Origin of the sequence: Pseudoalteromonas rubra, from assembly GCF_005887115.1 — a bacterium.
Classification (GTDB): Bacteria; Pseudomonadota; Gammaproteobacteria; order Enterobacterales; family Alteromonadaceae; genus Pseudoalteromonas; species Pseudoalteromonas rubra_F.
Map to the genome: position 1 here is coordinate 1 of NZ_PNCJ01000036.1, position 57,671 is coordinate 57,671.

Annotated in this window: 47 protein-coding genes and 7 tRNA genes (1 of these 54 running past the window's edge); 21 read left to right on the plus strand and 33 right to left on the minus strand. The window is 48.5% G+C overall.

The window, feature by feature from the left end:
- Positions 1-656: 656 nt before the first annotated feature.
- Both CWB98_RS19290 and CWB98_RS19295 read right to left on the minus strand, forming a co-directional pair.
- Positions 657-992, minus strand: coding sequence for a hypothetical protein (locus tag CWB98_RS19290; protein WP_138546320.1), 336 nt, complete (start codon positions 990-992; stop codon positions 657-659).
- 94 nt (positions 993-1,086) lie between these two features.
- Positions 1,087-1,551: a nuclear transport factor 2 family protein gene (locus CWB98_RS19295; RefSeq protein ID WP_138546321.1), complete on the minus strand. Its 465-nt coding sequence runs from the start codon at positions 1,549-1,551 to the stop codon at positions 1,087-1,089.
- A gap of 237 nt (positions 1,552-1,788) precedes the next feature.
- Between CWB98_RS19295 and CWB98_RS19300 the strand changes: the two genes are divergently transcribed.
- Entirely contained in the window at positions 1,789-2,706 is a 918-nt protein-coding gene (locus tag CWB98_RS19300) for a DMT family transporter (RefSeq protein ID WP_138546322.1), read from the plus strand.
- A gap of 56 nt (positions 2,707-2,762) precedes the next feature.
- Here the strand turns inward: CWB98_RS19300 and CWB98_RS19305 are convergent, their stop codons facing one another.
- From CWB98_RS19305 to CWB98_RS19320, 4 genes are all read right to left on the minus strand, one after another.
- Complete coding sequence (locus CWB98_RS19305; protein ID WP_138546323.1) at positions 2,763-5,909, minus strand: efflux RND transporter permease subunit; 3,147 nt, start codon at positions 5,907-5,909, stop codon at positions 2,763-2,765.
- An 11-nt stretch (positions 5,910-5,920) separates the two neighbouring features.
- Complete coding sequence (locus tag CWB98_RS19310; protein ID WP_138546324.1) at positions 5,921-7,090, minus strand: efflux RND transporter periplasmic adaptor subunit; 1,170 nt, start codon at positions 7,088-7,090, stop codon at positions 5,921-5,923.
- A gap of 194 nt (positions 7,091-7,284) precedes the next feature.
- Complete coding sequence (locus CWB98_RS19315) at positions 7,285-7,605, minus strand: hypothetical protein (RefSeq protein WP_138546325.1); 321 nt, start codon at positions 7,603-7,605, stop codon at positions 7,285-7,287.
- Positions 7,606-7,746: 141 nt separating this feature from the next.
- Positions 7,747-8,229: a GNAT family N-acetyltransferase gene (locus CWB98_RS19320; RefSeq protein ID WP_138546326.1), complete on the minus strand. Its 483-nt coding sequence runs from the start codon at positions 8,227-8,229 to the stop codon at positions 7,747-7,749.
- A 201-nt stretch (positions 8,230-8,430) separates the two neighbouring features.
- Between CWB98_RS19320 and katG the strand changes: the two genes are divergently transcribed.
- Positions 8,431-10,584, plus strand: coding sequence for a catalase/peroxidase HPI (gene katG / locus CWB98_RS19325; protein WP_138546327.1), 2,154 nt, complete (start codon positions 8,431-8,433; stop codon positions 10,582-10,584).
- 41 nt (positions 10,585-10,625) lie between these two features.
- Here katG and CWB98_RS19330 read toward each other — a convergent pair whose 3' ends face one another.
- Positions 10,626-11,087 carry a YaiI/YqxD family protein gene (locus tag CWB98_RS19330; protein ID WP_138546328.1) on the minus strand — a complete coding sequence of 154 codons (462 nt, stop codon included), beginning with the start codon at positions 11,085-11,087 and terminating at the stop codon, positions 10,626-10,628.
- A gap of 57 nt (positions 11,088-11,144) precedes the next feature.
- Positions 11,145-13,028: a methyl-accepting chemotaxis protein gene (locus CWB98_RS19335; protein WP_138546329.1), complete on the minus strand. Its 1,884-nt coding sequence runs from the start codon at positions 13,026-13,028 to the stop codon at positions 11,145-11,147.
- A gap of 90 nt (positions 13,029-13,118) precedes the next feature.
- On the opposite strand from CWB98_RS19335, the gene CWB98_RS19340 reads away from it, so the two are divergent.
- Positions 13,119-14,312, plus strand: a complete 1,194-nt coding sequence (locus CWB98_RS19340; protein ID WP_138546330.1) for a porin — start codon at positions 13,119-13,121, stop codon at positions 14,310-14,312.
- Here the strand turns inward: CWB98_RS19340 and CWB98_RS19345 are convergent.
- On the minus strand, positions 14,309-15,031 hold the full coding sequence (locus tag CWB98_RS19345; RefSeq protein WP_138546331.1) for an NAD(P)-binding oxidoreductase: 723 nt from the start codon (positions 15,029-15,031) through the stop codon (positions 14,309-14,311). The genes CWB98_RS19340 and CWB98_RS19345 overlap by 4 nt on opposite strands.
- 127 nt (positions 15,032-15,158) lie before the next feature.
- On the minus strand, positions 15,159-15,722 hold the full coding sequence (locus tag CWB98_RS19350) for a YSC84-related protein (protein WP_138546332.1): 564 nt from the start codon (positions 15,720-15,722) through the stop codon (positions 15,159-15,161).
- 754 nt (positions 15,723-16,476) lie between these two features.
- Between CWB98_RS19350 and CWB98_RS19355 the strand changes: the two genes are divergently transcribed.
- Positions 16,477-17,328 carry a DMT family transporter gene (locus CWB98_RS19355; RefSeq protein ID WP_138546333.1) on the plus strand — a complete coding sequence of 284 codons (852 nt, stop codon included), beginning with the start codon at positions 16,477-16,479 and terminating at the stop codon, positions 17,326-17,328.
- Here the strand turns inward: CWB98_RS19355 and CWB98_RS19360 are convergent.
- The 3 genes from CWB98_RS19360 to CWB98_RS19370 all read right to left on the minus strand — a co-directional run bounded on the left by CWB98_RS19360 (position 17,325) and on the right by CWB98_RS19370 (position 19,593).
- Entirely contained in the window at positions 17,325-17,780 is a 456-nt protein-coding gene (locus CWB98_RS19360; protein ID WP_138546334.1) for a GNAT family N-acetyltransferase, read from the minus strand. The two genes, CWB98_RS19355 and CWB98_RS19360, sit on opposite strands and share 4 nt — an antisense overlap.
- A gap of 42 nt (positions 17,781-17,822) precedes the next feature.
- Positions 17,823-19,046, minus strand: a complete 1,224-nt coding sequence (locus CWB98_RS19365) for a DEAD/DEAH box helicase (RefSeq protein ID WP_138546335.1) — start codon at positions 19,044-19,046, stop codon at positions 17,823-17,825.
- A 76-nt stretch (positions 19,047-19,122) separates the two neighbouring features.
- Positions 19,123-19,593, minus strand: coding sequence for a GNAT family N-acetyltransferase (locus tag CWB98_RS19370; protein WP_138546336.1), 471 nt, complete (start codon positions 19,591-19,593; stop codon positions 19,123-19,125).
- 322 nt (positions 19,594-19,915) lie between these two features.
- Between CWB98_RS19370 and CWB98_RS19375 the strand changes: the two genes are divergently transcribed.
- Positions 19,916-21,190: an aromatic amino acid transport family protein gene (locus CWB98_RS19375; RefSeq protein ID WP_138546337.1), complete on the plus strand. Its 1,275-nt coding sequence runs from the start codon at positions 19,916-19,918 to the stop codon at positions 21,188-21,190.
- A gap of 31 nt (positions 21,191-21,221) precedes the next feature.
- Here CWB98_RS19375 and CWB98_RS19380 read toward each other — a convergent pair whose 3' ends face one another.
- Positions 21,222-22,154, minus strand: a complete 933-nt coding sequence (locus tag CWB98_RS19380) for a GGDEF domain-containing response regulator (RefSeq protein WP_138546338.1) — start codon at positions 22,152-22,154, stop codon at positions 21,222-21,224.
- 215 nt (positions 22,155-22,369) lie between these two features.
- On the minus strand, positions 22,370-23,176 hold the full coding sequence (locus CWB98_RS19385; protein WP_138546339.1) for a helix-turn-helix transcriptional regulator: 807 nt from the start codon (positions 23,174-23,176) through the stop codon (positions 22,370-22,372).
- Positions 23,177-23,298: 122 nt separating this feature from the next.
- On the opposite strand from CWB98_RS19385, the gene CWB98_RS19390 reads away from it, so the two are divergent.
- The 3 genes from CWB98_RS19390 to CWB98_RS19400 all read left to right on the plus strand — a co-directional run bounded on the left by CWB98_RS19390 (position 23,299) and on the right by CWB98_RS19400 (position 28,545).
- Entirely contained in the window at positions 23,299-23,724 is a 426-nt protein-coding gene (locus CWB98_RS19390) for a hypothetical protein (RefSeq protein ID WP_138546340.1), read from the plus strand.
- The gene (locus CWB98_RS19395) at positions 23,711-24,232 is read left to right on the plus strand and encodes a GNAT family N-acetyltransferase (RefSeq protein ID WP_138546341.1); all 522 of its coding nucleotides are present in this window, start codon (positions 23,711-23,713) and stop codon (positions 24,230-24,232) included. Before CWB98_RS19390 ends, CWB98_RS19395 begins: the two co-directional genes overlap by 14 nt.
- Before the next feature lie 77 nt (positions 24,233-24,309).
- On the plus strand, positions 24,310-28,545 hold the full coding sequence (locus CWB98_RS19400; RefSeq protein ID WP_138546342.1) for a DEAD/DEAH box helicase: 4,236 nt from the start codon (positions 24,310-24,312) through the stop codon (positions 28,543-28,545).
- 34 nt (positions 28,546-28,579) lie between these two features.
- Here the strand turns inward: CWB98_RS19400 and CWB98_RS19405 are convergent, their stop codons facing one another.
- Together CWB98_RS19405 and CWB98_RS19410 are read right to left on the minus strand one after the other, a co-directional pair.
- Positions 28,580-29,065, minus strand: a complete 486-nt coding sequence (locus CWB98_RS19405) for a hypothetical protein (RefSeq protein WP_138546343.1) — start codon at positions 29,063-29,065, stop codon at positions 28,580-28,582.
- A 10-nt stretch (positions 29,066-29,075) separates the two neighbouring features.
- Positions 29,076-30,473 (minus strand): YHYH protein, encoded by a 1,398-nt coding sequence (locus CWB98_RS19410; RefSeq protein ID WP_138546344.1) that lies wholly within the window; start codon positions 30,471-30,473, stop codon positions 29,076-29,078.
- A gap of 264 nt (positions 30,474-30,737) precedes the next feature.
- On the opposite strand from CWB98_RS19410, the gene CWB98_RS19415 reads away from it, so the two are divergent.
- Together CWB98_RS19415 and feoB are read left to right on the plus strand one after the other, a co-directional pair.
- Entirely contained in the window at positions 30,738-30,962 is a 225-nt protein-coding gene (locus tag CWB98_RS19415; RefSeq protein ID WP_138546345.1) for a FeoA family protein, read from the plus strand.
- Positions 30,963-30,981: 19 nt separating this feature from the next.
- The gene (gene feoB, locus CWB98_RS19420; protein WP_138546346.1) at positions 30,982-33,066 is read left to right on the plus strand and encodes a ferrous iron transport protein B; all 2,085 of its coding nucleotides are present in this window, start codon (positions 30,982-30,984) and stop codon (positions 33,064-33,066) included.
- Between the two features lie 36 nt (positions 33,067-33,102).
- On the opposite strand, the gene CWB98_RS19425 is transcribed toward feoB, so the two are convergent.
- On the minus strand, positions 33,103-33,399 hold the full coding sequence (locus CWB98_RS19425; RefSeq protein ID WP_138546347.1) for a hypothetical protein: 297 nt from the start codon (positions 33,397-33,399) through the stop codon (positions 33,103-33,105).
- A gap of 23 nt (positions 33,400-33,422) precedes the next feature.
- On the minus strand, positions 33,423-33,794 hold the full coding sequence (locus CWB98_RS19430; RefSeq protein ID WP_138546348.1) for a hypothetical protein: 372 nt from the start codon (positions 33,792-33,794) through the stop codon (positions 33,423-33,425).
- Positions 33,795-34,116: 322 nt separating this feature from the next.
- Between CWB98_RS19430 and CWB98_RS19435 the strand changes: the two genes are divergently transcribed.
- Positions 34,117-35,043, plus strand: a complete 927-nt coding sequence (locus CWB98_RS19435) for an acetoacetate decarboxylase family protein (RefSeq protein ID WP_171045703.1) — start codon at positions 34,117-34,119, stop codon at positions 35,041-35,043.
- 164 nt (positions 35,044-35,207) lie between these two features.
- On the opposite strand, the gene CWB98_RS19440 is transcribed toward CWB98_RS19435, so the two are convergent.
- The 3 genes from CWB98_RS19440 to CWB98_RS19450 are packed head-to-tail and all read right to left on the minus strand — an operon-like array spanning position 35,208 to position 39,355.
- A complete protein-coding gene (locus tag CWB98_RS19440) occupies positions 35,208-36,281 on the minus strand; it encodes a lipocalin-like domain-containing protein (protein WP_138546350.1) in 1,074 nt (357 codons plus the stop codon).
- 10 nt (positions 36,282-36,291) lie between these two features.
- Positions 36,292-38,718: an ABC transporter permease gene (locus CWB98_RS19445; RefSeq protein WP_249364724.1), complete on the minus strand. Its 2,427-nt coding sequence runs from the start codon at positions 38,716-38,718 to the stop codon at positions 36,292-36,294.
- On the minus strand, positions 38,699-39,355 hold the full coding sequence (locus CWB98_RS19450) for an ABC transporter ATP-binding protein (protein WP_138546352.1): 657 nt from the start codon (positions 39,353-39,355) through the stop codon (positions 38,699-38,701). Before CWB98_RS19450 ends, CWB98_RS19445 begins: the two co-directional genes overlap by 20 nt.
- Positions 39,356-39,624: 269 nt before the next feature.
- On the opposite strand from CWB98_RS19450, the gene CWB98_RS19455 reads away from it, so the two are divergent.
- The 7 genes from CWB98_RS19455 to CWB98_RS19485 are packed head-to-tail and all read left to right on the plus strand — an operon-like array spanning position 39,625 to position 48,037.
- The gene (locus CWB98_RS19455; RefSeq protein ID WP_138546353.1) at positions 39,625-40,893 is read left to right on the plus strand and encodes an efflux RND transporter periplasmic adaptor subunit; all 1,269 of its coding nucleotides are present in this window, start codon (positions 39,625-39,627) and stop codon (positions 40,891-40,893) included.
- Between the two features lie 18 nt (positions 40,894-40,911).
- Positions 40,912-41,607 carry an ABC transporter ATP-binding protein gene (locus tag CWB98_RS19460; RefSeq protein ID WP_138546354.1) on the plus strand — a complete coding sequence of 232 codons (696 nt, stop codon included), beginning with the start codon at positions 40,912-40,914 and terminating at the stop codon, positions 41,605-41,607.
- A 9-nt stretch (positions 41,608-41,616) separates the two neighbouring features.
- On the plus strand, positions 41,617-42,978 hold the full coding sequence (locus tag CWB98_RS19465; RefSeq protein WP_138546355.1) for an ABC transporter permease: 1,362 nt from the start codon (positions 41,617-41,619) through the stop codon (positions 42,976-42,978).
- 4 nt (positions 42,979-42,982) lie between these two features.
- Positions 42,983-44,200 carry an ABC transporter permease gene (locus CWB98_RS19470; RefSeq protein ID WP_138546356.1) on the plus strand — a complete coding sequence of 406 codons (1,218 nt, stop codon included), beginning with the start codon at positions 42,983-42,985 and terminating at the stop codon, positions 44,198-44,200.
- 54 nt (positions 44,201-44,254) lie between these two features.
- The gene (locus CWB98_RS19475; RefSeq protein WP_138546357.1) at positions 44,255-45,586 is read left to right on the plus strand and encodes a sigma-54-dependent transcriptional regulator; all 1,332 of its coding nucleotides are present in this window, start codon (positions 44,255-44,257) and stop codon (positions 45,584-45,586) included.
- Positions 45,583-46,917, plus strand: a complete 1,335-nt coding sequence (locus CWB98_RS19480; protein WP_138546358.1) for a sensor histidine kinase — start codon at positions 45,583-45,585, stop codon at positions 46,915-46,917. Before CWB98_RS19475 ends, CWB98_RS19480 begins: the two co-directional genes overlap by 4 nt.
- 22 nt (positions 46,918-46,939) lie before the next feature.
- Positions 46,940-48,037 carry a hypothetical protein gene (locus CWB98_RS19485; protein ID WP_138546359.1) on the plus strand — a complete coding sequence of 366 codons (1,098 nt, stop codon included), beginning with the start codon at positions 46,940-46,942 and terminating at the stop codon, positions 48,035-48,037.
- A 25-nt stretch (positions 48,038-48,062) separates the two neighbouring features.
- Here CWB98_RS19485 and CWB98_RS19490 read toward each other — a convergent pair.
- The 11 genes from CWB98_RS19490 to CWB98_RS19540 form a co-directional block, all read right to left on the minus strand.
- A tRNA-Cys gene (locus CWB98_RS19490) sits at positions 48,063-48,136 on the minus strand.
- Positions 48,137-48,169: 33 nt separating this feature from the next.
- Positions 48,170-48,245, minus strand: a tRNA-Gly gene (locus tag CWB98_RS19495).
- A 186-nt stretch (positions 48,246-48,431) separates the two neighbouring features.
- Positions 48,432-48,518, minus strand: a tRNA-Leu gene (locus tag CWB98_RS19500).
- Positions 48,519-48,550: 32 nt separating this feature from the next.
- Positions 48,551-48,626: transfer RNA gene (locus tag CWB98_RS19505), tRNA-Gly, on the minus strand.
- 125 nt (positions 48,627-48,751) lie between these two features.
- A tRNA-Leu gene (locus tag CWB98_RS19510) sits at positions 48,752-48,838 on the minus strand.
- A 37-nt stretch (positions 48,839-48,875) separates the two neighbouring features.
- Positions 48,876-48,949 (minus strand) — tRNA-Cys (locus tag CWB98_RS19515).
- Between the two features lie 33 nt (positions 48,950-48,982).
- Positions 48,983-49,058: transfer RNA gene (locus tag CWB98_RS19520), tRNA-Gly, on the minus strand.
- A 214-nt stretch (positions 49,059-49,272) separates the two neighbouring features.
- Entirely contained in the window at positions 49,273-49,818 is a 546-nt protein-coding gene (gene pgsA / locus CWB98_RS19525; RefSeq protein WP_138546360.1) for a CDP-diacylglycerol--glycerol-3-phosphate 3-phosphatidyltransferase, read from the minus strand.
- Between the two features lie 43 nt (positions 49,819-49,861).
- Positions 49,862-51,685 carry an excinuclease ABC subunit UvrC gene (gene uvrC, locus CWB98_RS19530; RefSeq protein WP_138546361.1) on the minus strand — a complete coding sequence of 608 codons (1,824 nt, stop codon included), beginning with the start codon at positions 51,683-51,685 and terminating at the stop codon, positions 49,862-49,864.
- A gap of 37 nt (positions 51,686-51,722) precedes the next feature.
- On the minus strand, positions 51,723-52,373 hold the full coding sequence (gene uvrY, locus CWB98_RS19535) for a UvrY/SirA/GacA family response regulator transcription factor (protein ID WP_054017072.1): 651 nt from the start codon (positions 52,371-52,373) through the stop codon (positions 51,723-51,725).
- A 160-nt stretch (positions 52,374-52,533) separates the two neighbouring features.
- Entirely contained in the window at positions 52,534-53,700 is a 1,167-nt protein-coding gene (locus CWB98_RS19540; protein ID WP_138546362.1) for a dicarboxylate/amino acid:cation symporter, read from the minus strand.
- 214 nt (positions 53,701-53,914) lie between these two features.
- On the opposite strand from CWB98_RS19540, the gene CWB98_RS19545 reads away from it, so the two are divergent.
- The 3 genes from CWB98_RS19545 to CWB98_RS19555 form a co-directional block, all read left to right on the plus strand.
- Entirely contained in the window at positions 53,915-56,224 is a 2,310-nt protein-coding gene (locus CWB98_RS19545; RefSeq protein WP_138546363.1) for a carbohydrate binding family 9 domain-containing protein, read from the plus strand.
- Positions 56,225-56,424: 200 nt separating this feature from the next.
- A complete protein-coding gene (gene cysK / locus CWB98_RS19550) occupies positions 56,425-57,393 on the plus strand; it encodes a cysteine synthase A (protein WP_046005763.1) in 969 nt (322 codons plus the stop codon).
- Positions 57,394-57,586: 193 nt separating this feature from the next.
- Positions 57,587-57,671 carry the 5' portion of a substrate-binding periplasmic protein gene (locus tag CWB98_RS19555; protein ID WP_432765896.1) on the plus strand. Its footprint extends 818 nt past the window's final position, so only the first 85 of its 903 coding nucleotides appear in the window; it begins with the start codon at positions 57,587-57,589; its stop codon lies off the right edge, out of view.

Below are 57,671 nucleotides of genomic sequence, written 5' to 3' on the forward strand. Positions count from 1 at the left end.
TTTTTTGAATCCGAAGATTCGCGCTCAATGAATTCTGATTTTGTCTGTTTCTACTTTTCAAAAAAGTAAAATCAAAACGAATTGACTATGTTAGTCACTCAGTTCAGTTGAGACTCTAATTTTTTGTGCGTCACTACCTAAGTAGTTTCGCTGTTAGAACTCAATCTGTACGAGTGCCCACACAGATGATTGCTTCATATTTTTAAAGAACATAATCCGGTTACCGGAGTGTAACTAACCTTGGTTAGTTACCGCAGCCTCGCTGCGAAGTGGAGCGAAATATTAACCGCTTCACTTTTAAAGTCAACCAGAAAATTTAATTTTCTTAATTAAGCTTTCTGTTTGTCTTTCCCTTCACTCGCTCGTTGCTTTTCAGCGTTGTGCCCCGTGTCGGTGGATGCGCATTATAGGGAAATCGAAACCCAGCGCAACCCCTTTTTTGAAGAAAAATACTCAACCCGACTCATTCGCACAAACAATAGACAAAAAGACCAAGTTTCATCCAAATAAAAAAGGTTTCCAGCTGTACTTGGAAACCTTTTTTATTATGGTCACTATATTTTAACCTCGAAGTAATAACCTGTATCAACTTAAAGAACGCCAAATATAGACACTATAAGTTATTACCCAAATTGCCATATAAAAAACCTATTTATCTAGATGCAAACCGCGTCATAAAAATATCGCTTGTGCTTTTTTACTGATGTACCAGTATTCTCAACTTCCATCATGTTATTGTCGTCCAGGCAAACGTGGAATTCGCTATGTCCTGCAGACGCACTCAAAGGCATTACTAACTTTGGATTAGACCAAGAGTCGCCAAACCCCACTTCCAAATCTTGTAAATCATCGAGCTCGGCAGATAGTTTGTAACAAGAGCCTGGAAAAATCTGTGTCAAGGTAAGTGCTTTAATGTCTCCTTTTTGACATAGAAATGCAAAAATTGGCTTGGATGTTTTGTTCTCGTAAGTAACAGCAATATTTGTAATCACAGTGGCATTCTCTGACTGAATAATCTATGTGCAAACTATAGATTTCTGACAGATAAAAGCAATTACGGGCCATTACAGTCTTGCTTCTCAAACATTACCTGTCACTCTTATGCTTTTGTATCTGATGAAACTGCCACAACACATTTAGGATCTGCCATTCGCCAGACGCAGTTTTATATAAATGCATGTAGTCGATCCACTCATCAGTGATCAGTTTCACCGTCGCTACCCGTTTATCGACGTCTAAAATTCTTAGCTCAACTTTTGGTCGCGCTACAAAGCGAGTACCCGAGAGGTTGTACTCTGCAGCTAGTTTAATCAGTCCTTGTTTGTTCATATCCATGACGAATTCCTTACCTTGCGGATCCTCCCAGTAAGTTCGCTTTACCAGCTCATCATCTGCCACTTTTTTCATCAATTCAGGCCGAACTTCAATCTGTGAAATCAAATAGCTCTTTGCGGCGGTCTCTATCGCTTTCTTTTCAACATCTGGTGCTGCATAGCTGTACCCCGACACCAAAACAAAGCAAGCAAGAATAAGTTGAATATATATCGCCATCGATGGCTCCTTCTCAAAACTGTTGTCATATCGGTAACCAGACACGGCTTCCGCGCCACCAAAATTAAAGGTTTAGCTCAGGTTCACAACTTAAGGTTTTCTGATCTCACAGCTTGAATAATTAAAACTCTTGATTTCAGATAGGTAGATTAAATAATCACGCTATGCTCTCCTCACTTTTGTCAATATTTGCTACTCTAACGCCTTCACAAAACGATTAAACCTCAAAGGACTGCCATGTCGACCACAACATGCAACGACCAACCCAATGATTCACCGATTGTATTTGCACTGGTCTCAGCCATGCTATTTTGGGGGATGAGCTGGATTTCAGGAAAGATTATTGCTGAGGTCGCTCCCGCTCAGGTCACTGTATTCTACCGGCTGTTTCTGGCAGCCATCAGTATGTTGCCTATCATGTGGGCTATGCAAAAATTCAAGCTACTAAGCCTGAGATTCACCACACATGCTTTAGCTTGGTCACTGCCAGCTGGTATTTTACTTGCTTTTTACAATCAGTTGTTTTTTCTTGGCCTGGCCGACGGGTTACCAGGTAAGGGCGGTATGCTGGTAACCACCTCGAATCCTGTGTTTACTTTTATTTTGAGTGCCATTTTATTAGGGCAAGCCATCAACCGGCGCCAGGGAGTTGGGCTAGCTCTGGGTCTGAGTGGTGGACTACTAATGATTGAAGTGTGGCATTTCGATCTTGACCAGATACTCGCAGCAGGCAACCTGTACTTTATACTCGCATCACTGACTTGGGCCTTTTTGACTCTCATCAGCCAACGAGGTACCCGCTACGCTGATTTCATCACATTCAGTACATTGATGTATTTTTGGGCTTCACTACTGAGTTATACATTCGCTTATCAACATGATCCTTTTAGCAGTGCTGCAAAGTATCCGGCGTATTACTGGCACCACTTACTCTTTTTGTCGATTGTTGTAGTGAGCATTGCCACCAGTGTTTTCTTTCTGGCAACGCAAAAGCTCGGCCCCAACCGCTCAAGTTCTTTTGTTTTCGTGGTCCCTGTCACTGCTATGGGACTGTCTGCCTGGTACTTTGGTGAGCGACTCAGTGCAGGAGTTGCGGTGGGGGGAGCGTGTGCTTTATTTGCTGTTTATTTGATCAACAAAAAAGCATCAAGCTAGAACAGCATAAGGAAAGCCGATCCTCTGTATCGGCTTTCTGAGCGTTACAGCCTCAGTTAGTCACCCTCTCTCACGACACTTTTGGCGCTGAACCTTTCAAATAGCACGGGCAATACAAACAAAGTAAGTAAGGTTGAAGTAAGCAAGCCACCAATAATCACACTGGCTAGGGGCTTCTGAACTTCTGAGCCTACACCCGTAGACAATAGAATCGGCATTAACCCTAATGCAGAGGTGAGCGCAGTCATCAATACCGGGCGCAGCCGGGAGACGGCACCTTCTTGTATAGCAGAGAATGTGTCCTCTCCTGCTGCAATGCGTCGATTGATGCTCTCCACGAGTACCACCGCGTTTAATACTGCGACACCAAACAAGGTAATAAACCCGACAGATGCCGGCACGGATAAGTATTGTCCGGACAAATATAAAGAAAAGACACCACCGATAATGCCCAAGGGAATGCTCAACATAACCAGAGCTGCCTGACCTGCTGAATTAAATGTCACGAACAGCAACAGGGTCATCAGCAACAGAGCACAAGGAATAACGAGCGCCAATCTCTTTTGGGCACGTTGTTGGCTTTCAAACTGTCCGCCAAACTCAATAGTGTAACCAGGAGGAAGTGATATCGCGCTATCAATTTCAGATTTGATGTCTGTTACAACGCTGCCCATATCCCGACCAGATACGTTTGCCTGCACAACGATTCTGCGCTGAACGTCATCACGGCGGATCTGTACTGGTCCATATACAAACTCAATATTTGCCACTTCTTTTAGACTGACCCAGGCCCCAGAAGGAGCCAGAAGTCTCAGAGATCCAATTGCTGCAGGATTGCGCCTGGCAGACTCAGCCAGCCTGACGTAAATATCATATCTTTCATTCCCATTTACTATTTGTCCCGCCGTATTGCCCCCTAAACCGCTGCTGACCAACGCCATTACATCGCTGACAGACAGTCCAAAGCGTGATAAAGCTTGCCTGTTTGGTGTGATGACCAATTGAGCCTCTCCATTTAGCTGCTCCAATGCAACATCCGTAGTGCCCATTATGCCTTTGACCAAATGCTCAAGCTCCTCTCCTTTTTCCATCAACACACTTAAATCCGGACCGAGTAGTTTAATGGCAAGCTGCGCTTTAACGCCTGATAGCAGTTCATCAACGCGAGTTGCTATCGGCTGAGAGAAGTTAAACAACAAACCAGGATGAACGGCGAGTGCCTCTGCCATTTTTTCCTGCAAATCGGTCCGTGTATGCGCATTTTTCCATTGTTCAACAGGCTTGAGTCCAATGTAGATCTCGATGTTGTTGACTGGCTCAGGATCACCTCCGACCTCTGGACGACCAATGCGGCTCAATGCATAAGTGACTTCTTCAAATTCCAATAACGTTTGCTCCAGTTTAGGCGCAACGGACAAAGCCGTGTCCAGACTGGCCGACGGTGCTAGCGTTACACGTAAATTCAAGGTCCCTTCTTCCAGTTCCGGGACAAACTCAGTACCAATTTGCGCCAGTGTATATACCGCAAAAACAAACAGAGCAGAAATAGCCGTAAGTAGTGCTTTACCGTGTCGATGTGCTTGTATCAGTAATTGTCGATAATGCCCTTCCACTTTTGCTAACACTACATTACGTCGCGTCGATTTGCGGCTTTTCAGAAAATAACAGGCCAAAGGCGGCACCACCAGCAACGCAATGACAACAGCGGATACCATAGCCAACATAATGCTAATAGCCATGGGTACGAACAACTTGGCTTCAACGCCCTCGAAGGAAAACAAGGGCAAAAACACCAGCAGGATAATCGTGGAAGCAAAAAAGATGGGCCTGGCCACATCCTTTGCTGCCAGGATCACCAGTTCATGAAACGGTCTGTCGCTACTGCCTGACAATATCGACTGTTGGGACTGCCTTTGTAAAACACGTTCGACCATAACTACTGAGCCATCAACCAGCATACCGATGGCCACCGCCAGCCCACCTAGTGACATCAAATTTGCCGACATTCCCATCACAGACATTAGCCCCAGAGCCAGAATAATTGCTGCAGGCACCGAGAGTATAACCAATAGTGCTGCACGCAGATTAAGGAGAAACAACACTAACACCACGGCAATAAACACAAACGCCAGCAAAAGTGCCTGAGTGACTGTGCTAACAGCCTTTTCGATCAACATACTCTGATCGTAAAAAGGTACAAATTTCACGCCTGGCGGCAGCGCTCGACTGATCTGCGCCACTTTTTTATTGATCCCATCAATTGTCGCTTTGGTATTGGCCCCCATACGTTTAAGCACAATACCACTCACTACCTCACCCAGGGGTTGTTGCTTGCCTGTTTGATCTCGCTGAGTCATGGTCACCGCTCCCTGACGGATCTCGCCACCCAATTTGACGAGTGCAACGTCACTCACTCGAACCACAGCTCCATTGTCTGTCTTAACGGGCACCTGACGAATTTGTGCCAAGCCAGACTCACCACTTGCGAGCCAGCCAATCCCGCGGATCACTAGTTGCTCCTGACCTCGTTCAAGATACCAACCGCCCACATTGTGGTTATTGTCCATCAGGGCTTGCTGCACTTGGGCTTGAGTTAGCTCGTAAGCCAACAAGCGCGCAGGATCCAGTTCCACCTGATATTGTTTAACCTGCCCACCGAACGACAGTACATCAGTCACTCCGTCTACCGGCATCAGTAAGAGTTTCACCACCCAATCGTTGATTCCTCGCAGCGCCATTTCATCAAAGTCTGAACCAGGTTCTGCTACCAGCAGATATTGATAAACCTGACCCAACCCAGAGGTATTAGGACCCATATCCGGTGTTCCCACAGAACTCGGGATCAGTGAACGGGCAGCCTGTAACCGCTCAAACACCAACTGCCTGGCAAAGTAAATATCAGTCCCCTCTTTAAAGACAACTGTCACCCCGGACAATCCGGTCTTCGACACTGAACGTACCTGCTCAACATCCGGCAGCGCATACATTACGGCTTCAATAGGGTAAGTGATCAACTGCTCAACTTCCTGTGCCGCTAACCCTGGCGCTTCAGTGTTTACGGTTACCTGAACATTGGTTACATCCGGAAAAGCATCCAGATTTAACCGAGGTATTTGCCAAAGCGCCCCAGTCAGAATAATGATTGCCAAAAATAGCACCAGAGCACGGTGTGTAATTGCACCTTTTATCATCTTGTCTAACATCTTTTGCAGCCTCAGTGGTTATGTGTGTCAAAGCCACTCTTTGCTAATTCGGAGGCAACAAAGAATGCCCCCTCAAAAACCACTCGGGCGCCCGTCTCAATCACACGCGAGGGCGACGCAGATTCAATTATCACCCTGTCCCCAATCATCTCACGGCGAACAACCGGTGTGGCGACAAACTCACCTGCGTCATGTTCCACAAACACTAGCCACTCGCCCGTTGTACCGCGCACTAGGGCCGACTCAGGCACAGCAATAACCGGGCTGGCTGTGTTAAACATAAAATACGCACTGACAAACATCCCGGCATGTAACGTATCGTCCGGATTGTCTACTTGCAGACGAACAATTCGAGTACGCGTGAGTGGATCCAGTGTGTGACCCTGCTGGATCACCTTTGCAGGATAGCGGCGAAGACCGTGTTCAATCTCAACACGCGTACGGGTATTGATCGGGTCCTGCTGTGTGGCAGCTAACCTGACTTCAACCCATAAAGTGGATTCATCGGCGAGCTGCATGATGGCCTCGCCCGGCTCAAAGCGTTGGCCCTGCTCAAAGTTATCCGCCAGGACAATCCCGCTACGCTGTGCGGACAAGGTATAGATACCCAACGAGTGAACCTCAGTCTCTTGTAACCGGCTGATATCAGACAGGCTCATCCCCATCGCCAGTAGCGTGCCCTGTGCGGCCTTAAACTGGGCCTTCGCGACAACCTGCTGGCTTTCGCTCAGACTCGCACTGGTCAAACGCGCTACCCGCTGCCACTCACTGGCTGCTATCAGGTAGTCAGCCTGCGCCTGCGCCATATCCTGACTAAATAAGGTAACCAGTTTGTCGCCCTGTTTGACTATCTGGCCCAATACGGCATGACGGCGCTCAATCACGGAATCAATGCGTGGCGTAACGACATAGCTGGTATAGCTATTGGCTTTGAGTTCACCCGGCGCATAAAGTGGAATGTGTTCATACGCTGGCTGGACTGTCTCCAGCTTAAGGTTGATCTTTGTCTGCTGGGCCTGATTAAGCATCACACTTTGTGCATGAGGCTGCGCAGCATCAGCAGTGCCGGCAGGCCGGTGTTGTTCGGCATGGTTGTGGTCCGGATCGGCGCTTAATCCAGCATTGACCCTCAGTGATATCAATAGTAATCCAGCTGCATAGCTAAAAATACGTTTGTTCATGGTTATCTAAACCTCTTAACTCGTGGCTTGTCACGCACCTGAAACTGCCTGCAAGCCACAGCCTGTCTGTTTCAGGCAAAAGTGAGACTGACTCATTGCACCGCCCCGTTGTCACATAGCAACAGGCACACGGAAGCAATCCGTCAAACGACAAAAAATAAGGCTGATCTGAATACGATCAGAGAGAAACAGAGTTATGCGATGGGAGGTCTAAACTGAGATTCAATTCGTCGGCGAACCTGAGTGTCACCGGGTAAAAAGGCAGGGTCGGAATTGATGAGACCGGACACCATAGCAAGCCTGGCTGACATCCAGATAGTATGGCTGCCACTACAATGGCCACAATGGTGACAATCGGAGATCACATGTCCCTGCTCATCAAAAATAAGCCTGTCTGAAGCAGAATAGGCGTCATCATGAACGTGTTTAGTTTGCAGGTGTTCCTGATCAGGTTGATGAAAGTTGCCGGGATCGACAGCAGTAGTCACCGATTGCACGCCAATCAGTAACATCATAATTATGCTGAGCAGACCCTGTAGTAAACGCAACTTACCTTCTCACGGTTTATTAAGTTGCCAGCAATATAGGCTGGCCAGGAGGCGATGTCAATGCCTCTTGTTACCCTATCATATTGATATGAAATAACATTATTATTTTTAGTCGAGCCATTTATACATGATATGGCTATCAATGAAACCCAGGTCAGGATGGCGGTAAGCCTTTGGTATTGTGCCAATTATTTTAAACCCCAGGCGCTGCCACAACTGTACCGCTACCTGATTACTGGCAACCACAGAGTTAAACTGCATAGCCAGGTAGCCCCGTGCTTTTGCTTCATTTTGCGAGTGCTCACACAAAGCCCTGGCAACCCCTTTACCTCTTGCCTGGGTCGCAACCATATAACCACAGTTACAAATATGATTACTCGGACCCATCGCATTGGGTTTCAAATAGTAGCTTCCCAGTATCTCACCTTCTTCAACCATAACATAAGCACAGTCTACTTTTTCGCACCAAAGCGCATAAGCTGCTTGCTGCGACATATCAGGATCAAAAGCATAAGTTTCCTGCTGTTCAATCACCGCCTTGAAAGTTGGCCAGAATTGTTGAAAATCGCTTTGTGTCATTTTTTTTATCATATTCTCTCCTGTTTGGCGTGCTGGCGAACTTGAGTAATTGCATGGATGGGATCAGGCTTTGTGATCTTAACTGCCCGAACTTGCGTATGAAATTTACTCAACCTAATCATGTTTTGACTATAATCTATAGCCCGTCGCCTGATAACAGCCGTATTTAATCAGCGCAGTCCAACACGCCGTGACTTGAAAGGAGACACAGCAATGCAAGTAAACGACCGCTCTGGCACCTGTCCGATACTACATAACAGCCCCACAACAGATCAATTGGCACAGCCAAAATGGTGGCCCAAGACGCTGAACCTCGACATACTGCACCAACACGACAGCAAAACTGACCCAATGGATAAGAATTTTTGCTATCGCGAAGCCGTCAAAAAACTCGATTTTGACGCGCTTAAACAAGATCTGTATGCACTGATGACCAACAGTCAAGCTTGGTGGCCGGCAGACTGGGGGCATTATGGTGGATTGATGATCCGCATGACCTGGCATGCAGCAGGGACGTATCGAATTGCCGATGGCCGTGGCGGTGCCAGTACAGGGAACCTCAGATTTGCGCCACTCAACTCCTGGCCTGATAATACTAACCTGGATAAGGCTCGCCGCCTGCTTTGGCCGATTAAACGAAAATATGGGAACCGACTGAGCTGGGCCGACCTAATCGCCTATGCTGGGACCATAGCGTATGAATCTATGGGCTTGGCAACTTACGGGTTTGCATTTGGGCGCGAAGACATTTGGCATCCGGAGAAAGACATTTACTGGGGCCCTGAATCTGAATGGCTGGCCACCAGCGACAGCGACAACAGCCGCTATCACAGTGAGCGGGAGCTGCATAATCCTCTTGCCGCCGTGATGATGGGTCTTATATATGTCAACCCAGAGGGAGTCGACGGACAGCCGGATCCACAAAAAACGGCCGAAGATGTGCGCATTACATTTGCCCGTATGGCCATGAACGACGAAGAGACCGTTGCACTGACCGCAGGTGGACATACGGTAGGCAAATGTCATGGTAATGGCGATGCACAGGCACTTGGCCCAGAGCCCGAAGCAGCCGATCTGGAAGCCCAGGGGTTTGGCTGGCTCAAAGACGGCGCCACTGGTAAACATGCCGTGACAAGTGGACTGGAAGGTGCCTGGACAAGCCAGCCGACTCGCTGGGATAACGGCTACTTTCATTTGTTGCTTAACTATGACTGGGAACTCAAAAAAAGCCCGGCAGGTGCCTGGCAGTGGCAACCCATTAATGTGAAAGAAGAAGACAAATATCCGGATGTCGCCGACCCTCAAAAGCGCCATAGCCCAATTATGACAGACGCCGATATGGCGATGAAAATTGATCCCGTCTATCGTAAAATTGCTCAGCGTTTTTACGATGATCCGGACTATTTCTCAAAGGTGTTTGCAAAGGCCTGGTTCAAACTCACTCACCGTGACATGGGTCCCGTGTCGCGTTATATAGGACCAGATGTGCCAAAGGAAACCAGTCTCTGGCAAGATCCGGTTCCGGCCGGTAATACCAGCTACGATCTCCAGGCGCTCAGGCAAGCCATCGCGGCCTGCAACCTGAGTATTGCAGAGCGCGTTGCGACGGCCTGGGATAGCGCGCGAACATTTCGCGGCTCAGACCGGCGTGGCGGTGCCAACGGTGCGCGTATTCGCCTTGCGCCGCAAAAGGACTGGCCCGGCAATGAACCTTCACGTCTGAACAAAGTGTTGGCTGTCCTCACTCCTATCGCGCAGCAACACAATGCCAGTCTGGCAGACACGCTGGTGCTGGCTGGCAACCTTGCGGTTGAGCAGGCCGCACAAGCGGCAGGGTTTGATATTCAGGTACCGTTTACACCCGGACGGGGCGACGCCACCGATGAGATGACGGATGTCGAGGCGTTTGCCGTCCTGGAGCCGTTGCATGATGCGTTTCGTAACTGGTTAAAAGCACCCTATCAGGTGAGCCCGGAGGAGCTCATGCTGGACAAAGCACAGTTACTGGGACTCACAGCCCCGCAGATGACGGCACTGCTGGGTGGCATGCGTGTACTCAACACCAATCATGGTGACACGCAACATGGTGTATTTACAGATCAGCCTGAAGTGTTAAGCAACGACTTTTTTATTACGCTGACCGACATGCAATACCAGTGGCAGCCGAAGGATGAACACACTTATCAATTGATTGACCGTCAGAGCGGCGAAGTGGCGTGGACGGCAACCCGTGTTGATCTGGTATTCGGCTCTAACTCAGTATTACGCGGCTATGCCGAGTTTTATGCACAAGACGATAACCGCGAGAAGTTTGTACAAGACTTTGTTGAGGTCTGGGCCAAAGTGATGCATGCCGATATGGCATAATGGTCAGACGACACCGGCTCGATGTAAGCCGGTGTCAGGAACTAGGCTTTGTTTTGTTGCAGCCAGCGGTCAAGACTGTTGGCAAATTGCTGTTTTTCAGCCTGCCCCAGCGGAGGTGGGCCGCCGCTGACCATACCGCTGCTGCGCATAGTGTCCATAAAATCGCGAATATTCAGCCGGGAGCGAATGTTTTCCCGGGTATACTCTTCACCGCGCGTGCTCAGTGCTAGTCCGCCTTTTTCAATGGCCTCTGCCGCCAGTGGAATGTCACTGGTGATCACTAAATCACCCGCGTTCATGCGGCGCACAATTTCGTTGTCTGCAACATCAAAGCCACTGCTGACCTGTAGCTTGTGAATGTGAGGAGACGGCGGTGTTTTAATATACTGATTAGCAACGAATGTGACAGGCATCTGGGTTCTGGCTGCGGCACGGAATAAAATCTCGCGGATCACCACAGGACACGCATCTGCATCCACCCATATGTTTTTCTTGTTGTCCAAAGTTGGCTCATTTGTTTAATTAACTATGCGACAAGTGTACAACTTGCCGCAGCCAAGCTAAAGCGTGAATTTCGATAGCAGCCCTTCTTGTTCATGGGCATGTTGTGCCAATACTTTACTCGACTCGTACTGGCGGATAGCAAAGCTGCCTACTTCCACGCTAATATCATTGATATTAGAGGTATTTTTGTTAATTTCCTCAATCACCACACTTTGCTCTTCTATAGCAGTTGCAATTTGAATATTGCGGTCCATGATGTCTTTGACGGCTTCGGATATTTCATTAAGCATGCCCGTGGCCTGCTCCGTTTGCTCCACACAAAGCAAAGTTTTATCGCGACTGCTGCCCATCGCACTTTGGACCTGAATCGACGAGGCTTGTATCTGCTCTATCATGGACTTAATTTCGGTAGTCGATTCTTGCGTCTTGGTCGCCAGTGAACGTACTTCATCAGCAACCACGGCAAAGCCTCGCCCTTGCTCACCCGCCCTGGCAGCTTCTATAGCGGCATTCAAGGCCAACAGGTTTGTTTGTTCTGCAATACCGTTGATGACAGACAGGATGTTTTCAATACTTTGGCTATATTCTGCCAGTTGCGTACTCATTTCGTGTGACGTGTTAATTTCATCTGCTAACGCGCTAATTTCTCCGCGGGTTTTCTGGAATACTTGCTGACCCTGTGCCGCTTTTTCATTAACGGAAGTAATAGATGTTGCCGCATTTTGCGCGCTGCCAGCTATCTCACTGGAGGTGGTGCTCATTTCGTGCATTGCCGTTGCCAGCCCCTCGATTAGCTGTACTTGCTCAGTGAGTTGAGAGCTAGACTGATTCGCCAAAGTACGGGCCTCATCACAACTGGCAACCACCATATCAGCTCGCTGTTTCACGTCAGTTACCAAGCTGTGTAACGACCCCAGAAACTGGTTAAATTCCTGCGCCACCTTACCGCATTCATCCTGGTGCTTTATGCGTACACGCTGCGTCAGATCGCCGCTACCCGACGCAATGTTGGTGATCGCATCATTGAGGTCTTTCAATGGTCTAAGTAGCTGAATTGCCAATGCACGGCTCAGAAATGCACCGAGTAGGATCGCCACAATTGCCAGCATCAGAGTGCTCATAGACAACTCTCTCAAGTCACGAAACACCAGCGCTTTATCGAGTAAGACCGCCAGATACCAGTCTGTGCCGTATTGCTGAGACAAAGGATAAAAGTAAAGTAGCTTCGCCTCCCCTTTTACTGTCACTTCCAATAGGGTTTGCTCTGCTGATTTATGTAATTGAGGAGACAAAGCACTAAGTGGCTTGCCATTGAGCTTGGCATTTTGGTGAGAGACGATGGTTCCTTTGCTGTCTACCAAAAAGGCATAACCTGTACCATCAAAGTTCACTGCGTTAACACTTTTGGCAATGGTATCCAGACTGAGATCGCCGCCAATAGCACCGCGAAACTGGCCACCCGAATTGATAGGTGCCACCACTGAGAGCAATAACTCACCCGTCGCGGCATCCGTATACGGGCTGGTAAACACCGTCTTGCCTTTGTCTCTGGCCAGTTTGTACCAGCCCCGCTCCCGAAAGTCGACATCCGGCGGATTTTGCCGGTTAGGATTGTTCGACCTTAAAATGGGCTCGTTACTTAAAGTACCAAACGCCAGCAAAAATGCCTCTTTAAAATAGGGTGATTCAAGCCCCTTTTGAAATTGATCCGGACTGAAATCAGCTTCAATCTGACTTCGCAGTAATCGAATCAAAGCGGCTTTTTCGGCCAGCCAGTTATCAATACCCAGTGCTAGCAACTGTGCAGAATCACTCACATAAGCCGTGGTTTTTTTGTTCATAGAAGTATTGACCAACCAGTACGTGGTTGTGCTGATCACTAAGATGATCACAAAAATAAGAAGCGCCGATGCCAAAGAGAATTTGCTGCGGATTTTCATATAATTTAGGCCAATTAAAATCACCCTTTTCCAAAGTGTTGTCTATAATTCGATTTATCGCAACTAACGCAACGAATTTGGTAATTTGCTATGAAAATCGCGATCTCTTCTGTAGCTAAAGCTATTCTGGTAGCGCTGTGTATCCCATTGTCCAACAGCCATGCAAACTCGGAGCGTCCTGTCACAATGGCAGACATCGAAGCTCTGGAAGCGCAGCTGCGGGCATTAAAAGCACGCTTTGAGAAACAGCACCCACCTACTGCAGCCACGCACGTATCTGAGCCAGCAGCCAAAACGTCACAACCGGCAGCGGACAAACAAAAGCCTGCTCATACATCCAAGGAAACAGCTCAGGAAGAAAAGCGTAAACTAGACGTCTATGCCACTATGCGCCCGACTTACGGCCGCCTTGAAACTAATGGCGAGGATAATTGGGACGTACGCGATGCACTGTCTCACGCTGGACTCAAAGTAACGCACGAATTCGACGAAGACTGGAGTGCGGAGTTGCATGGCGAATGGAGTATTGATGTTGCAAATGAAGGCAATTTTGGTCGCTCTCGGCGAGCCTATACAGCCTTGAACACACCCATAGGCCGTTTTGGTATCGGCAAGCAAAGACCCGCGCAGTATTTATTCATCGCCGAATACGTTGATATCTTCAACCATGCTAACAGTCCTTTTGCCTATGATCCTGAGAGCTTGTTCTTTGTCGACAACCTTGTTAGTTATCGGCTCACTCCCGGCCCCTTTACTTTTGTTGCTGTTGCACAGTTTAATGGTGAGTCCGGCAGCAACTCTGACGACTTGGTCAATGTGGGCCTGAGTTATGATGCCAACGATTTGCATGCAGCAATCACTTATCAGCAGAATGATGTCTATGCAGATGATATTCAGCTTGGAGACAATAATCTCTGGGCAACCTCACTGGCTTATCAGTTTACACCTCGCTTCTACGCAGCGGTTGCCTATCAGGATAAAAACTATGATAGGCACGCACCAGGCGCCGATCGCAGTGGCCATACTTTCGATTTATCATTTGCTTATCAGTTGGCCAAGACTTACAAGTTGAAAGCAGGATACTTTGATTTTGATGATGGTTTTCAGGATTCAGACCCCGCGGCTGGCAGCTTTGATGGGTTTAACGTCACCCTGGAATGGAGCCCAATCAAGGTACTCAGGGTGCATCTGGAATACCTTAACAAGTCGTTTGTTAATGGTGATGATTTCGACTCCATTTCAATCGGTTTTCGGTACGATTATAAAACCACAATTGAATACTAAGGCTGGCGTTGGTTGTAGAGTACGGGAGATTGACCCTGCCATTGCAGCCATAAACCTGAGTCCAGTGCCAACTGACACATGAAGTGGGCAACATTAATACGACTGGTTTGCCCGGCGTTAAAAATGGCATCTCTTATTGGGGATGGGTGAACGTCGTAGGCACTCACCTCAGGCTCATCAATCAGTGAATCTGGGCGAACGACCACCCAGTCAATGCCTGATCCGACGGTTGGAAACGCCCGCAGGGTCCGTGCGGCCGCTTCGTTGTCCGGATGAGGTGGCAAACATATCCTGAGTAAGGCGACTGTCGCTCGATGTGCCAAAGATGGGCGTTCATTCAGCAGCTCATTGCGACATCCGGTGCTGTTCATCAAGATGAATTTTACCTGAGTGAGGGCTTGATTCTTATCGATTGCCTTACACACATTACGCACAGCATCACGTACCAAGCGACGCGGCGGGCCATAAATGCCCTGAAACGTAGCTCTATGTCCCAGACAACAAATGACCACCTGTACGCCTGATACCAAGGCATTGAGCTCATTTGTACTGAGCTCAGCGATATCACCGACTCTGACATCCAGTTGAGGGTTAGCTTTCAACCCTGCCAGTTGAATACTGCATTTTCGTACCAGCACTCTGACTGACTCCTGCGCCGACAGCAACTGCTCTACAACCAGCTTACCTGTCGCGCCACTTGCGCCAAGTACTAAGATCATATGGCTTCCTTGGTTTTTAATCTGCTATCAGTGTAACGTCAGAGCGGCGAGTTAAAACCAGTACAATTGTGACAATTGGTAAGCAAATTTGTCAGCCGACCTGATAAGCCAGCTGAGCGTAAACCAATCAGTTCAGTTCTTTATCTTTCCAGAATTTAGTGCCTTTGATGGTCGCCTGCAATGCCAAACCACTTTCGGTAAACGTATAAACAGTGACATCCCCATAATACACTTCACCTTCAATGGACGCCCCTTTATCAGCAGCTCTTGCCGCCGCATCTGCGTTACCGCCAAATGTCCAGCCCGACTCGACGAACTGTTTCATAGCCGCTTTAGTGTGAAACACCATCACAATACGATAATCTTTGGCGCCCAGGCCAAGCCCGAGTCCCCCTTCGGCCATATTCATGTAGATTGACTTGCCCGCGATATTATCCTCCACCACGCCATAGCCTGTACCGGCTGCGACAAAAATGATGTTCAGATTCGCATTGGAAAACACCGCATACCCCTGCGCATTGCTCAGCTGGGCGCGAACATCTGGTTTTTTGCTATACAGTTTTGCCAGGGTTTCTCGTTTCATTTTCTGGATTTCGGCACGCTTTTGTGCGGCGTCGCCCGGTCCCATGGACGCACAGGCACTCAGTAACACAGATAAAACAACCGACATCAGCAATGGAATTGTACGCATACCTTTTTCCTTTTACAGTTGGTACAGACAATAAAAGCACTGTCTGTTGAAAAGTGTCATCTTAAGGGTAGGCAGGTTAGGCGCAGCTGAACAGAATAGACAAGCAAAAAAAAAGGCCACATAAAGCGGCCTTAACACACATCATGGGTAATCATGAAGGGATAAATGTGAAAACAAGCTCATTGTAGCTCGCCCGTTATAAAATAAAATCATATTATTACGTTCTGTCAGTTCGTAATTTTCGATTGATTTTATTTGTCTTGCTGATCCTTGCTCACTCAACAAGGTTGCTGCAATGACAGCGCCTTAAGCAACGAAGCCGTATTATTTTTAACGGAACTGTAGGTGCACCTTTTCCTGCTGGAAGAAAATAATGGGGCCTCTGCAGCATAAAAACTATTTTAGGGTTTCAGGTACAGCGCAGCAGAGAGCAGAAAATGCGGACAAAAAAAAGGCCGCATAAAGCGGCCTAATACACATCATGGGTAATCATGAAGGGATAAATGTGAAAACAAGATCATTGTAGCCTGGTGCTTATAAAATAAAATCATATTATAACGCGCTTTAAATTCGCTATTTTCGATGATTCAACCTGTACTTGCTCAAACAAGTTGCACCGAACTTAATCAAAGTTGCTTAAAGCGGCCGACCAACAGTCACGTAGTTTCTGTTATTCGCTGTTTTCATTAGATTAATCAACTCCTGCTGCGGTATGATCCCGCACATCTTGCTACACTGAATAACGTACCTGTATATGTATCACTTGATTTTTATCACCCTGGTGTGGGCATTTTCATTCAGCCTGATCGGCGTCTATCTGGCAGGCTCTGTTGACTTGTGGTTTGCGGCACTAAGTCGTATTGCACTGGCGACTCTGGTTTTCTTGCCGTTTATTCGCTGGCAGCAAACTGCCCGCCCCGTCGTGTTCAGATTAATGGCAATAGGCGCTATCCAGATAGGTGCTATGTATGGGTTTTATTACCATGCTTTTTTATTCCTGTCCGTGCCCGAAGTACTTTTATTTACCGTTATGACGCCGGTGTACATCACTTTGCTCAATGATTTGTTTGCAAGGCGTTTCAATGCCCGCTACCTAATGGTTGCACTGCTGGCCACACTTGGCGCTGTCGTGATCCGCCTCACAACGCCTAACCCTGACTTCTGGCTGGGCTTTATCATCGTTCAGGGCGCCAACCTGTGTTTTGCACTGGGTCAGGTCCTTTACAAGCGCCTTGCTGAGCAACACACGCTGGTGCACCATCAAAGTTTTGGTTTTTTCTTCCTTGGCGCGTTACTTGTATCTTTGCTGAGTTTTGCTTTGTTTGGCGACCTGAACCGGCTGCCTGCAACTCCACAGCAGTGGGGGATCCTGATTTACCTGGGCGTTATTGCATCTGCACTGGGCTATTTTGTCTGGAACAAAGGGGTCACTTTGGTATCCGTCGGGGCGCTGGCGGTAATGAACAATGTACTGATCCCAGCGGGGATCCTGGTAAATATCCTGATCTGGAATCGCACTGCGGATCTGATCTCTTTGGGACTGGGTAGTGCGATTATCTTTTCAGCGTTAGGGCTCAATCAATACTTTGATGCACGTGTGCGTTAAAGCGCCTTACGAAATCGGATCTGAACATCCAACAATGTGTCTGTCGGCGTTGCTGGATGAGTCAGCTCCGCTATATGATAGTCATGGCTTACCAGCATCTGTATCATGGTTTTAAAACGGTTCATCGTCTTAACTTCAATGTAACTGAAGCCCTGTTCACGGCACCAGTGCTCCTGCTCAAGCAATAGTGCGCGTGCCACTCCCTTGCCACGACAAGCAGGTATCACAGCCCCAAGCCAGCTATAAAACTGTTGCGCAGCCTGCTCATAACCGAGTTTATAGGCAACCGGTTGACCATCACAGCTGGCGATTAACGCCAGATATTTGCGCCCAGCCAGCCTCTGAAGGATGTCCTCCCGAGTCTTGGGGGTTGAAAACTCAGGGATCTGCTGCTCAACCACCAGCATATCTTCAATGCTCCCCTGATGAATATGCCACTGCGCTTGTGTCATTACCTTACCTTTATAAGAGTTCCGTATACGTTATCGTTATAATTAACGCCGACGCTTACCACGCTGACCCAGTACGCGCTTTTTATCACGTTGACGGCGAGATTTGGCTGAGTTTTGTCGCTCATTTTTAGGCTCACGGGTCAGATCAGGTTCATAACCGCTTAACCACTGGGGCGTGAGGCGCTCATCCAGCAGCACTTCAATCTCTTCCAGTAACCATTGCTCATCAATGCTGACCAATGAAATCGCTGTGCCCGCTTCTCCTGCCCTGCCAGTACGACCTATACGGTGTACATAGTCTTCAGCTACATAAGGAAGCTCCGCATTGATAACGTAATTCAGTTGCTGAATATCAATACCACGCGCCGCCACATCGGTTGCAACCAGTACTCTAATTTCGCCGTCTTTAAATTGTGCAAGCGCTTTGTTTCTGGCCCCCTGAGACTTGTCGCCGTGGATAGACTGCGTCTTCAGGCCATCCTTATTTAACTCTTTCGCGTAGTCATCAGCTTGCTTTTTGGTGCGTGTAAAAATGAGCACCTGATGCCAGTTTTGCTTGCCAATCAGATGGGCGATCAGCTCACGTTTGCGTTCTTCATCCACCGCATAGAAGATTTGCTCGACCTTAGCTGCGGTTTGGTTCTGAGCTTCTATGCCTATTCGTTTGGGTTCTTTCAGCCAGTCTTTGACCTGATTAAAAATGGCTTCATCAACCGTCGCTGAAAACAGTAAAGTTTGCCGCTCAGATGGCATCTTGCGCATAATACGACGTATTTCACCCATAAATCCCATATCAAGCATTCGATCCGCTTCGTCGAATACCAGATACTCTATCGCTGATAGCGTTAATGTGCCTTTGATCAAATGATCCAACAGCCGTCCGGGTGTGGCAACCACAATATCAGCACCCTCTTTCAGTGCTTTTTCTTGAGGCCCAATGTTGGCTCCACCATGCAGACAAACAGTTACCAAGTCACTATGAGCCGCATAAGAAGTGGCATGCTGCGCCACCTGCTGGGCAAGTTCACGAGTTGGAGCCAGAACCAGAGCACGGATACCTGAGGCCGGCTTATTGATCAGTTGTGTCATTATGGGCAACATAAACGCCGCGGTTTTACCGGTACCCGTTTGTGCACATGCCAGCAAGTCGTGACCTGCCAAAACTAAGGGAATACTTTTTGCCTGAATAGGCGTCGGCTCGATAAAGTCGAGCACCGCAAGCCCGTCTAAAAGGGTCGGCGCTATGGCGAGAGATTCAAAGGACATAATTGTGTAAAGCTCAAAAAATTCGTCGCGGGAGTATAGCAAAAATGTGACTCAACGCCCGCAAAGAAATGCGCACTTATGAAAGATGCAATTCCATATATACGCTCAACGGATCGGGCTCATAACTGCCAAACGCCTCACATTGAATAAAGCCCAATGACGTATAAAGTCCTATGGCTTCAGTTTGCCTGATCCCAGTTTCAAGCCTGAGTATTTTGAATCCACACTGTCTGGCATACCCAATGAGTGACTGCATAATCTGTTTGGACACACCTAAACCTCGATATGGCGGCTGCACATACACCCGTTTGAGTTCCCCATAACACGCCAGTTCACCAGCCTCATCGGTTTTTGGCACCAATGCCCCACAACCCATCAGCGCTTGTTCTGTTCTGGCCCCAACAAAATAGACATCCGGCGCAGCTAGCTCATCCGCAGGGATCAGCTGGTTACTGCTTGGTGGGTACAATGTATTCATCAACGCATCTATGTCTCTCAGTAACTGCGACACTTCCGGGTGATGCGGATCAAGATTAATTATTTCCATAGCGTGATTTACCTTGCTAGCCCAATCAGATTAACTGCACGACGCATGACGGTATTTGACAACTGGGCATGATATAGAGACTAAAATACTATGTTCTGTATTATGATACTAGCTTATTTTCCGACCCCAATCGTACCTTTTAAAGTTACAAAGTCAAATGTCGTGATGGTATCTGTCGTTACCCCAGGCCATATGGCCAGTATTTAACCGGTCTTGCTGAGTATTTGCTCACATACAGGCTGAGTACCGATGAAAACATGCATATCTGCCGTATTTTTTATATCATCCGCGCGCATATAATTCTAATCATAGGACAACAAGTATGAGTAATACCCCAGAAGGGCTCTCTGCAGCAGCACTCGCTGATGGGGAAAGCCAAAGCAGTCGGGGTCGCTGGACACAACATGACACCAACTGGGTTCTGAGCCTGTTTGGTACCGCTGTCGGCGCCGGTATTTTATTTCTGCCTATCAATATAGGTATCGGTGGGTTCTGGCCACTAATGATCATGGCAATACTGGCCTTTCCCATGACCTATCTGGCTCACCGGGGACTTGCACGGTTTGTTCTGTCTTCCAGGCATAAAGATAGTGATTTTACCGACGTCGTTGAAGAGCATTTTGGCGCAGCATCTGGCCGCTTAATCTCACTGCTGTACTTCTTTTCAATCTTCCCGATTCTGTTGATTTACGGTGTTGGTCTGACCAACACCGTAGACAGCTTCATAGTAAATCAGCTGGAGATGGCATCGCCTCCCAGAGTGTTACTCTCCGGCTTGCTGGTTGCGGGCATGATTGCCATTATGCTGGGCGGGGAAAAGCTGTTATTACGCGCATTTGCGTTACTGGTCTACCCGCTGGTTGCCATCCTGCTCATGCTGTCACTGTATCTGATCCCACACTGGCAAGCCCCCGTTGTGGCAACGCCGGACATCGCCACCCTGAGTGAAACGCTGTGGTTGTCTGTGCCAATTATTGTCTTTTCATTCAGCCATGCTGCGGCCATTTCAAGCTTCGCCAATGCCCAGCGCCGTCATTATGCACACAGTGCCACACACAAAGCCGAAGCCATTTTGCGCAATACCTCGCTTATGCTGATTGTCTTCGTGCTGCTCTTTGTCTTTTCGTGTGTATTGTCACTGAGCCCCGAGCAAATGCGCGAAGCCAAAGAAGCCAACGTGTCTGTTTTATCTTATCTTGCCAATGTGTATGACAATCCGTTTATTGCCATGCTGGGTCCACTGGTCGCCTTTATTGCCATTACCTCATCCTTCCTTGGTCACTTTCTGGGAGCACGCGAGAGCTTTAACGGCCTGCTGAGCAAGCAGTCATCTTTATCTGTGGGTTTGATAGATAAACTGGGTGTGGGCCTGATGTTTATCGCCATTTGGGTATGTGCGGTAATGAACCCCAGTATTCTGGATATGATGGGTGCCATCTCAGGACCCATTATTGCCATGATCCTCTTTATCATGCCAACCATTGCCATTTTTAAGGTACCGACACTACAAAAATACCGCCATCATCTTGGCACCTATTTTATCCTGATAGTCGGCCTCTTAGCTGTCTCTGCACTGCTTTACAACATGGCGGGTTAAGCCGTAGTACTAGCAGTCAATTGAAAAGGGCCTAAGCGCCCTTTTTTTCTGCCACACAGGCCTGATTTCGACCCTGGTGTTTTGCGTTGTAGAGCGCTTGATCCGCCGCAGCAATCAGCTGCGCCAAATCCTGATAGTGTTCACCCCGATTATTACTCGCAACACCCGCACTGATAGTAACCACCCCAAACTCCGAATCTTCATGGACAATGTCCAGCGCTTTGACGGCATCAACAAATTGATCGGCAAGCTGTTTCGCGCCGTCAGGCTCTGTGTCTGGTAGTAAGATGGCAAACTCCTCACCACCGTAGCGATATACCCCATCCATTGGTCTGCGTATCTGGCCATCAATCGCACTGGCAACGGCTTTGAGGGCATCATCCCCGTTAAGGTGGCCATATCGATCATTAAACTTCTTAAAGTGATCGATATCCAGCATCACCACAGAGCAGGTGTGTTGCTGACGAACGCTCTGTTTGAACTGGCGCGCTCCTTCCATATCAAAAAAGCGCCGGTTGAATACTTTTGTCAGGCCATCGTAATACGAATAGCGCTTGAGCGTATCAGCCTGCTGTTTGTATTTTAAATGAGTTTTAACCCTGTTAATCAGAGTCTTGGCTACGATGGGTTTAGGAATGAAGTCAACCGCGCCGGCATCCCAGCACAAGTCCTGTTGTTGCTCACTGATATTGGAGGTCACAAAAATAATGGGAATATCAGACAGTCCTTCCATTTCCTGTAGCTGTTTGCAGGCCTCGACTCCAGACATACCTTCCAATACCCAGTCCATCAGGATCAGGTCTGGCGGTGTAGCACGGCAAAATTCAATCGCCTTTTCGCCAGATGTCACCATATGTACCGAACAAATCCCCTCTAAAAAGCACGAGATGACTTTTTGCGTCAGCATTGAATCTTCAACAATCAACACCAGACTCTCGCTCAGGTCTTCAATTTCCTTAAACAAAGTGCAATTACCTATTACTGTGATTCTTCGGCTCAACCTAGACCGGTTTTTTTCGGTCCCGATTGCAATTATAGCAGGCGCACAAATAAATACCCGTTAACATGTTATGACTAACTTATCATGCGTCTGTGCTTTATGAAATGGATTAGAAGCTTAAGATCAGTAATTTAGCCCTCACAAGGTTGTACATTTTTTCACACAATCGGTACATATCATCAACGCGCTTGTTTCAGACTGTGCTGCCTGCGCCACAACGCAGGCGTCACCCCATAGGCTGCCTTAAACTGGCGAATAAAGTGAGTGGTGTCTGACCAACCAAGCTCTTCAACCAAGGTCGCAATCGGTGTATGTGTATGCATAAGGCGATTACAGGCTTCACCAAGGCGCTTTTTTGTGAGCCATTGACCGACTGAGTAGCCCGTTTCTCGTTTAAATAAAGTGGCCAGATAAGGCGCACTCACGAACACCGCATCGGCCACTCCCTGCAAAGAAACCGGCTGCAACCCCTGACTTTCTATGTAGGACAGTGCCGCAACCACTTTAGGATGCATGCCCGCACGCCAGCTAATGGGTTGTTGCGCCAGTGACACTTCGTGCAGCAGCAAAAATACAAAGCTCTTCATGACCTCCAGTGGTAATGTCTGCTGCAACGCCAGTTCAAACTCCTGATATAAAGTCTGAACAAATTCGACGCGCTCACCTGATAAGGTCAATGCAGGTAAAGCACCCAGGCGCACCTGCTGGAAAGGTTGCAATAAAGCGGCATCGGGTTCAAGCCCCAGACAGTCAGGGCAAAAGCTCATCCAGTGAACATGTAAGTCGGACCCCGACAATAAAGTATGTGGCATCCCGCCGGGCACTAGCACAAACATGCCCTGCGTGGCGGTAAAAGTCTCGCCATGTAACATATCCAGTGAGCCTGAACGAATAAAACTTAAAACACTCTCGCTGTGTGTACCATGCGGCTCTTGTGCCAGTCTGGCCACTTTCATCTGACCACAGGCTGCAACATGATTGGTCATCTTATTTCACCCGCAATCTTAAAATAAGCCGATTAAATCAAAAACCCAACAATAACACCAGTTAGCTTTATTGAGAATAATAGACACACATAAAACAATACACCGATTTTAAGGAGACACGCATGACTTTATCACTCGTTTTGATGGGGCTATCCATTCATGTCCTTGTGTGGGAGAAGCTACCCGAATGGGGTACGTGGTTTAACGCTCTGGTGGCACGTTTGCCGGCCCCACTGGCCTATTTATATTCAGCCTGGCACTGCCCGTATTGTTTTGGCTTCTGGGCGGCTTTAACCCTACAACAGCTCACTGGAGTCTATACTTTGCCTGAGCTGACTACTTTAACCGAAACATTTGGCCTGGCTGGTACAATGATCGGTATGGGTTTGGATGCGCTGGTCACAGCGTTACTGATCATGATTGGCAGCCTGGCTCTGAAAGCACTCGCATTACCAGCAATAAAAGGGTACGAGCTCACTCAGGCATTTAAAGCAGGCATGTCAGAAGCGCAAGTCAACACAAAGGAGCAAGTTCATGACAAAGCTTGAATTCAGCACGGCCAGGTTAGAGGTCATCCCCGCATCCTTGCTAGTCAACGAGCTCAGCCAGGCACAGTCAAACCAGCTAATACACATGCTGACAACAAATACGGTGCGCTTTTTACCCGAAGACTGGCAACACTGCCCGCAAACTTCGGCTCAGCTTATTGATTGGATAAAGGGCAAACTCACACACTGTGACCTATTGCTGGTGCGAGATAAACAAGCACAGTGTCTCGGCCTGACAATGTTGTACTTTTCAACCAATACGATACAACTTGGCTATTTGATAGGCGAAGCACACTGGGGTCAGGGTTATGCCAGTGAGCTACTACAGGGATTGGTGACTCATCTGCGAGAAATTCAGCCTGATGCCATACTCAATGCCGGCGTTGCAGCCGACAACCCTGCTTCAATAAAAGTGCTGGAAAAAGCGGGCTTTGTACTTTGCCAGACTCAGTCGAAAAACAGCAGCTCGCAGCTTTATTATACTTTCTCTATGGCTGGTTTGACTTGAGCGCGCACCTCGCATCTGCTACTTTGCTTCGCAATTAACAACAACTTGCGGAGCACGGCCTGGTTAGGTCCATTAGCATGCACTACACCCCTTTCAGTCAGACACAAATATCAGAACTTCTGACACGCTACGCGCAGCTGCCTAAAGAACAACAGATCATGCTGGAGGTCCTGGCATTGATCGGCAAACCAGTCGCAATAAGTAAACTAAAACGTGTGCTAAGGTTACTGGTTGAAGCACAGGTTCACGACTTAGCCGCGCTCAGTCAGGGTATGCTGCCAGAACAAAGAACCGCTCTGGCAGAAGCCGGGTTGTTGATCAGCAATCAAAAGGGCCTCAGGGTGCAGCCGCTCATTGAAGCCTCTTTGTGTCACAATGCGTTGCGTGAAGATCGCTTTATGAGCACTTTGAATTACGCCGAACAAATTGTGCCTGTAATCAACCTGTATGAATGGGAACGTGATTTTTCGGACGAACAGCGATTTATCCGCGACCTGCTCATGCTTGGCCAGTATGACAAAGCCGCGGACCTGCTGTCGTTTCACAAGAATCCGCAATATTTGGATCATTACACCAACCAGGTGTTAGTCGATACACTGTTTTTTCCGGCAGACGCGGACCGTCTGGCTGAGCTACCGCCGCTGTTGCTATATCAGGCGTGTGCCACATTAGTTCATTCCTTACGACGTGACTGTCAGAATAATTTTGCCGCGTTCAAGCTGATAGAGCAGCTTTGTCAGCGTCAGCCTGAGAACCAACTGCTGCACTGCTTACTGGCCGAGCAATATCTGTATCGCGCACAGTTGGATCATTGTATCGCCAGTCTTGGCAACGACACCAGCTGCTATGCATTGCAGTTACGTGCCATTGTGGCCATGTGCTCTGGCGAGCAGCAAACCGCACACGCATTATTTGAACAAGCCATCGTGGCCAAAAACAAACTGGCCCGACGCAAACAGCAATATCTGGGTGGCCTGCCTGGCCTGTTTCATAAACTGACTATTCTGGTCGAGGCCTGTCAAGGTCAGCCCCAGCTATTTAAAACGGTGCGCCAGTTGGTTCGAGCTGAAGCTGCGGATAAGAAAGCACCCACATTTAACTACGCCATTCTGAACTTACTAGAGTATCTTACCGAATGTCTCAATGACGCTCAGACATTCAGTGAACAATATCAAGATTATGAAGTACTCAGGAATACGCAGCCCTTTGATTTTGCCCTGCTGCAGTTACTGATTGCCCTTGCTACACACTGGACGGGTGCCCGCGCACAAGCGGCCAGGCTAAATCGCCTCAGCGAGGCCTGTACGACTTTCAGCACAATGCAGCAACCTTTGTTTGCCTGTATGGGGGCGGATCTTTTGCTGCTCCATCAGGCTCCGGTCCCCAGCCTACCTCAGCGATTGGTGCTCAACTTTGCCAATCTGATAGAACAAAAAAGCGGCTGGGAACTGGCTCTGGAAAAGCTGCAAAACCTGGCACCAAATCACGCAGCCACTGAGGATAAATCACCACAGAGCCATCGACTCATCTGGCAGCTTGAGCAATCACGATTTGACCTCACTCTGAAGCCTCGGGAACAAAAACTGGGTAAACAAGGCTGGAGTAAGGGCCGCAATGTCGCACTGAAAAGGTTAATCGACGAGCCCGAAAGCTTTGAATACCTGAGCGACAAGGATAAAGAGATCATCGCGGCCATTCGGGTATATGAAAACCACAGCTATTATGGTGGACGCACATTTGAGCTCGAAGGCGCAAGTGCGCTAAGCGCAGCGGCGGGCGCTCAAAACCTGTATCTGGGCGAAGATTTAAATACAGAAATTGAACTGACTGAATATCCGGCTGAGCTTCAGATCCGCGATAACGGCGATGAGCTGATGATGTCGATCCCTAACCTGCCTCAAGGCATAGACTACCGGATGCAGCTGGATGAACATGCCAGACAGGACGAATACGCCTTCTATTCGCTTCAGGGGCATCGCTATGGGTTTACCCTGTTCACACGTCAGCACCTGCAAGTGGCAGAGATCATCGGTGAGAGCGGGTTGGTGGTACCCAAAGCCGCCAAACCCAAGCTGCTCGAAAGTATCACAGCCATTGCCCCTTTACTAAATATTCAATCCGATCTCGAAGGGGTAGAAACCGGACTAAGCACAGTGGAGCCAGCCGAAGAGCTGGTGGTCAACATCACCCCCTACCAGGGCGGTTTGGAGTTTCATTGTGTCAGTATGCCATTTGGCGATCAGGGTCCGATGTTGCATCCAGGCATTGGCAGTCCCAACCTGACAACAGAAATTGAGAACAAACGGGTAGCCACTCAGCGCAACTTAGCCCGGGAGCAACGCTGGCTGGAGTTGCTGGATGAACACTGCCCGGCATTTCTGGCTATGTCCGACAATCGACTGCAACTGGACGACCTGGAAATGGCGCTGGAAGCCCTGGAGCAGCTCGAGCAATGTGTTGCAAAGCCTGTGAATGAATTGACATTAAGACTGCGCTGGCCAAGAGGGAAGAAATTCCGTCTCAGCAAACCACTTGAGTCCCAACATATTGCCCTGGCCATGAGCAAACAAAATCAGTGGTTTGACGTAACCGGAGAGCTTAAAGTCGATGATGCACAGGTCATTGAGCTGAAAAAGCTGTTAAGTTTGATGGCCACCAGCCATGGCCGCTTTGTCAGCCTGGACGGTGAACAAATTTTGGCACTGTCTCAAGACTTGCGTAATCAACTCGCCCAGCTTGATACGGTAACCGATGAGGGGCAATTCCACCCGCTTGCCAGTGGTCAGGTGGCCGAAGCCACCGCAGGCATGCGCATGAAAACTCTGCCAGCCTGGGAAGAACAAAGCAAAAAAATGTACCAGGCCAATGCACTGACACTCACCGTTCCTCCCACCTTGCAGGCGCAACTGCGCGATTACCAGCTGGCGGGATTCGATTGGGCGATGCGCCTGGCTCACTGGGGCGCCGGAGCCTGCCTGGCCGATGACATGGGACTGGGCAAAACCTTACAGGCTCTGGCCGTGATCCTGGCACGCGCCAGTGAAGGGCCAACTCTGATCATCGCGCCAACTTCTGTGTGTTTTAACTGGCAACAGGAAGCGAGTAAGTTTGCACCTGCTTTAAACATGATGCTGTTTAGCGATCATAACAGTGCGCAAGAGCGCGAGCAGTTGTTAACTCAGGCAGGCCCATTTGATTGCGTAGTGATCAGTTATGGTCTGTTGCAGCGTCAGGCTGAACTGTTAAAAGCCAAGCAATGGCATACCATCATCGCCGATGAGGCGCAGGCGCTGAAAAACCCGCTGGCCAAACGCACTGTGGCGGCTTGTGCTCTCAAGGGCGAATTTAAGATGATCACCACAGGCACCCCAATAGAAAACAACCTGACCGAATTGTGGTCACTGTTTCGTTTCATAAACCCCGGATTACTCGGCAATCTGAAGCGCTTTAATGCCCGTTTTTCACAGCCTATGGAAAATGCCGAACAAGACAAGCTCGCGGCACATAAAGCACGTCAAAGCCTAAAGCAGTTGGTAAAGCCCTTTATTCTGCGGCGCCTGAAAAGCCAGGTTCTCACTGAGCTGCCAGAAAAAACCGAAATCAATCTGACTGTCTCGCTCAGCGATGATGAGATGAATTTTTATGAAGCGCTACGACAGCATGCTATCGATCAGATCACCGAATCTGCCAGCACCAGCTCAGCAGCGGAACAGCGAATAAAAATGCTGGCAGAGCTGACTAAACTCCGCCAGGCCTGCTGTCACCCTAAACTGGTCATGGCAGAAAGCACGCTGCCCAGCAGTAAGCTGGATGCACTGGGTGAGCTGCTCGATGAATTACGGCAAAATAACCATAAGGCGCTCATTTTCAGCCAGTTTGTGGGCCACCTTCAGATCATTAAAACACTCCTTGAAGAACGTGCAATAGCTTATCAGTATCTGGATGGTAGTACACCTGCCACACAACGTCAGGAACGCGTTAATGCGTTTCAGCGTGGCAATGGCGAAGTGTTTTTGATCAGCCTGAAAGCCGGAGGCTCAGGCTTGAACCTCACCGCTGCCGACTATGTGATCCATATGGATCCCTGGTGGAACCCGGCTGTCGAAGCACAGGCCTCTGACAGAGCTCATCGCATGGGTCAGCAACGTCCGGTGACTATCTATCGCCTCATCGCCAAGAACACCATAGAAGAGAAAATAGTCGCACTGCACCAGCATAAACGAGACCTGGCGGATCAATTGCTGGCAGGTAACGAGCAGGCTGGTAAGCTGTCGGTCGAGGATATGCTTAACTTACTCAAAGAGACCTTTTAAAGGCTGGCCACAACACAGTGGCCAGCGCTGCGTATTAATGGTGGTGATGGCTGAGCAATGGCTGAGAAGAAAACTGGTGCAATACCAGATCAGGCTCAGCCAAATTAACAAACACCGACCCCATGACGGTATTGCCTTTCCAGGTCCAGTTCTCATGCTGATGGCTGTTTAGCGATACCGCAATCTGATTGACCCCTTCCTGAAACCAGCTGGCCGGCAAGTGTACATCTTGACCATAGACACGCATTTTTTTCTCCCCATTGATAAAAAGATGAGCATGACCGGTCAGAGTTTGCTGTTTACGCTCCGCCTCGGCAGGCGAATTTAGCACATAGTTGGCAATGCCAATTGTCAGATTCAGACCATCTGTTTGGTCACGAACAACCGTCAGAGATACCCTGGGTAACTGGCTTTGCTGCTTAATTTCCAGGCTTTTATGTTGATGAATGGCGGTATCAGCTAACGCCACCGTGCTGCTAACACACAGGCATGTAGCAATGATCAGTGCGAATATTTTCATTGATTTGCCCCTATCCCCGACCCGGACCACCTGGTAGTCTGCCACCGCAACTGGTTAGCGCATTACTTTGCAGCTCTCCGGCAAATCTATCGCCTACCGTATAGGGAAATGCCGGTATCAGTTTGCCATTCTCTTCGCGGGCTGTGACGTGATAGTGATAGCCACGCTCAGAATCACTGTGGCCATTGTATTGGTCCAGATAATTACCGCCCTGAGCAGTCAACGCTGTATTCCAATAGAAATCTTCTTTATAGTAGCCGTTTTCAGCAACCAGCTCATTGTTGGACAGCGTGCGCACCACAGCAGAAAAACCGGGTCCGCTGGAAACAGTACGGGTGCCCTGGCTGACATCGTATTGGTCATTCAGCACACAGCTTCGGGCACCGTCGCTGCATCCCGTCGCTTCACTGGCGCTATAGTCCCGGACTTCCCAACTACTGATTGCCAGTTGCCCTTGCGCCTCCCAGGGGCCATAAATCGCATACCCATCCGCGGCATAACCATAAATAGGAGAGTGACCCATACCAGTGTCCCCTACCATATCGGCCAGGCATGATGAGTAATAGTGGTGATGATAGTCACCCTGTGCAGCATGGCCGCCGCACACATCAACATCATATTGCTCTGCAACCGGTGCCAGTGTCTGCCATACTCCTTCGTTGTTATAGCTCTGTCCATCCCCCCAGTTATACACAGAGGTCCCGTTAACCCAAAAACCTACCGACCCTAAGCCCGTCTCGCAGGTTTCGCTAGTCTGTGTTGGCTGGTTTGGAAAGGTACCCGTTTTGTCCATCACTTCAGGGCATACCGGACCCGGCGGCCAGTAACCCTGTCCCGCGTCTAATGCACAACTGTTGTTGCTGTTGTACCCTATATCCTGACCAAACTCTACCACATCGCCAATCGCCACAGCGGGCGAACCTGTGGCAAAATCGGAATTGGCTCTGGGCCGTGAAGACAAGCTTGTCAATACCGCCTCGTCGATGACAACCTGGTAATCCGGCATACCAGAAGCGCTAACCACGGTATAGCGTTGGCCCGATTGCTCAATGGCACTGACTGTTTGCACGTTAACCTTCGCGGGCTGCCCCGAATCATCCAGCATGATTGCAGCCGATTCTGCCTCAGAGCTCAGGATCCAGCCAGGTAGCGTGTTTGTTTCTTCTGGATCATTTGATACTTGATCACCCTCATCACTGGTGTTACTCGAGCCAGTGCCGCTATCATCATCATTTGACTGAGCATTGTCATTACTCTGATTCGCTGTGCTCTGGTTAGTAACGGCTGACTCCGTACTCTGGCTTTCGTCAGAGCCTCCTGAACCACAGGCACTAAGCACTGTAGCACTCATCATAAGTGCCAAGATTTTAAGTGTGCCTGGGTAGCTGAATTCGTTCGTTAATTTCATTGCCTGTCTCCGTTGCTGTTCGGCCTGACTTACACACTAACGAAACAATGTGCAAACAGATGGCAAACAATGTGCAAATAGTGTGTATCACTCACCCACCTCAAGTGACATCATTTTAAAACACGTAACTATTTAAAAAATTTAGCTTTATTAATTACTTGATAACGCAGAACTTTCGCCTGGTTTGCTTGTTTATGACATTTAAATTGCGCTACCATAGCAACCTAATAATAAATAATTCTTATCAAGGTTTGCATTATCTCTATGACACTTGCAGATTTAAAACCAAACGACACAGCGATTATTGCGGGTATTGCTCATCCGGATGCAGCCCTGATCAGCCGCGTGATGGCACTGGGTTTGATCCCGGGAGAGGAGATCACAGTGCTCAATATCGCTCCATTGGGGTGCCCTATTCAGACCAAAGTTGGTAACACCTATATCAGTATCCGCAAAACGGATGCACACTTTATCCAACTGAACCGCTAACTTAAAGGAGTAAGGTCACGTGAGAATCGCCCTCGTTGGTAATCCCAACTGTGGTAAAACCACCCTATTTAACCGTCTTACCGGCGCCAGGCAAAAAGTGGGGAACTGGCCTGGCGTCACAGTTGAACGCAAAAGTGGCGAGCTAACGCTACAGAGTCAGCAGGTTGAGCTCATTGACTTACCGGGCCTGTACAGTATGGCCCAGATAGATCCGGGCCAGGATGAGCAGATTGCCATTGACTATCTCCGCTCCCAAGACGCCGACCTGATAGTCAATGTTGTCGACTGTGCCAACCTCGAACGCAATTTGGTTCTAACCACCCAAATGCAGGAAACGGGCACGCCCGTGATTGTGGTCGCCAATATGACTGATGTGGCGCGCCAGCAAGGCAAAGAGCTTAACCTTGAACTGTTGGCGCAACGCCTTAATACGCCAGTGATCGCTATGGTGGGTTCAACCGGTGAGGGAATGCAGGCACTGACCGATGCCTTAATTCATCACCTTCAATCAAATAAGCCGACAACAAGCAGGCAGCCTGTCACTAAGTCAGATACCAACAACGAAGACACTGTAAAACGATATCAAAGCGTCAAAAAGCTCAGTAACGGTGTCAGTGTTATGTCGCAGACGCGCTCTGATTTCACCACGTCGCTCGACAAGCTAGTGCTAAATCGTTGGCTTGGCGTCCCTATCTTCTTGTTTATGATGTACCTGATGTTCACCATTGCCGTCAACTTCGGGGCCGTCTTTATCGATTTTTTCGATATTCTGGTTGGTGCCATCTTTATCGAGGGGACCAAATTGCTATTGACCAGCCTGGGGGCGCCTGAGTGGCTTGGAGTGATCCTGGGTGACGGATTTGGCGCCGGCCTGCAGCTGGTCGCGACCTTTATTCCTGTTATTGCAGTACTATATTTCTGTTTGTCCATTCTTGAGGACAGTGGCTACCTATCGCGTGCTGCTTTTGTTATAGACCGCCTGATGTCATCTATTGGTTTACCCGGCAATGCGTTTGTGCCACTGATTGTGGGCTTTGGTTGTAACGTCCCCGCCGTGATGAGCGCACGTACTATGAGCAGGGAGTCAGACCGCCTTCTGACGGTAATTATGGCCCCTTTTATGTCCTGTGGCGCTCGCTTAACGGTATATGCGTTATTTGCCGCGGCATTTTTCCCGGTCAATGGTGCCAATATTGTCTTTGCACTGTACTTGATTGGCATTGTCGTTGCTGTGGGGTCTGGCTATCTGTTCAGAAAACGGGTGTTCAAACAGGAGAAAGTGCCCTCTTTTATTGAGATGCCCGCCTACCACCTGCCGGTGTGGCGTAACCTGATGATGACCACCTGGCAGCGTTTGCGTAGCTTTATTACGCGTGCCGGTAAAACCATTGTATTCGTGGTCGCGCTGCTGAGCATGATCAATTCCATTGGTACGGACGGCAGTTTTGGTCATGAGAACAGCGACGCCTCATTGCTCTCTAAAGCGGCGCAGGTGGTTACACCGGTGTTTTCACCGCTGGGTATTGCAGAGGATAACTGGCCGGCAACCGTGGGGATAGTCACCGGTTTGTTTGCTAAAGAGGCCATTGTTGGCACCATGGATGCCCTGTACGTAGGGGCGCAGGAACAACCCGGTGACTGGTCTCTCAAAGACGCCGCAAGTGAAGCGGTGATGACCCTGTGGGATAATTCCGTTGATTTGCTTAACAACCTCGGTGACCCACTGGGTCTGGGTGCCGTTGAAGAAGGCGCAGATGCGGGCAACGAGTTATTGAGTGCGATGGCGGCGCAGTTTGATGGTCAGCTCGGCGCCTTTGCCTACCTGGTACTTATCTTACTTTATACCCCCTGTGTTGCGGTACTGGGGGCGATTAAACGTGAATCTGGCAGTCAGTGGATGTGGGTGGTGATTGGCTGGACAACCTCGATTGCCTATATTCTGGCGACCCTGGTCTACCAGATAGGACAGCTGAGCACGGCACCGGCCTCTGCCGTAATGTGGATTACGCTGATGCTGGCGGCTTTGTTTGCCTGGTGGCTACTGCTTGGACATCTGAGCAAAAAGGTCAATCCAGTGCCAACTTACAAAATTGAGTTGAGCTAAGTGCACAACAAAACGGGAGCCAGTGGCTCCCGCTTTTTATTCAGCTTGTGCTGGTTTTACTTTTACCAGACCCGTGCGGATGGCCGCAAAGTAAAGGCCTTCTGCAATCAATACTGTTGGCAGCACCACCTTGATCCAGAAGCCTTCTGAGCCATAGAAGTGCCATAAGATAGCACTGATCACCGCCATTAAAATACCCGCGACAATGCCCGCGCTCATCAAACTCAGCGCGATCGGCGCTTTGCAGCTGCCGCATTTTAGTTTAAATGGATTCGGTGTATTTAATACCGACATAAAGGAGATATCGCTGTCACATTTACCACATTTACTCATACTATTACTCTTTGTTTTACGTTTTACTTGTCGAAATATTGCTTGACGTCGCTGGCATACAGTACCCACATTGCTAAAGCAGGATAGATAAACAGATCGACTAAATCCCAGACTGGTAGCGCGCCCTCGGTACCCAGTAGTAAGTCTGAACTTTGTACAAATACACAAACCCACACTGTATAGAAAAAGAAATTACGCCCCCTGGGCTTTCTCTTGGCAATATGCCACATTGCAACAAACTGGATAAATACCATGGTTAACCAGAACAGCACCAGGATCGTGGCCTCCGATGGTTGCTCGGAAACCAGATAACTCAGCACTGAGATCGCCAAAGGCCACAACCCGTAGCCGACAAAACACACTAATACTGTGATCAACACCGCGAATGGGATCATAAATAATGAATTCCTTCTTAACGCTTAGTCCGGATTGAGGTCGGACTACGCCAGCTTGAAAGTTGCATATATCAGACTTAAAAAATCTGTCTGTCCACATAAATGGGGCGCCAGTTTACAGCATTGCGGATATAGAAAGAATAACCAGTTTACACTCCTATACATTTGAATTGCCGAACTCTATTTTTCTCGGTTCAGTTCGTTTCATTTACTTTTCATCACACCATGCTAACCTAGTCCCGCTTTCACACACTATGTACCTAAATTAATGTGTTTCAGGCAATACACCCAAAAGGAAAACCATAACTAAAAAGGATCTATGATGAAAATCAAATCCCTCTTGCTCGCTACTATGATATCGCTGAGCAGTCACGCCGCAGATCTCAGTGAATCTTACCCAATAACCAGCACCACGTACCTCTCTGATGGCACACCCGTGGATATGCCCTTTCATGTGCAAGGTGAAGCCACCAGTGCTGTTGTCGGATTGATTGATGCGAATGTTGCACAGTTTTTTTTATGGAACTGGCAATGGGAGCCAGTCCGGCTGCATTGTGAGGGCACTGCATCGAAAGGCATTGGCGCGCTTTATACGCAAAAAATTACCGCCAGCCCGGCGGGTGCCTATAACGAAACCATCTCAAGCTTTTATGTTAAGCGTCGTGGCAGTGTCGACCCCATTTTGCCCTGTCCGGGTGATATGACCGAGCCAAGTGCTCAACTGGATTTTACCGGTAAAGTACTGGCGGCACTGGCAGCTGCGAATGCCGAACAACAAGCTGCTGGAAAACCGCATAACTATGCGCTTTACAACCAGCACCTGATGCTCGATAACCCTGTTGCAATCAGAGCTGGCCGCGAGATCTGGGGCTACCCCAAACAAGCAGCCGATGTGGCTATTACTATCACCCCTCACCAGCATACATTAACTCTGGCTAACCAATATACCGGACAACCCATGCTGGACGTGTCCTATACCCGTCAGATTGGCGTTAACCTGCCACTGCATTCTGTTGGTGATAATGTGCTTCCTGACTACCTGTTACCCGATTACAGCAAAGTACCGCAATTGAGTGGTGTATTATCGAGTGACAGTGGTTGGATGATGCCATTTGTGGGAGAGTTTACGATTCATTCAAGAGCTAGCCTGACAACTTTCTTCCTGGCAGAAAGTGATTTTACACCTGTCGCTGTCCTGGAGTTTCCTGATGTTTCAGGCGTCGCTATGCCCCTGTACGGCCGGGAGTAGTGCCTGAGCACTGATAGTATATGCCTGCCCCCATAGCTGTTTTTCGGCAGGCTCCGCAGGGTTGTTTGAATTAAACGCAGGTGCTTGTTTCTCCTGTGCCTTTTATCATTTCAGCCCTGATAACTGACTGCCCAACATAGATGTTCCCAATGCAGTACATCATACTAGTAGCCAAACAGCTCACCATACCCTTGCCCTGAAAACCCACCCTGACTGCGTATTCGGCCTTCCCAGTATGGTATGCTCAGAGTATTCAAGGAGTTTGACTGCAGCGCATCGATGATCACCGCTTCTTTGCCCGGTAACTGCAATTGCCAGCTAACTGGATGTGTCACGCCATGCGTTTTCGCCCGGTTCAGCACTGTCAGAGTGACTTGTTCGTCGGGATATGCGATAACCTCTCCAGACGATGATATCTCTGAGGCACTACAATAAGCATAAGCGTGTTTTTCATCCCGAGTGCAGAATGCCATCAGTGCACCTTGCTTGGGGTCACTACTTTGTAAACTAAACCAATCCCATCCTCCGTGCTGACTATCAATCAGGCCCGAAGACCACTCTCTGTCCAGCCAGGCCTGACCTGCAACCTCATAATCTTTGCCCGCATAGGTCAACGTCCCTGCTACCTGTAAAAAGGGGTAACTGTAATAAAAGGAAGCATGACCCTGCTGTGTTTTCTGGCTGTATCCCTGCTCGCCATGCAACACCTGCGGGCTGTTTGCCAGTGTAATATCCAGGCCATAACCTGATTCCCGGGTTTGTAATCGCAATGGTAAGAATGAACTCTCTCGACTTGCCAGTTGCCAGTTATCCAGCCGAGCAATAAAAGGACTGGCCTGAATCTCGACCTGCCCGGCTCTGCCATAACGCTCAAATGCATGATGTGTACGACCATTCTGCAGGGCAAAATGCGCAAAGTACAGCTGACCATCCCACCAGGGCGACCCCTGAAAAGCAGAAAAGCCTGGGTCGAGCACTCGGAACAAAGTCCACTGCATACCAAACTGAGTGCCATCCTGTGCGCTCAGATTGCCCGTCACGTACCACCATTCCACACCTTGTTCAGGGTGCGCACCATGATCGCGGGGAAACACCAGAGATTGCGAAGAACTTACCGGCTCACCGAGCTCCTGACCAAGTACAGCCATTGCTGCATTATTATTTTCAGCGTCAGGTGCGCCAGGCTGGCACCCTGTTAAAACGAATAGTATGAGTAAAATTAACCCGGTAAACTGCATTTTTTACTCCTTACAACTGCGCTACGTTGTCGGCCACATTGCGCCGGATCAGTTTCAATAATGGAATGGCACTCACCACCAGCGCCAGTAACAATATCACAGCACAGAATCCCAAAATGTCTCGCCAACTGATCACCATGGCCATACTCCAGCCAAAGGCGATAGGCATCACATACTCTAACAATACCCAACCCAACAGAATGCCCAGAGGCACAGCCAGCAGCAGCGTCATACCGAGAATGAGCGTAGCCTGACATAACTTAAGAACAAATAATTGCCGCTGGGTCACGCCCAAGGTCTGCAATATGGCCATGGGTTGTAACTGCTGCCGCCCGAGAGTGAGAAAGCTCACCCAAACACCGAATAAAGCAATGAGCATAATGCACAGGTTCAGTGCATGGGTAACCAAGAAAGTTTGGCTAAATAATTGTTTTGCGAAGCGCTTAAACACCTGGTTGTGAATTATCTGGTGCCCGGCCAGTGACCAACGCTGACTAATGACATCGGCGATCTGCTCTGAGTTTACTCCATCTTGTAGCGTCAGCATAAAGCCAACGGCTTCATACAAAAAAGTCTGTTGTTCTATGACCGACGCGCTTACAACCAGATTGATACCGGGTTCACCATAATCATAAAATACACCTCGAACGTTACAATGAAATGCGCGCGAGCCTTGATTTACCTTAAGTATGCTGCCCACTTTCAATGCATACCGTCGCATACCGGGTTCATTGATAAGACACGATATCTGCCCATTTGTATTGGCCAGATGCACCGCTTCTAGTGGCTGTTTGTTTAACAGAGTCAGATGCTGGTGATAAGAATAGTCCTCACCAAAGCTCATGATAGTTGCGGGGGTTACGTCGTTTCCCAGTGTGATTTCGCTTTCTGCCGACCAGTACACACCAACCCGCTCAACTTCGCTCATATCAGCCAGAGCCTGACGCATTTGGGAAGTCGGCTCATCGGGCCGGACATACAGATCGGCATTGAGGCGAGTTTGCAGATGTGCATCCAGCGCACTGCTAAAACTCCCTACCATCACCTGCATTCCTATGGCTGCCCCCATCGCCATCAAAATCGCGAGTACGGAGCTCAATAAAGCAGGTAACTGGGTCAGGCTGTCAGCTCTGAGCCAGCCAAGTAAGGGGGAACGAGTTGGCCAGCGAACACGAAACACCTGACGTACCAGCGAGGGGGTAAGCGCAAAAAATAACAGTAGCACACAGACACACAGAAGCAGTGCTTGCCATTTAGTCTGTGCAAAGTGCAACAACAACAGGCCACCAATACAAGTCATTAAAAACAGACTTGGAGCCAGCCACCTGGAAAGCCTGTGCGCCAGGTGGGTTTGCAACATGACAAAGCAAGCTAAAATAGCCAGGTTGAGTAAACTTCCCACGAGCACCAGCCAGACATTGAACTGTACCGTCAGGGCGCGGTCCAGTTGATAAAAGCTACCCAACACAGCGCTAATGTCACCCATCATCGCATTGGCCATTATAACGCCAATCAGGTTTCCCAGCGTTGCAGCCACCATACTCAGTAAAGCCACTTCCAGACACAGCGCCTTAAGTAATTGGCCCTGACGACAACCAAGGGTAGCCATTTGTTGCTGTAGTGATAAGCGACTCTGATAGGCAAGTTTGATGGCATTGAGGCTTAAAAAGGCTCCAACGACATAACCCAGTAAGGCCAGCGCCTGAAGATTAAAGAAAAAGGCCCCCGATAGTGCATCAAAGGTTTGGGCCTGAGCAGACTCCAGCCTTGCTTCAGTACCCAATAGCGTGCTCAGGCGTTGCGACTGAGACTCACTCAAACCAATTACTTCAAAGTAGCTGCTCTGTCCACCTGCCTGTAACAGTCTATCCGCCAGGCTGATATCCATCAGGGCATAATGACCCGTCCCATCTAACAGACTGGTCGGGTAACTCACGCCATCAATGAGCAGCACAGATCCATCCAGTTTCATCCGGGCACTTAACTGAGGTGACAAAAACACAGTATCAAACAGCTTTGTTCGTGCCACTTGTGCGGCTGACTCATCTGTTGCTGATATAGCTGCACTGGTTGTTTGCCATTGCAGTAGATTGACACCCCGAACAGCCAGTATCTGACCTTCATCAGTCCTTAGCCGCCCTTCAAGCACGGGCTGGACCTGGTTAAACCCGGACGCTGTCAGTCGCTGCCATAACGAAAAAGCCAGACCATTCTCCCCTAATGGCGGGCGGATAAAATGACTAACGGGTTGTGACAACAGCGCCGTGCTGGTGGTGTAACGCTGCGACGCTTCCTGATTTAAGCCCAATGTTGCACTGAGCAAGGCACTGCCCAGACTCAGACCCACCAGAAATAACCCCAGCAGGCCTTTATGGCGACGATAGAACTGGCCATAGGTAATTAAGATCAGGCGTAGCTCACTCATGTATACGTCCATCTCGTAACTCCACCAGACGCGGGAACTGCGCCGCAAGCGCACGACTGTGGGTCACCATGATCAGGTTGACATGCTGCTCCTTGCACAGCGCCATCAGCAGCTCAAGCACTTCCTGACTTCTTGCGCTATCCAGGTTGCCGGTGGGTTCATCCGCGAGCAGCAGGCGAGGTTGATTGAGCAGTGCTCTGGCAATCCCAACACGCTGCTGCTCTCCGCCACTTAACTGTGCTGGATATGCATCAAGCTTAGCCGCCAGCCCAAGTCTCTTTGCCATGGCAACAATATCGTCATGGCTAACTGAACGGCCATTAAGACGCGCCTGAAAAGCCATATTATCGGCAACCGTGAGCGGGCTGAGTAACTGATAATGCTGAAATATCATGCCAATTGTACGGCGGTACAATGCCAATTTGGTGCTGTTGTGATGACTGATATTTTGCTCATTAATCACTACAGATCCAGCATCTGCTGTCAACAAGCCTGCCAGTATATTGAGCAGCGTTGTTTTACCTGAGCCACTCTCGCCCGTTAACGCGACTTGCTCGGCTGCGGCCACTGACCAGCTCAGTCCGTCCAATACATGTCTGTACCCCGTACCATCCGGGCGCTTAAAGGTGACTTCATCAAGTTGGATCATCGTATCTCCATTACCACTTAATTAACAGCAGCTTAGCTTATGTCACTATGGTACAGGAACAACCCGGCAATACTAGTGTATTCTGCCTGCTCCCCACTTTGCTTCTGTCCGGACAGCTATCTACTGTCCGCGTACTGTCCGCTGTCCGTCCGCGGCTTCTGCAATACGAGAGAAAAAAACAAAATAAACCAATAATTTCATAAACTTAAACTTTGGCACTTATTTTGTAATAGAAGATAAAATGCAGAAAACATGGAGCCATACCCGGCATGATCCGAGATACCAGACAACAAGACAAAGTGATCCAGCAAACACGCAGACTACCCCGCAGGTGGCTAGCGATGGCAACGGCAATCGGGCTCGTGGGCGCAGCGACTGCATCCTACAACAGTTTCGACCAACTGCTCAGCGCTGAGCAGGTGGTGTCGTTACAAACCTTACGAACAGCCACCGTAGTGAGAGGCGATATGGTCCAGGATCTGCGTGTGGAAGGGCGTACCATGGCGGCAGATAGTCCCTCGATGTACGCCATTGCGGCCGGTACTGTCACTTTGTTTGTCAAAGCAGGCGATGAAATTAAGGCAGGACAAGCATTGCTGACCATCGACAGTCCGGAGCTACGTAACCAGCTACTCCAGGAAGAGGCGACACTGGCGCGCCTGGAGATGGACGTGAGCCGCCAGAAAATCGCCATCAAACAACAGCAATTGGATAACACGCAACAGATGGAGCTGGCCAAAGTTGAGCTAGAAGCCGCGCAAAGTGAAATGGCCAGAGCGCGCACAAGTATCGAAAAACAGATCATCTCCAAAGAGGAGTTAGAACAAACAGAGGTCGCTCTGAAGCGCGCAGAGCTGAATGAACGCCATGCCATTGCCAGCCTGCAACTGGCGCAGGAGCGACTCAGCTTTGAGCTAAAAAGTAGCGAACTTAATCTCACTCGTCAGCGTCACCTTACACAAGAATTACGCCGCCAGGTCGAAGCACTGACTTTACATTCACCTTTGTCCGGCATTGTCGGCACACTGAATGTTCAGCAAAAGCAACATGTGCAGCGAGACACGCAGTTAATGTCACTGGTTAATTTGAACGAACTGGAAGTCGAAGCCTATATCCCTGAAAACCTCGCAGATGAGCTTGGCATTGGTTTGCGGGCAAATGTACAAATCAACAATGACCAATACAGTGCGACTTTAGTGGCTATTTCTCCCGAAGTTGAGCAAGGCCAGGTTCGTGGTCGGATCCGCTTTACCGAACAGCCCGGAAACTTACGTCAGAATCAACGCGTCAATGCTCAGATCATTATCGCGCAAAAGCAAAATGTACTTAAAGTTGAGCGCGGTGCCTTTGTTGAAACCGGCGCATCACGCACCGCCTACAAAATTGAACAAAACTCCGCATTCAGAACCCCTATTTCACTGGGTGTCAAAAGTGTCAGAGAAGTAGAGATTACCCAGGGGCTACAACCTGGTGATACAATCATTATCTCAAGTCTGGCTGCTTTCGGGCAATCACAGCAAGTGATCCTCAGCGAATAATAATAAAGGAACATACCCATGTTACGCATGAACAACATCAGTAAAATATACCGCACCGAGCTGGTCGAGACACACGCACTGTCAGACGTTAACTTCACCGTGGAAGAAGGCGAGTTTATTGCCGTGACCGGCCCCTCAGGTTCAGGTAAGACCACCTTTTTGAATATTACCGGGTTGCTAGAAAACTTCGAGCAAGGCAGCTACGAACTGGACGGAGAAGATGTCAGCACATTAGGTGACAAGCAGCTATCTCGTTTGCGCAATGAAAAAATTGGCTTTATTTTCCAAGGGTTTAATCTGATCAGCGACCTGAATCTTTACGATAACATCGAAGTGCCGCTGATTTTCCGGGGCTTATCTGCTCAGGCACGTAGAAAACGCATTGAAGACAGCCTTGAGCTGGTCGGCCTTGGCGGCCGCGCCAGCCACTTTCCCGCGCAATTGAGTGGTGGTCAGCAACAACGGGTCGCCATTGCTCGGGCGCTCGCAGGCCAGCCGCGCTTTTTGCTCGCCGATGAGCCTACTGGCAACCTGGACACTATGATGGCAAGACAGGTTATGGATCTGCTGGAGGAGATTAATCGCCAGGGCACCACCTTACTCATGGTAACTCATGACAATGAACTGGCACAGCGCGCGCATCGAAATATACAGATCCTCGACGGTCAACTGCGCGACATCAATAAAAATGAACTGGTTGAACTGATCTCTTAGGTGACTGCGATGAAGGATTTAGTGCAATTGGCCTGGCGTGGCCTGAAACAAAAACGCAAACTGACCTTGCTGATGGTCATCAACCTGGCTATTGGCATTACGCTGCTGTTAACTATGGGCACCATAGTAACTCGCAGCGGGCATTCCCCTATAGACGAACGTGCCGATCGCATTTACCACGTGAGCTTAAACTTTATGGATCCCGATTATGAAAATCGCTCGCCCTTTAGCGTACCACCGTTAACCTACCAAGATGCGCAGTCACTTTATGCCGACTGGGCAAACCACAACAGCGTGAGATTATCACTGAATTATACGACGTCGTTCGTCATCGACTTGCCGGATCGCAGCGTCAGACCTGTCACAGCAGAAGCATCAGCGGCAGATGCGCGCTACTTTGACTTACTTCAGGTCCCGTTTATCTATGGTGAACCTTGGCGCGCAGACATGGATAACACAGCCGTCATTGTATTGGATAAAAAAGCCAACGATCTATTATTCGGCGGTGAAAACTCGATTGGTCAGCAGGTTGTTATCAACAACCGTCAGCTTGAGGTAGTGGGTGTCATGGATATGTCGGCTTATTTGCGTCGCTTTCAGAACATGCGCTTTCGCGGCAGAGTCAACGATATGGCTGTTATACCGCTAGGGTACGCACATGCGAATAATATTGCCCGCACCGGCTATATGCCATGTCGTACCAAGGACGAGGTACTGCGAAGTCGCTATCGTCGTGACGATGTACAGGGATTAAAAGGTGCCGAATGTGGATATCTGCATGCCTGGGCAGAATTTGACTCTCAGAACCTGGAACAAAACCACGCTGAGCTCACCCTGTGGTTGCGCAACTATGCGGAACAACAGGTTACTCAGGGCCGCTTTGGTCATGCCGAGCCCTTCTACCTGAGCAAACTAGCAACTCTGAACGACAGAATGAGTGACAATCTTTACTGGGAGCAGATCTACCTTAAATTTGCCTATTTGCTGTTTGCGATTTGTCTTATCAACACAATTGGGATCTTACTGGCAAAAAACCAAAGTCGCGCCAAGCTGGTTTCGTTGTATCGGGCGCTTGGCGCTAACAAACTATATATTCTGAAGATCCAGCTTCTGGAGCTCAGCATGCTCAGTGGTGCCGCCATTGCACTGGGATTACTGCTGGCACAATTTGGACTGGTTGCCATGTTTCATCTGGCCTTGTATCAGGCAGACTACCTGGCCGACGCAGAGCAAGTGCGCCGCATGTACAGCATGGATATTCCGTTTGCGTTACAAGCTGCCATGGGTATTTTTATCGCGATATTTACCGCGGGACTCTATCCCATCATCAAAGCCAGTCACACAGCACCTGCAGCTCAGCTAAGAGGATAAGACGATGTCACTAAAACATATACTTAAAATTATTGTTAAGCATCGTAATATCTCACTGATGATCCTAATCCAGATAGCCATAGCGGTGACCATAGTAGGTAATGCGAGCTTCATCAGTTACGGTACGCTGAAGAACTGGCTTATTCCATCTCATCTGGACGAATATGAGATACTCAATGTTTACACAAAGGTGTTTGACAACCAGGTCGATAAATCAGCCCTGATCCAACGAGATTTAAGCAATCTCAGCGCACTGCCAGAGGTGACTCAGGTAACTTATGCCAGCAATGAACTGGTGCTGGCCACAGTCTCGGGCAGTAATCAGGTTTACAAAACCACCGACCAGGAGGAAGCTGGTATTGAAAATGCGCAGTTTGACATTACCTCTGAAGGTGTTGCCACTCTGGGCCTGACTATCACACAAGGACGGGACTTCTATCCTAATGAGTTTGTCTTTGCGAGTTCAGATCAGAGCCGTTTTGCCAGTGTCGCCATGATCAGCGAAGCCCTTGCGAAGTCACTTTTTGGTGAGCAAAGTGCGCTCGGTCAAACCGTGTATTTGCAACGCGCGCGCCTGCCTTATCGAGTCGTCGGGGTCTATGCGAATAAAATGCTCGGCGAAAGTGCGGTCTATGAGCAACACTGGTATCACTCGACAATTGTCCCTCAGGCGCATTTTGGCAACACAGACATCAACTATTTATTGAGAGTCAAAAAAGGCACCGCAGAAGCCATTTTAAAAGACGTTGAAGACACACTGTACCAACAAGGTGGGCGCATAGTAGAACGAGTAGAATTTGCTGCCCGTGCAAAAAAGCGGTTATGGGATGGCCGCAGTACGTTTGCCTTTATCATGATTGGGATCAGTGTGATCGCTGTTGCAGTCACCGCATTTGGGATCATTGGCCTGGTTTCTTTTTCCGTCTCAATTCGTAAAAAAGACATTGGGATATTACGCGCTCTGGGTGCCAGCCAGAGCACCATACTTAAAACGCTGTTGATGGAAAACGCTTTGCTGGCCATGGCAGGTATCCTGCTTGGCAGTTTTGCGGCATTATGGCTAAACAATTATTTTGTGACTTATTTACGAGCACAAGGCCTGGTAGAACCCTGGCTGGCTGTCTTGGTTGCTGTCTCTGTCTGGTTGCTCAGTGCTTTGGCAGTCTATATTCCTGTTCGTAAAGCCGCTAAGATAGCGCCTGCAAGAGTCACAAAAACCTGAACCAAGGGCTGAAAAGCCCTTGATACTGATAAAATAATAACGATAAATAACGCCATGCAACACAAAATTCTGGTGATTGATGACAACACTGATGTTATCAAAGCGCTTAAAATTCTTTTCTTAATTAATGATATCGACTGCGAAGGTGCGAGTTCGCCAGAACAAGGGCTGGCAATGCTGAAGTCACAGGATTATGATCTGGTGATCCAGGATATGAACTTTACCCAAGATACAACCTCAGGTGAAGAAGGCAAAACCCTGTATCATCAGATCAGGGCACTCAATCCGGATCTTCCTATTATCTTACTAACCGCCTGGGCTCAGCTGGAAATGGCCGTCGAGCTCATTAAACATGGGGCTGCAGATTATATTGCTAAACCCTGGCAAGATGACAAGCTCCTCAGCTCGGTGAACAATCTACTGGAAATGTACCAGCTTCAGCAAGCTCAAACCCGCGGTAAAAAACAGTTCAAAGTCAGACAGGAGCAGCTTCGCCAGGATTACGACCTCTGTGGACTGATCTTCTCCGATCAGGCCATGCTGTCTTTACTTGAAACAGCAACACAAGTGGCACATTCAGATGCCCAGGTTTTAATCACAGGTCCCAATGGGGCTGGCAAGGAAAAAATCGCAGAGCTATTGGTGGCCAACAGCGCCTACCGGGATAAACCTTTTATTCGGGTCAATGCCGGTGCGTTGCCTGCCGAGCTGATTGAAGCGGAACTGTTTGGCGTGGTCAGCGGGGCCTATACGGGCGCAACGAAAAGCCGCGAGGGACGTTTTGCCGCAGCAGATGGTGGGACACTGTTTCTCGATGAAATAGGCAACCTGCCACTAACGGGCCAGCAAAAACTATTGAGAGTACTGCAAACCGGCGAGTTTGAAGCCGTTGGCAGTAGCAAAACGCAAAAAGTCAAAGTCAGGGTGATCAGTGCGACCAACGCGAATCTGAATGAGGCCATCGCCCGTGGAGAATTCAGACAAGATCTCTACTACCGCCTGAATATGATTGAACTGCGGCTGCCTCCCCTCACTGAGCGACCCGACGATATTGTTCCGCTCGCTATGCATTTCCTCAGCAGCCACAAATCGCTGAGTGAAGGCGCGCAACGCTTGTTGAAGCGATATGCCTGGCCCGGTAATGTGCGAGAGCTGCAAAATGTGATAGGACGGGCCGAGCTGCTCGCTGCCGGAGCGCGCATTGAAGCGACGGACCTGGGCCTGAATACCTCAGCGTCTACGCTGGCAAGCCATGAATTTACTATTGAAGATATTACCCAGGCCCTGGATAAACACCAGGGTAATGTAACGCATGCAGCTAAGAGCCTCGGGTTAAGTCGCCAGGCAATGTACCGTCGTATGGACAAATTTGGAATTAAACGATGAACGTGCGCCTGCACTGGTCTTTCACGGGCCAGATCCTGTTCTGTTGCACTTTAGTGCTTGCTTGCGCACTGACGGCGCTGGCGATGGCTTTGCACCATCAAATTCCCGTGATCATTGCCTGCTCTTCAATTCTGCTTATCTCCTTGCTGACTTTGCTCGTACTATTGAACCGTTTAACGGCCCGTCGGCAACGGCTACTGAGCACTTTAGAAGATGGCATAAAGAGTATCCAAGATGGCGACCTGTCATTGCGGATCTCGCCAACATCCGATCCCGAGTTAACCAGCCTGATTGAGCTGTACAACCAGCTTACAACCAACCTGAAGCAACAAAAACAAAAGCTCAATCAAAAAGAGATGGTACTGGATAGCATAGTTCAGGCCTCACCGATGGCGACACTGTTGCTCGATAAACACCGCCACATTGTTTACCACAATGCTGCCGCACGCCAGTTGCTAAACAAACGAGCTGGCGCACTTACTGGCAGCACAATTGAAGCAGCCAGTGACGCTTTACCCGCGGCATTAGCCCAGGCGCTCAGCCAGGGTTACACTGGTATGTTGAGCTTCGAACAACAAGAACAGAAGCACACTTATTATCTTGGTATAGAACAGGTTACTTTAAACTATCAGCCCCATACGCTGGTGATCTGTAAAAACGTCTCGGCAGAGCAAAATCGTGAAGAGATCATGCTGTGGAAAAATGCCATTCGTCTGATAAGCCACGAGCTAAACAATTCTTTGGCCCCCATTCAGTCACTAACCAGCTCGGCACAGACTATGCTGAATCAGCAAAAACACCTGGAGCTGCTGCCAGATATGCTGGACACTATTTCACAGCGAGCGCTTAACCTGAGCGAGTTTATCCAGCGCTATGCAGAGTATGCACGTTTACCGGCCCCCAGCTGCGCAACGCACGCTGTCGCGCCGCTTCTCGATAGATTGCAGACCTTTTACCCTTTTACACTACTGGGCACAGTTCCCGATTACAGCGGCAACTTCGATCTTGCTCAGGTAGAGCAGGTGCTGCTTAATTTGCTCAAAAATGCCCACGAATCAGGCAGTGATAAAAGCGAGATATCCGTGCAGGTGGTTCGGGATAAAAGCCGGCTTCGCTTTGCCATCGTTGACCGCGGATGTGGGATCCAGCCTGGTAACTTACATCAGGCACTGCAGCCATTTTACTCGACTAAATCTCAGGGTACTGGGCTCGGACTGAGCCTGTGTCATGACATCATCACGGCACACCAGGGCCAGTTGAGACTTCGCAACCGAGAAAAGGGTGGCCTGATGGTAGAATTCGACTTACCTTTGGGACAGAATGGACAGTAACCTACAATCACAAGGATCGACTGTGCACTCACCTTTGCTTTGGGCCCTGCTATCTGGCACCCTAGTTTTCACGGGCTGTAAAACGCTTCCACAGCCACCCGAAAAACACCGGGAGACACATCTGCCCTGCTGGATTCAGTCGCCAAAACAAACCGAACAACTTGGCTTCATTGGTACAGCGGCCCCGTTTAGCGCCATTCCAAATGGGTCTGAGTTGGCCAGTAGGACCCGCGCCCTCAAAAAACTAGCGGCCTACTATGCTATTCAGTTACAACGCAGCGATCTACAAGGTGTGACACCGGATGAGCCCACTCAGGAGTTATCCTCCGGTCATACCGTCTATTACTCTGCGCCCTTTAATACCCAGGATACCCAATACAGCTATGTCAGCTTCACGCCACTTAAAGAAAGTCCCAGCTGTCCTCTACGTCACTGTGACTTTTCGCTGTGCCAGCCTGCCTGGCTATGTGAAAATGAACAGCGCAACCAGGTGCTGGGGGTGAGTTACTACACGGTATCACCCCATCAGCAGATTTCAGTCAGTGAGCGCAACGCCAAAGCAGTAGCAAGCTTTTTGCTGCAGGCCCGGGTGAATGCAACGGAATATCTGCAAGAGCGCGCAATCAATCGCGACGGCACTGTGCAACACGAGGTAAGCTTTAACCGCAACGGTGAAGTAACGGCACAAGGTATGCCTACACGTCTGGCACTGCACCAAAGCTGTCAGTATGGCTCCACGTTCATTGGTCTGTATAAGCCTGATGTGCTTGAGGCTGTGAGTACACCGACAATAAGCGCCATGGCCGACATAAAACGCAGTGGACACTTGGTGTTAGGCGCGTTTGGTGAAGATGGCACTATGACCTCAGATAATCTGCTCAGCACCGCCATCAAGCTTGCGATTCAGGATGCCCTGACAGAGATTGCCAAAAACAAAGGGATCACCGTAGATGCTCAGGTAGAAGTAAAACACCACCAAGGGCAATATCTGCTCACCAGCAGCGAATTTACCATTAATGAAAGTGTCAGCGGTGAGTTAGTAGACCTGAGAATTCAATATAAAAATGATATACCGGTGATTTACGTGTGGTTACTGGAAACGACTGGAAAAAGAATTTAAAAAATGAGGTAACTTAGGAAGGAAATGGAGGCGGAACCCGGAGTCGAACCGAGGTAGACGGATTTGCAATCCGCTGCATGGCCACTCTGCCATTCCGCCACATTGTGTTGATACTTAATGTATCAGAAAGATTGGAGCGAGTAACGAGGTTCGAACTCGTGACCTCAACCTTGGCAAGGTTGCGCTCTACCAGCTGAGCTATACTCGCGTTCCATATGCTTTTTAACTTAGTGGTTAAATATAAGATGCAAGGTTGCGTCTTTCCATTCATCCAGCTGAGCTAAACTCGCGTTCCATATGCTTTTTAACAATAACAGATGTTAACCAGCATTTTATATTCGCTACTCTAACTTAATCTTGCTGTCATATCAAGCGATTAAGCTGTGAGTAACAATGGTGCCCGGGGCCGGACTTGAACCGGCACGCTGTTACCAGCGAGGGATTTTAAATCCCTTGTGTCTACCAATTCCACCACCCGGGCATCGGGTTTGCTAAAGCACCAATTGTTTAAATTGGAGCGAGTAACGAGGTTCGAACTCGTGACCTCAACCTTGGCAAGGTTGCGCTCTACCAGCTGAGCTATACTCGCGTTCCAGGAACTTTCTAACTTTTAGATAAAATGTAAGAAGCAAGGTTGCGTCTTTACATTCATCCAGCTTAGCTATACTTGCGTTCCATAAGCAATTTAACCATTAAGTTAATTACTCTAAACAATGGTGCCCGGGGCCGGACTTGAACCGGCACGCTGTTACCAGCGAGGGATTTTAAATCCCTTGTGTCTACCAATTCCACCACCCGGGCATCGGGCTGCTTTCGCATGTGGAGTTTGTTGAGAAAATGGAGGCGGAACCCGGAGTCGAACCGAGGTAGACGGATTTGCAATCCGCTGCATGGCCACTCTGCCATTCCGCCACACTACTCTGACTAAGTCAGATAAAGAGAAATTGGAGCGAGTAACGAGGTTCGAACTCGTGACCTCAACCTTGGCAAGGTTGCGCTCTACCAGCTGAGCTATACTCGCGTTACTAGAAGTTTAAAATTTCAGTTTTAAACCCTAGTTAAATTCAAAACTTTCAAGATATTGAAGCGTTTTGAACTTCTCTTTTTGTTAGGCTGTTGCCTCTCAACACGGACGCATTCTACAGAAGTTCCGGGAGGCGTCAACATAAAAAATGAAGCTTTTTAATCGTTTGCTTATTTTTTATCTAAAACGCTGTGTATTCAGCCAAAGAATACTAAGATTTAATCAATTCAGTACGGGCAGCATAGAAATACTGCACCATAGAGACCACAGTCAGTAAAGTCGCAATGGCTAACAAGACATAACTTAGCGTTACCATCCAGGGTTCAAACTGCCAGATCAAACCAATGATGGCCAGCATTTGTGCAGCAGTTTTAAACTTACCCATCCAGGAGACCGCAACATGACCGCGCTTGCCCTGCTCTGCCATCCACTCTCTGAGTGCTGAGATGACGATTTCACGACTGATAATGACAATAGTAGCAACAGTCATAAAGGTATTTTGATAATGAGTCGCCAGTACCACAAGTGCCACACTGACCATCACTTTGTCAGCCACGGGATCCAGAAATGCACCAAAGGGGGTTGACTGTTCCAGCTTGCGTGCCAGATAGCCATCAAGAATGTCAGTCACAGATGCCAGCCAGAAAATAAAAGCAGCAGCAAAAAATGCCCATGAGTAAGGCAAATAAAAGATCACTGCGAAAACAGGAATAAGTAACAACCTAAATGTTGTGAGCGTGTTTGGAATGTTCCACATAACTACTAAGAGAGACTCTTTTTTACTATGTTCGCATGAACGCTTAAGCTTTGTCATGCAAATGGTTAAATATCTTTTCAGCCAGCTGAGGGCTGATCCCGGGCACTTGTTTTAGTTGTTGTATATTGGCGGCTTTTACGCCCTGCATTCCTCCAAGGTATTTAAGCAGTGCCTGGCGTCGTTTCAGGCCAACGCCTTCAATTTCTTCCAGAACGGATTGCGTGCGTTGTTTTTGACGCTTACTTCTGTGTCCCGCTATCGCAAAACGGTGAGATTCATCGCGAATATGCTGGATCAAATGCAGAGCAGGCGAATCGCTTTCCAGGTTAATGGTTTTACGCCCACCATCGATCAGTAAAGTTTCTAAGCCTGGCTTACGGCTGGTACCTTTCGCCACACCAATCAACATAGGTAGCTTATCCAGCATCCAGGATTCAAAGAATGACTCTGCTCGTGATAATTGGCCCTTGCCGCCATCAATAAAGATAATGTCTGGCACCTTATCCGGGTCCGTGACCTTGCCATATCGTTTATTTAGTGCAAATGCCATAGCCGCATAATCATCGCCGGGCGTAATTCCCGTAACATTATAACGGCGATATTCGCGATTGTTAGGCCCCTGCCCATCAAACACCACGCATGATGCCACGGTGTTTTCGCCCATGGTATGACTGATATCAAAACACTCCATACGATTGATATCCGACACACCCAACGCCGCCTTTAATTTGGCATACCGTTTATCAATAGAATCCTGCGCATTTTGCTTCACCATAATGCTGTTTAGAGCATTCTTATTAGCGAGCTCCAGGTACTGCGCACGCTCTGCACGCACGTTCACCCTAAGCTGGACCTTACGCTCTGCAACCTGTGTAAGGGCTGCGCCCAGGTCGTCCAGCTCCGCAATGTCAAATGGCAATACAATATCTTTCGCTATCCGACCATGACTGCCAGTCGACACATAATACTGGCCGACAAAACTGGTCAGGATCTCTTCGTGGCCCGAATCTTTCGGTATTTTAGGGAAAAACGTTTTTGATCCCAGCACTTTATGCTCTCGGATCATGAGCATATGAATAGCACACAAACCATTGCGTTGTGCAAAGCCAATTACATCCATTTCCGCAAAGTTACCCGCAACAGATTGCTGCTCTTGCATCTGACGTAACAAGGCAATTTGATCTCGGTATTTAGCCGCAGCCTCAAAATTGAGCGCCATGCTGGCCTGCTCCATCTTATCCACCAAAGTGGCAATAACCTGATGTGATTTGCCGCTCAGAAACTGACGTACCATATCAACTTGCTCAGCGTAGTCTTGATCACTGACTTTCGCCACACACGGCGCGGAGCAGCGTCTCAGTTGATATTGTAAACAAGGTCGGCTTCGCGCTCGATAATAGGCATCCTCACACTGTCTGACAGGGAAAATTTTCTGCATCAAGCGTAAGCTTTCAGACACGGCAGCGCTGCTAGGGAAAGGACCAAAATACTCGCCTTTCTTCTTTCTGGAACCACGATGAAACGCCAATCGAGGGTGGCGGTGATCGGTCAATAAGATGTAAGGGTAAGACTTATCGTCACGCAGCAGGATATTGTACCTGGGTTGGTACTTTTTGATCAGATTGTTCTCAAGCAGCAAGGCCTCGGTCTCAGTATTCGTCAGCGTCACTTCAATATGACGAATATTGCTCACCAATACCCGAGTTTTAGCATCTGGTACATTGCTGCGAAAGTAGCTACTGACCCGCTTTTTAAGGTTTTTTGCCTTACCGACATAGATAACCTGATGATCTTCGTCATACATACGATAAACACCAGGTTCTGTGGTCAGCGTTTTTAGAAACGCCTGACTGTCAAACACTGCCATGGTCGAAAACTGCTTCTAATTTAGAACAACACACTTACTAGTGAGAGCTGTCGATGTCGATCATTTTGTGGCGAATCGCCAGATGGGTTAGTTCAACATCACCACTGACGTGCAACTTTTCAAACATGCGGTAGCGGTAACTGTTTACCGTTTTAGAGCTCAGATTGAGCCGGTCTGCAATGTCCTGCGCTTTTTCACCTTTGGTGATCATCAGCATGATTTGCAACTCACGATCCGACAATGATTGGAACGGGTTTTCATCCACTTTGCCGCTAAACTGAGCCAGTGCTATCTGTTGTGCTATTTCAGGGGCAATATAACGCTGTCCGGCATTTACGGCTCGGATAGCATTGATCATCTCATCAGGCCCAGCACTTTTAGTTAAGTACCCGTGTGCCCCGATCTGCATCACTTTGCTCGGAAACGGATCTTCGCAGTGCACAGTCAAAACAATGACTTTTACATCCGGACAGTATCGACAAATTTTCTTAGTCGCTTCCAGACCGCCAATACCTGGCATATTCATATCCATTAACACGATATCGGGTTCACTCTGACGACAGTAGCTTACTGCCTCTTCACCCGTTTTAGCCTCTCCGACCACTTTAAACCCGCGCACATCATCCAGAATGCGTTTTATACCGGTTCTGACAAGTTCATGATCATCAACTAAAAGTACGTTAATCAACGGGTAACCCTCACACTAGCCTTGGTAATGGCAATAACTGCCAAATGTCATTTATTTAATCGTCTGATTATGCTTTGCAAGAGTAACACAGAAAATTGCAAAGCATAATCAATTCGAGTTTCCATTTCAGGTAAAAACAGTCTTTAGTATTAGAGTTAGACTATGATTTACCATGCAATTTCAGATCCTGCTCAGAGAAACGGTCTACCCATAACGCAATCACACCGTCGCCTGTTACATTACAGGCCGTTCCGAAGCTATCTTGTGCCAGATAGAGCGCGATCATTAGGGCCACAGCACTTTCATCAAAACCCAGCATAGTGCTCAGTAAACCCAAAGCAGACATGACCGCGCCGCCAGGTGCACCGGGTGCTGCAATCATGACAATACCCAGCATAAAGATAAACGGCAGCATTTGTGTCAACGAGGGCAGTGTCATTTCAGGGGACAGCAACATCACGGCCATAGTACAGGTAACAATCGTGATTGTTGACCCTGACAGATGAATGGTCGCACATAAAGGTACAGTGAAGTTTGCAACTTCCTCTTTTACTTTATTAGATTTGCTGGCACGCAGAGAAACAGGAATGGTTGCCGCACTGGACATAGTTCCAATTGCGGTAAAATAAGCTGGCAACATATTTTTAATGAGTTCTACAGGGTTGCGTTTTAGCAATACACCAGAAGTAATGTACAAAAATGCCAGCCACAGCCAGTGCATGGCAACAGCCGCCAGTAATACCACACCAAACGTGCTCAGCGTATCTGCCACTGTACCCGCAACAGCCATTTCAGCAAACACACCTGCAATATAGAAAGGCAGCGCAGGAATGATCACTTTAGCCAGCAGCGCATCAATGACATCACGACCCTGATCAACCACTTGCTTGAGCTGAGTCAGATGAAGCTGGCTAATCCCAATTCCGAATACAAAGGCCGTTGCCAATGCCGTCATAACGCCCATCAGCGGTGGGACTTGAAGCTTAATTAGGCTTTCTACCTCAGTGGCCTCAGCAGCCTGATAAGCAACACTGCCTTCAAACAGGGGCACAGCCAAACTGACTAAGAGTACAGCCAAAGTTCCCGCAATGACCGTCGAGCCGTATGCGAAACCAACTGTTTTGCCTAACAAATGGCCGGATGCCTTTGGCAACCCTGCGATCCCTGATGCGATATAAAACAGAATAATAAGCGGAATAGTAAAAGAAATCAGTTGTCCGATAATCACCTTAACGGTGTAGAGCAATTCGACCAGGAACATTGGCAGATAGAACCCCGCCAGTACACCGGCGAAAATACCAGCGACAAGTTTTAAAATAAGAGACATACAACACGCCTGAGTAAAAAACAGATGCGCCTTTTTACCACGGAATGACAATGCAGGTACATAGTTCTGCGATATGACTTGACTAACTGTTCACAAAATATAAATAAAATACCACTTAACTTGGCCACCTTGCCGTTAAACGCTAAACAATTGTTCACACTCCATCTCTGGTATTTAATGCGCCATCAAAGTTGTGCTATCAAACCCGATAATAATGTTAAATAAAGTTTTAAGCTCACTCTCATTCGTAGCGCCGTGCTTGTGGTTCAGCGCCACCAGCCAAGCTGCCGAACCAAGCATCCCTTATATCAATGCCAGCGTAAACATCGATGGAAAAATAGATGAATCTGTGTGGCAGCAGGCAAAACATATTGCCATCGACAATGTCACCTGGCCATATGAAAATACAAAAAGCCCGGTATCAACCTCTGTAAGAGTGTTTGAAAATGGCCAGTCCCTGTTTCTTGCCTTCGATGCCAAAGATCCGGAGCCCAGTCAGATCAGGGCGTTCTTCCGCGACCGAGACCGCAACTGGAACGACGACCTGGTTGGGATAAAGATCGACTCCTTTAATACTGGCCGCAGTGCTTATCAGTTTTTTATCAACCCACTCGGTGTACAGCAGGATTCAATAGAGAACGTTTTAAGTGGCAGCGAGGACGATTCCTGGAATGGCATTTGGGACTCTGCCGGGCAAATCAATGAGTCTGGGTATGTAGTTGAAGTAGAAATCCCCTTACGTGTACTCAATTTTGATGACAGCCTTGATACCAAAACCATGGCCATGGAGTTTTTACGCTTCTACCCACGCAGTGAGCGACTGAGAATTTCCAGCATGCAAATTGCCCATGAAAATCAGTGCTGGGTGTGCCAGATGCCCGCTTACACCGGTTTTTCCGATGCCAAGCAAAGCAGTAACCTTGCGGTTATCCCCTCAATGGTAATCAGTCGCCAGCAAACCAGAGATATTGACGGCAGTACTATCCCGGACTGGGAGAGCGACACTAACTATGAGCCGGGTCTGGACGTTAAGTGGGCCATTACACCGGATACCACCTTAAACGCCACGTTGAATCCGGACTTTTCTCAGGTAGAAGCCGACAATGGCCAGCTTAGTGTTAACAACAGTTTTAGTTTATTCTTCCCGGAAAAACGGGCATTCTTCCTTGATAACGCGGACTATTTTTCTTCCCATATCAACCTTTTGCACACCCGTAACATTGCAGCCCCAGACTATGGCGCAAAGTTGACAGGGAGCAAGCAGGGCCATACCTATGCTGCCTTTGTGACCAACGATGAGTTTACCAATGTCATGGTGCCAGGCAATCTGGGGTCAAACGTGGTCTCGTTGGAGCAAAAAAGTGAAAATGCGGCACTGCGTTATCGATTCGATGCTGATGAAACTTTATCTGTCGGTGCTTTAACAACAACCCGACAAAGCAACGACTACCGAAATCAGGTGTTCAGCCTGGATGGCAAATACGAGCCCACCGCAAATGATACTTTTAAAGCACAGATCCTGACCTCAAAAACGGACTACGACCCGGCTATGGTGAAAGAGCTGTGTGATGACGAAACCCTGGATGACTGTGAGATAGATGAAAGTGTGCTGCGCACTCAGCTACAGGATGATAATCAGGGCCTGGGCTATATGCTCGACTACAGCCATAATCAGAAGCACTGGAAAGCCTTTGCAAGTTATCGCAATTACGATGCTGCACTAAGGGCCGACATGGGGTTCTTATCACAAGTCGATTTCAATAAGCTCATCACCGGCTTTGAATATCGCTGGTATGGCGATGACCAGACCTGGTGGAATCGCACTCGCTGGTATACCGACTGGGATATCAGTCACAATGAAAATGGCGAGCTGCTGGAAAAAGAGGTTCAAAGTAACATCGCCATCAGCGGTCCGCTGCAGAGCACCATTGATTTTGGTGTCGACCATCGCAAGCGAACCGGCCTGCGTCATGACGAAACCAGCCTGGCCATAGATGGAAATACCGATCTGTTCACAGAAAATACCCAATGGATTTATTTGGAGAGTAAGCCTGCTCCGGGCGTGTTCAGTGGAGTAACGCTGCGCAGAGGCAACCGCGTCGATTTAGCCAACAATCGCATGGCTGATGAACGTTACGTCCGCCCTATGCTGGACTTTTATCTGGGCCAGCATTTTGAGGTACGCCTGCGTCACACCTATCAGAAGCTCACCGCAGATGGCATGGATGTATTTACCGCTAACCTCAGTGATGTACGCTTTACCTATCAGTTTAACATCAATAGTTACCTGAGACTGGCGTTCATTAAAACGGACATTCGCCGCAATCAAGCCAATTATATCGACGATGTGGACAGCCAGTACAAGCGCCTCAGCACACAGCTACTCTACGCCTATAAGCTTAACCCACAAACGGTGTTTTTCGCCGGATACTCGGATAACGGCTATCAAGATGATGACTTGACCAAAATCAGCAAAGATAATAAGACATTTTTTGCTAAGTTTAGTTACGCTTGGTTGATGTAAGGCGCTCTCATTAGCCCAGTCAGAGGCACTGAGACTGGCTGGGTTTATATTGCTCTTTTATTATACATATTTATTTTTTTATTCCATCAAAGCATAAGCCTTTTTAATATATGTTATAGCCATTCTTTCCTTTTGTTTTGCTACAAGCCCAGTAAAGTGTGACTAGTATTAAATATCCTTAGCTCATTCAAGGGAAAATTATGTCAAACGTTTTTGCAGATAACAGCCTGTCTATTGGCAACACCCCAATTGTTAAACTTAACCGCGTCACCGGAGGCAACGTCTTTGCCAAGATCGAATCTCGTAACCCGAGCTTCAGCGTAAAGTGCCGCATCGGTGCCTCTATGATTTGGGAAGCCGAGAAAGCCGGTTTGCTAAGCGAAGGCAAAGAGCTGATCGAGCCAACTTCTGGTAACACAGGTATTGCACTGGCTTTCGTTGCAGCATCCCGAGGTTACAAGCTAACCTTGACTATGCCAAACACCATGAGTCTTGAGCGTCGTAAGTTACTAAAAGCGCTTGGTGCAAACCTGGTGCTAACTGAAGGTGCTAAAGGTATGAAAGGCGCCATCGAGAAAGCTAATGAAATACTGGCTGGCGACCCTGAAAAATACGTACTACTACAACAGTTCGAGAATCCGGCTAACCCGAAAATCCATGAAGAGACCACAGGTCCTGAAATTTTCGAAGCGATGGACGGTGCAATCGATTACTTCGTAGCCGGTGTTGGTACAGGTGGCACAATTTCTGGTGTAACCCGTTACCTGAAGAAAGAGAAAGGCCTGGATGTTAAATCAATTGCTGTAGAGCCGGTTGATTCAGCCGTTATTTCTCAAGCTCTGGCCGGTGAAGAATTGAAGCCTGGCCCGCACAAAATTCAGGGCATCGGCGCAGGTTTTATTCCTGGCAACCTGGATCTTGAGCTGCTTGATGGCACAGAGCAAGTATCAAACGAAGATGCAATCGCAATGGCGCATCAGCTAATGAAAGACGAAGGTATCTTAGTTGGTATTTCTTCTGGTGCTGCTGTTGTTGCTGCAAAACGCCTGGCAGAAAAGCCAGAAAACGCAGATAAAAACATTGTAGTTATTCTACCAAGTGCAACAGAGCGCTACTTATCTAGCCCGCTATTTGCCGATGAGTTTTCTGAGCAGGAGTTAGTACAGTAACCTGGTTACGCCAGCTCTTATTAGACTAATTGTTTAGAACAAGGCCAGCAAAATGCTGGCCTTGTTGTCTTCTTCCCTTCCTTTTAGCGTGATACTGTCTAGACTTAATAGATAATCGATGTGCTCTTAAAGCAAAGTCATCGTTTTATTTTTAAACGCTTTTATCTTAAGATCGCGCACCTGGAAACACGTTATGAACACACTTATCAGGCTACTATTACTGTTGCTGTGCACTATGTCTCTGACCGCCTTTGCAAGCCTGAATGTTGGCTACTTTA

Excerpts from the sequence above, each read along its gene's own strand:
- CWB98_RS19390 (WP_138546340.1), top strand. The coding sequence starts at position 23,299 with ATGACTTTATCACTCGTTTTGATGGGGCTATCCATTCATGTCCTTGTG.
- CWB98_RS19365 (WP_138546335.1), bottom strand. The coding sequence starts at position 19,046 with ATGTCCTTTGAATCTCTCGCCATAGCGCCGACCCTTTTAGACGGGCTT.
- CWB98_RS19300 (WP_138546322.1), top strand. The coding sequence starts at position 1,789 with ATGTCGACCACAACATGCAACGACCAACCCAATGATTCACCGATTGTA.
- CWB98_RS19340 (WP_138546330.1), top strand. The coding sequence starts at position 13,119 with ATGAAAATCGCGATCTCTTCTGTAGCTAAAGCTATTCTGGTAGCGCTG.
- CWB98_RS19295 (WP_138546321.1), bottom strand. The coding sequence starts at position 1,551 with ATGGCGATATATATTCAACTTATTCTTGCTTGCTTTGTTTTGGTGTCG.
- CWB98_RS19445 (WP_249364724.1), bottom strand. The coding sequence starts at position 38,718 with ATGGACGTATACATGAGTGAGCTACGCCTGATCTTAATTACCTATGGC.
- CWB98_RS19335 (WP_138546329.1), bottom strand. The coding sequence starts at position 13,028 with ATGAAAATCCGCAGCAAATTCTCTTTGGCATCGGCGCTTCTTATTTTT.
- CWB98_RS19405 (WP_138546343.1), bottom strand. The coding sequence starts at position 29,065 with ATGAAAATATTCGCACTGATCATTGCTACATGCCTGTGTGTTAGCAGC.
- CWB98_RS19435 (WP_171045703.1), top strand. The coding sequence starts at position 34,117 with ATGAAAATCAAATCCCTCTTGCTCGCTACTATGATATCGCTGAGCAGT.
- CWB98_RS19345 (WP_138546331.1), bottom strand. The coding sequence starts at position 15,031 with ATGATCTTAGTACTTGGCGCAAGTGGCGCGACAGGTAAGCTGGTTGTA.
- CWB98_RS19440 (WP_138546350.1), bottom strand. The coding sequence starts at position 36,281 with ATGCAGTTTACCGGGTTAATTTTACTCATACTATTCGTTTTAACAGGG.
- CWB98_RS19315 (WP_138546325.1), bottom strand. The coding sequence starts at position 7,605 with ATGATGTTACTGATTGGCGTGCAATCGGTGACTACTGCTGTCGATCCC.
- CWB98_RS19400 (WP_138546342.1), top strand. The coding sequence starts at position 24,310 with ATGCACTACACCCCTTTCAGTCAGACACAAATATCAGAACTTCTGACA.
- CWB98_RS19410 (WP_138546344.1), bottom strand. The coding sequence starts at position 30,473 with ATGAAATTAACGAACGAATTCAGCTACCCAGGCACACTTAAAATCTTG.
- CWB98_RS19540 (WP_138546362.1), bottom strand. The coding sequence starts at position 53,700 with ATGTCTCTTATTTTAAAACTTGTCGCTGGTATTTTCGCCGGTGTACTG.
- CWB98_RS19470 (WP_138546356.1), top strand. The coding sequence starts at position 42,983 with ATGTCACTAAAACATATACTTAAAATTATTGTTAAGCATCGTAATATC.
- CWB98_RS19385 (WP_138546339.1), bottom strand. The coding sequence starts at position 23,176 with ATGACCAATCATGTTGCAGCCTGTGGTCAGATGAAAGTGGCCAGACTG.
- CWB98_RS19310 (WP_138546324.1), bottom strand. The coding sequence starts at position 7,090 with ATGAACAAACGTATTTTTAGCTATGCAGCTGGATTACTATTGATATCA.
- pgsA (WP_138546360.1), bottom strand. The coding sequence starts at position 49,818 with ATGTGGAACATTCCAAACACGCTCACAACATTTAGGTTGTTACTTATT.
- CWB98_RS19415 (WP_138546345.1), top strand. The coding sequence starts at position 30,738 with ATGACACTTGCAGATTTAAAACCAAACGACACAGCGATTATTGCGGGT.
- CWB98_RS19455 (WP_138546353.1), top strand. The coding sequence starts at position 39,625 with ATGATCCGAGATACCAGACAACAAGACAAAGTGATCCAGCAAACACGC.
- CWB98_RS19375 (WP_138546337.1), top strand. The coding sequence starts at position 19,916 with ATGAGTAATACCCCAGAAGGGCTCTCTGCAGCAGCACTCGCTGATGGG.
- CWB98_RS19355 (WP_138546333.1), top strand. The coding sequence starts at position 16,477 with ATGTATCACTTGATTTTTATCACCCTGGTGTGGGCATTTTCATTCAGC.
- CWB98_RS19475 (WP_138546357.1), top strand. The coding sequence starts at position 44,255 with ATGCAACACAAAATTCTGGTGATTGATGACAACACTGATGTTATCAAA.
- CWB98_RS19450 (WP_138546352.1), bottom strand. The coding sequence starts at position 39,355 with ATGATCCAACTTGATGAAGTCACCTTTAAGCGCCCGGATGGTACGGGG.
- CWB98_RS19305 (WP_138546323.1), bottom strand. The coding sequence starts at position 5,909 with ATGTTAGACAAGATGATAAAAGGTGCAATTACACACCGTGCTCTGGTG.
- CWB98_RS19465 (WP_138546355.1), top strand. The coding sequence starts at position 41,617 with ATGAAGGATTTAGTGCAATTGGCCTGGCGTGGCCTGAAACAAAAACGC.
- uvrC (WP_138546361.1), bottom strand. The coding sequence starts at position 51,685 with ATGGCAGTGTTTGACAGTCAGGCGTTTCTAAAAACGCTGACCACAGAA.
- CWB98_RS19425 (WP_138546347.1), bottom strand. The coding sequence starts at position 33,399 with ATGAGTAAATGTGGTAAATGTGACAGCGATATCTCCTTTATGTCGGTA.
- CWB98_RS19460 (WP_138546354.1), top strand. The coding sequence starts at position 40,912 with ATGTTACGCATGAACAACATCAGTAAAATATACCGCACCGAGCTGGTC.
- CWB98_RS19350 (WP_138546332.1), bottom strand. The coding sequence starts at position 15,722 with ATGCGTACAATTCCATTGCTGATGTCGGTTGTTTTATCTGTGTTACTG.
- katG (WP_138546327.1), top strand. The coding sequence starts at position 8,431 with ATGCAAGTAAACGACCGCTCTGGCACCTGTCCGATACTACATAACAGC.
- CWB98_RS19430 (WP_138546348.1), bottom strand. The coding sequence starts at position 33,794 with ATGATCCCATTCGCGGTGTTGATCACAGTATTAGTGTGTTTTGTCGGC.
- CWB98_RS19370 (WP_138546336.1), bottom strand. The coding sequence starts at position 19,593 with ATGGAAATAATTAATCTTGATCCGCATCACCCGGAAGTGTCGCAGTTA.
- CWB98_RS19480 (WP_138546358.1), top strand. The coding sequence starts at position 45,583 with ATGAACGTGCGCCTGCACTGGTCTTTCACGGGCCAGATCCTGTTCTGT.
- CWB98_RS19360 (WP_138546334.1), bottom strand. The coding sequence starts at position 17,780 with ATGACACAAGCGCAGTGGCATATTCATCAGGGGAGCATTGAAGATATG.
- CWB98_RS19545 (WP_138546363.1), top strand. The coding sequence starts at position 53,915 with ATGTTAAATAAAGTTTTAAGCTCACTCTCATTCGTAGCGCCGTGCTTG.
- CWB98_RS19320 (WP_138546326.1), bottom strand. The coding sequence starts at position 8,229 with ATGATAAAAAAAATGACACAAAGCGATTTTCAACAATTCTGGCCAACT.
- CWB98_RS19395 (WP_138546341.1), top strand. The coding sequence starts at position 23,711 with ATGACAAAGCTTGAATTCAGCACGGCCAGGTTAGAGGTCATCCCCGCA.
- cysK (WP_046005763.1), top strand. The coding sequence starts at position 56,425 with ATGTCAAACGTTTTTGCAGATAACAGCCTGTCTATTGGCAACACCCCA.